Annotated in this window: 48 protein-coding genes, 1 tRNA gene and 1 other RNA gene (1 of these 50 running past the window's edge); 24 read left to right on the top strand and 26 right to left on the bottom strand. The window is 46.6% G+C overall.

The annotated features are described in order from the left end of the window. Positions 1-1,230, top strand: the 3' end of a protein-coding gene (gene mutS / locus MJ764_RS07125) for a DNA mismatch repair protein MutS (RefSeq protein WP_239325922.1). The gene continues 1,389 nt to the left of window position 1, outside the view; 1,230 of the gene's 2,619 nt are visible here — the last part of the coding sequence; its start codon lies off the left edge, out of view; it ends in the stop codon at positions 1,228-1,230. 73 nt (positions 1,231-1,303) lie between these two features. Then, positions 1,304-1,380: transfer RNA gene (locus tag MJ764_RS07120), tRNA-Met, on the top strand. Between the two features lie 398 nt (positions 1,381-1,778). Here MJ764_RS07120 and MJ764_RS07115 read toward each other — a convergent pair. After that, positions 1,779-2,123 (bottom strand): winged helix-turn-helix transcriptional regulator, encoded by a 345-nt coding sequence (locus tag MJ764_RS07115; protein WP_239325921.1) that lies wholly within the window; start codon positions 2,121-2,123, stop codon positions 1,779-1,781. Positions 2,124-2,246: 123 nt separating this feature from the next. On the opposite strand from MJ764_RS07115, the gene MJ764_RS07110 reads away from it, so the two are divergent. Next, entirely contained in the window at positions 2,247-2,807 is a 561-nt protein-coding gene (locus tag MJ764_RS07110) for an NAD(P)H-dependent oxidoreductase (RefSeq protein WP_239325920.1), read from the top strand. A 270-nt stretch (positions 2,808-3,077) separates the two neighbouring features. Here the strand turns inward: MJ764_RS07110 and MJ764_RS07105 are convergent, their stop codons facing one another. The 5 genes from MJ764_RS07105 to MJ764_RS07090 form a co-directional block, all read right to left on the bottom strand. Beyond that, positions 3,078-3,722 carry a DUF421 domain-containing protein gene (locus tag MJ764_RS07105; RefSeq protein ID WP_239325919.1) on the bottom strand — a complete coding sequence of 215 codons (645 nt, stop codon included), beginning with the start codon at positions 3,720-3,722 and terminating at the stop codon, positions 3,078-3,080. A gap of 293 nt (positions 3,723-4,015) precedes the next feature. Then, positions 4,016-4,624: a peptide chain release factor H gene (prfH, locus tag MJ764_RS07100; RefSeq protein ID WP_239325918.1), complete on the bottom strand. Its 609-nt coding sequence runs from the start codon at positions 4,622-4,624 to the stop codon at positions 4,016-4,018. Continuing rightward, the gene (locus MJ764_RS07095; protein WP_239325916.1) at positions 4,624-5,760 is read right to left on the bottom strand and encodes an RNA ligase RtcB family protein; all 1,137 of its coding nucleotides are present in this window, start codon (positions 5,758-5,760) and stop codon (positions 4,624-4,626) included. Before MJ764_RS07095 ends, prfH begins: the two co-directional genes overlap by 1 nt. 466 nt (positions 5,761-6,226) lie before the next feature. After that, positions 6,227-6,436, bottom strand: coding sequence for a GNAT family N-acetyltransferase (locus MJ764_RS11640; RefSeq protein WP_420853940.1), 210 nt, complete (start codon positions 6,434-6,436; stop codon positions 6,227-6,229). Positions 6,437-6,585: 149 nt separating this feature from the next. Beyond that, positions 6,586-7,053 carry a macro domain-containing protein gene (locus MJ764_RS07090; RefSeq protein ID WP_239325914.1) on the bottom strand — a complete coding sequence of 156 codons (468 nt, stop codon included), beginning with the start codon at positions 7,051-7,053 and terminating at the stop codon, positions 6,586-6,588. A gap of 179 nt (positions 7,054-7,232) precedes the next feature. On the opposite strand from MJ764_RS07090, the gene MJ764_RS07085 reads away from it, so the two are divergent. Both MJ764_RS07085 and MJ764_RS07080 read left to right on the top strand, forming a co-directional pair. After that, entirely contained in the window at positions 7,233-7,853 is a 621-nt protein-coding gene (locus tag MJ764_RS07085) for an L-threonylcarbamoyladenylate synthase (RefSeq protein WP_239325912.1), read from the top strand. A gap of 65 nt (positions 7,854-7,918) precedes the next feature. Further along, positions 7,919-8,569 (top strand): site-2 protease family protein, encoded by a 651-nt coding sequence (locus tag MJ764_RS07080; protein WP_239325910.1) that lies wholly within the window; start codon positions 7,919-7,921, stop codon positions 8,567-8,569. Positions 8,570-8,678: 109 nt separating this feature from the next. On the opposite strand, the gene prmC is transcribed toward MJ764_RS07080, so the two are convergent. The 4 genes from prmC to MJ764_RS07060 form a co-directional block, all read right to left on the bottom strand. After that, positions 8,679-9,518: a peptide chain release factor N(5)-glutamine methyltransferase gene (prmC, locus tag MJ764_RS07075; protein WP_239325908.1), complete on the bottom strand. Its 840-nt coding sequence runs from the start codon at positions 9,516-9,518 to the stop codon at positions 8,679-8,681. 21 nt (positions 9,519-9,539) lie between these two features. Next, positions 9,540-10,973 carry a magnesium transporter gene (gene mgtE / locus MJ764_RS07070; RefSeq protein WP_239325906.1) on the bottom strand — a complete coding sequence of 478 codons (1,434 nt, stop codon included), beginning with the start codon at positions 10,971-10,973 and terminating at the stop codon, positions 9,540-9,542. Positions 10,974-11,874: 901 nt separating this feature from the next. Then, on the bottom strand, positions 11,875-13,572 hold the full coding sequence (gene dld, locus MJ764_RS07065) for a D-lactate dehydrogenase (protein ID WP_239325904.1): 1,698 nt from the start codon (positions 13,570-13,572) through the stop codon (positions 11,875-11,877). 102 nt (positions 13,573-13,674) lie between these two features. Beyond that, on the bottom strand, positions 13,675-15,516 hold the full coding sequence (locus MJ764_RS07060) for an ABC transporter ATP-binding protein (protein ID WP_239325902.1): 1,842 nt from the start codon (positions 15,514-15,516) through the stop codon (positions 13,675-13,677). A 143-nt stretch (positions 15,517-15,659) separates the two neighbouring features. Here MJ764_RS07060 and rnpB point away from each other — a divergent pair. The 4 genes from rnpB (at position 15,660) to MJ764_RS07040 (ending at position 19,626) form a co-directional block, all read left to right on the top strand. Continuing rightward, an RNA gene (gene rnpB, locus MJ764_RS07055) (RNase P RNA component class A) lies at positions 15,660-16,021 on the top strand. 348 nt (positions 16,022-16,369) lie between these two features. Then, a complete protein-coding gene (locus MJ764_RS07050; RefSeq protein WP_239325900.1) occupies positions 16,370-17,680 on the top strand; it encodes an MFS transporter in 1,311 nt (436 codons plus the stop codon). A gap of 216 nt (positions 17,681-17,896) precedes the next feature. Then, complete coding sequence (locus tag MJ764_RS07045; protein ID WP_239325898.1) at positions 17,897-18,115, top strand: hypothetical protein; 219 nt, start codon at positions 17,897-17,899, stop codon at positions 18,113-18,115. Next, positions 18,112-19,626: an LA2681 family HEPN domain-containing protein gene (locus tag MJ764_RS07040; protein WP_239325896.1), complete on the top strand. Its 1,515-nt coding sequence runs from the start codon at positions 18,112-18,114 to the stop codon at positions 19,624-19,626. The genes MJ764_RS07045 and MJ764_RS07040 overlap by 4 nt, the downstream gene beginning before the upstream one ends. 118 nt (positions 19,627-19,744) lie before the next feature. Here MJ764_RS07040 and MJ764_RS07035 read toward each other — a convergent pair whose 3' ends face one another. From MJ764_RS07035 to MJ764_RS07025, 3 genes are all read right to left on the bottom strand, one after another. Continuing rightward, positions 19,745-20,872, bottom strand: a complete 1,128-nt coding sequence (locus MJ764_RS07035; RefSeq protein WP_239325894.1) for an acyltransferase family protein — start codon at positions 20,870-20,872, stop codon at positions 19,745-19,747. A 93-nt stretch (positions 20,873-20,965) separates the two neighbouring features. Further along, on the bottom strand, positions 20,966-22,747 hold the full coding sequence (locus MJ764_RS07030; RefSeq protein WP_239325892.1) for an assimilatory sulfite reductase (NADPH) flavoprotein subunit: 1,782 nt from the start codon (positions 22,745-22,747) through the stop codon (positions 20,966-20,968). Positions 22,748-22,937: 190 nt separating this feature from the next. After that, entirely contained in the window at positions 22,938-23,915 is a 978-nt protein-coding gene (locus MJ764_RS07025) for an L-lactate dehydrogenase (RefSeq protein WP_239325890.1), read from the bottom strand. A gap of 538 nt (positions 23,916-24,453) precedes the next feature. Here MJ764_RS07025 and MJ764_RS07020 point away from each other — a divergent pair. Next, positions 24,454-26,583: a KAP family P-loop NTPase fold protein gene (locus MJ764_RS07020; RefSeq protein ID WP_239325888.1), complete on the top strand. Its 2,130-nt coding sequence runs from the start codon at positions 24,454-24,456 to the stop codon at positions 26,581-26,583. Positions 26,584-26,646: 63 nt separating this feature from the next. On the opposite strand, the gene MJ764_RS07015 is transcribed toward MJ764_RS07020, so the two are convergent. The 6 genes from MJ764_RS07015 to MJ764_RS06990 form a co-directional block, all read right to left on the bottom strand. Next, positions 26,647-27,342: a JAB domain-containing protein gene (locus MJ764_RS07015; protein WP_239325878.1), complete on the bottom strand. Its 696-nt coding sequence runs from the start codon at positions 27,340-27,342 to the stop codon at positions 26,647-26,649. 583 nt (positions 27,343-27,925) lie between these two features. Beyond that, a complete protein-coding gene (locus MJ764_RS07010; RefSeq protein ID WP_239325876.1) occupies positions 27,926-28,588 on the bottom strand; it encodes a helix-turn-helix domain-containing protein in 663 nt (220 codons plus the stop codon). 510 nt (positions 28,589-29,098) lie between these two features. After that, positions 29,099-30,394, bottom strand: a complete 1,296-nt coding sequence (locus MJ764_RS07005) for a sulfate adenylyltransferase subunit 1 (protein ID WP_239325874.1) — start codon at positions 30,392-30,394, stop codon at positions 29,099-29,101. Positions 30,395-30,401: 7 nt separating this feature from the next. Further along, on the bottom strand, positions 30,402-31,004 hold the full coding sequence (locus tag MJ764_RS07000; RefSeq protein ID WP_239325872.1) for an RBBP9/YdeN family alpha/beta hydrolase: 603 nt from the start codon (positions 31,002-31,004) through the stop codon (positions 30,402-30,404). Beyond that, entirely contained in the window at positions 31,004-31,918 is a 915-nt protein-coding gene (cysD, locus tag MJ764_RS06995; RefSeq protein WP_239325957.1) for a sulfate adenylyltransferase subunit CysD, read from the bottom strand. The genes MJ764_RS07000 and cysD overlap by 1 nt, the downstream gene beginning before the upstream one ends. Positions 31,919-31,980: 62 nt before the next feature. After that, entirely contained in the window at positions 31,981-32,709 is a 729-nt protein-coding gene (locus MJ764_RS06990) for a phosphoadenylyl-sulfate reductase (protein ID WP_239325956.1), read from the bottom strand. A gap of 252 nt (positions 32,710-32,961) precedes the next feature. Here MJ764_RS06990 and cysG point away from each other — a divergent pair, with 252 nt between their 5' ends. After that, entirely contained in the window at positions 32,962-34,371 is a 1,410-nt protein-coding gene (gene cysG / locus MJ764_RS06985; protein WP_239325870.1) for a siroheme synthase CysG, read from the top strand. 74 nt (positions 34,372-34,445) lie between these two features. Here the strand turns inward: cysG and bfr (MJ764_RS06980) are convergent, their stop codons facing one another. From bfr (MJ764_RS06980) to MJ764_RS06950, 7 genes are all read right to left on the bottom strand, one after another. Then, positions 34,446-34,919: a bacterioferritin gene (bfr, locus tag MJ764_RS06980; protein WP_100091140.1), complete on the bottom strand. Its 474-nt coding sequence runs from the start codon at positions 34,917-34,919 to the stop codon at positions 34,446-34,448. 10 nt (positions 34,920-34,929) lie between these two features. Next, positions 34,930-35,394, bottom strand: coding sequence for a bacterioferritin (gene bfr, locus MJ764_RS06975; protein ID WP_239325868.1), 465 nt, complete (start codon positions 35,392-35,394; stop codon positions 34,930-34,932). Between the two features lie 900 nt (positions 35,395-36,294). After that, positions 36,295-37,101 (bottom strand): MBL fold metallo-hydrolase, encoded by an 807-nt coding sequence (locus MJ764_RS06970; protein ID WP_239325866.1) that lies wholly within the window; start codon positions 37,099-37,101, stop codon positions 36,295-36,297. After that, positions 37,094-38,113 carry an NAD-dependent epimerase/dehydratase family protein gene (locus MJ764_RS06965; RefSeq protein WP_239325864.1) on the bottom strand — a complete coding sequence of 340 codons (1,020 nt, stop codon included), beginning with the start codon at positions 38,111-38,113 and terminating at the stop codon, positions 37,094-37,096. Before MJ764_RS06965 ends, MJ764_RS06970 begins: the two co-directional genes overlap by 8 nt. After that, positions 38,110-39,117: a 3-oxoacyl-[acyl-carrier-protein] synthase III C-terminal domain-containing protein gene (locus tag MJ764_RS06960; protein WP_239325862.1), complete on the bottom strand. Its 1,008-nt coding sequence runs from the start codon at positions 39,115-39,117 to the stop codon at positions 38,110-38,112. Before MJ764_RS06960 ends, MJ764_RS06965 begins: the two co-directional genes overlap by 4 nt. A gap of 546 nt (positions 39,118-39,663) precedes the next feature. Beyond that, complete coding sequence (locus MJ764_RS06955; RefSeq protein WP_239325860.1) at positions 39,664-40,557, bottom strand: SDR family oxidoreductase; 894 nt, start codon at positions 40,555-40,557, stop codon at positions 39,664-39,666. A 237-nt stretch (positions 40,558-40,794) separates the two neighbouring features. After that, complete coding sequence (locus MJ764_RS06950; RefSeq protein WP_239325859.1) at positions 40,795-42,171, bottom strand: OmpP1/FadL family transporter; 1,377 nt, start codon at positions 42,169-42,171, stop codon at positions 40,795-40,797. Positions 42,172-42,837: 666 nt separating this feature from the next. Between MJ764_RS06950 and MJ764_RS06945 the strand changes: the two genes are divergently transcribed. The 13 genes from MJ764_RS06945 to MJ764_RS11475 all read left to right on the top strand — a co-directional run. Then, positions 42,838-43,515: a hypothetical protein gene (locus MJ764_RS06945; protein ID WP_239325857.1), complete on the top strand. Its 678-nt coding sequence runs from the start codon at positions 42,838-42,840 to the stop codon at positions 43,513-43,515. An 88-nt stretch (positions 43,516-43,603) separates the two neighbouring features. Continuing rightward, positions 43,604-44,683 (top strand): iron-sulfur cluster carrier protein ApbC, encoded by a 1,080-nt coding sequence (gene apbC / locus MJ764_RS06940; RefSeq protein WP_239325855.1) that lies wholly within the window; start codon positions 43,604-43,606, stop codon positions 44,681-44,683. Between the two features lie 161 nt (positions 44,684-44,844). Beyond that, the gene (locus tag MJ764_RS06935) at positions 44,845-46,572 is read left to right on the top strand and encodes a biotin--[acetyl-CoA-carboxylase] ligase (protein WP_239325853.1); all 1,728 of its coding nucleotides are present in this window, start codon (positions 44,845-44,847) and stop codon (positions 46,570-46,572) included. Continuing rightward, positions 46,569-47,396 carry an SPOR domain-containing protein gene (locus MJ764_RS06930; protein ID WP_239325851.1) on the top strand — a complete coding sequence of 276 codons (828 nt, stop codon included), beginning with the start codon at positions 46,569-46,571 and terminating at the stop codon, positions 47,394-47,396. The genes MJ764_RS06935 and MJ764_RS06930 overlap by 4 nt, the downstream gene beginning before the upstream one ends. Positions 47,397-47,428: 32 nt before the next feature. Then, positions 47,429-48,904, top strand: a complete 1,476-nt coding sequence (locus MJ764_RS06925; RefSeq protein WP_239325850.1) for a lipopolysaccharide biosynthesis protein — start codon at positions 47,429-47,431, stop codon at positions 48,902-48,904. Then, a complete protein-coding gene (locus MJ764_RS06920) occupies positions 48,901-49,653 on the top strand; it encodes a glycosyltransferase family 32 protein (RefSeq protein WP_239325848.1) in 753 nt (250 codons plus the stop codon). Before MJ764_RS06925 ends, MJ764_RS06920 begins: the two co-directional genes overlap by 4 nt. Further along, a complete protein-coding gene (locus tag MJ764_RS06915; protein WP_239325847.1) occupies positions 49,653-50,732 on the top strand; it encodes a stealth family protein in 1,080 nt (359 codons plus the stop codon). Before MJ764_RS06920 ends, MJ764_RS06915 begins: the two co-directional genes overlap by 1 nt. A 144-nt stretch (positions 50,733-50,876) precedes the next feature. Next, a complete protein-coding gene (locus MJ764_RS06910) occupies positions 50,877-51,698 on the top strand; it encodes a glycosyltransferase (protein ID WP_239325845.1) in 822 nt (273 codons plus the stop codon). Positions 51,699-51,708: 10 nt separating this feature from the next. Further along, entirely contained in the window at positions 51,709-52,947 is a 1,239-nt protein-coding gene (locus MJ764_RS06905; protein WP_239325844.1) for an exopolysaccharide biosynthesis polyprenyl glycosylphosphotransferase, read from the top strand. A 594-nt stretch (positions 52,948-53,541) separates the two neighbouring features. Continuing rightward, the gene (locus MJ764_RS06900; RefSeq protein ID WP_239325838.1) at positions 53,542-54,435 is read left to right on the top strand and encodes a hypothetical protein; all 894 of its coding nucleotides are present in this window, start codon (positions 53,542-53,544) and stop codon (positions 54,433-54,435) included. A 44-nt stretch (positions 54,436-54,479) separates the two neighbouring features. Further along, positions 54,480-54,755, top strand: a complete 276-nt coding sequence (locus MJ764_RS06895) for a hypothetical protein (RefSeq protein ID WP_239325837.1) — start codon at positions 54,480-54,482, stop codon at positions 54,753-54,755. Between the two features lie 159 nt (positions 54,756-54,914). Further along, positions 54,915-55,796, top strand: a complete 882-nt coding sequence (locus MJ764_RS06890; protein ID WP_239325835.1) for a hypothetical protein — start codon at positions 54,915-54,917, stop codon at positions 55,794-55,796. Positions 55,797-55,841: 45 nt separating this feature from the next. Then, positions 55,842-57,671 (top strand): calcium-binding protein (locus MJ764_RS11475; RefSeq protein ID WP_275415280.1); only part of this gene is annotated, 1,830 nt, incomplete at its 3' end.

Here is a 57,671-nt window from a genome sequence, read left to right as displayed (position 1 = left end):
TTTAATCGAGTGCATGGGTTTTATATTGAGTTGAGCAAGGTGCAGTCTGAACAGGCACCGGCAGACTATCAGCGACGCCAAACACTGAAAAATGCTGAACGTTATGTCACACCTGAATTAAAGGCATTTGAAGAAAAGGTACTAAGTGCTCAGCAAAATGCACTGGCTCGGGAAAAGCAGTTATATGATGCTCTGCTGTTGCAGTTACAGGCTGAGCTGCCGGTATTGCAACGATGTGCCCGCGCTGCCGCCACTCTGGATGTATTAACTACGCTGGCCAGCTATGCCAATGCTGAACATTATTGCTTCCCAAAACTGGTGAATTATCCGTGTTTACAGATTAGTAATGGCCGCCATCCTGTAGTAGCGGCACAGGTTAGTCAGTTTACTGCTAATGATACCCAGCTTGATGATAAACGCCGCCTGATGTTACTGACTGGCCCGAATATGGGTGGTAAATCGACGTATATGCGGCAGGTAGCTTTAATTGTGTTGCTAGCGCATATTGGTGCACCGGTGCCAGCAGACAGCTGTACGCTGGGAGAGTTTGACCAGATATTTACCCGCATTGGCGCTTCAGATGATCTGGCTGGCAATCGTTCTACCTTTATGGTGGAAATGTCGGAAACCGCCTATATTCTGCATCATGCTACTGACCGCTCGCTGGTATTAATGGATGAGGTTGGCCGAGGTACATCTACTTTTGACGGTTTGGCACTGGCACAGGCCATTGCTGAACATTTGCTGCAAAAAAACCGCAGTTATACTCTTTTTGCCACTCACTATTTTGAATTAACCAGATTACCGGAACAATATGCGCATGCATTCAATATGCATCTGGCTGCACTGGAGCAAGGGCAAGACATTGTTTTTCTGCATCATATTGAACCCGGCCCAGCCAGTAAAAGCTATGGGATAGCGGTGGCGAAACTGGCCGGCTTGCCTGCACGGGCACTGAATGCTGCTTACCGGTATTTGCAGGCACTGGAACAGCATGCAGCTAATGAGCAACCACAACTGGATATGTTTCAGGCACAATCAGAAGATGTGGTAGAAGCAGAGGTGGCCAATGCCGATGCAGATACTTTTTCTGTAACCATGATGCCGGCGGATTTATGTGCTCAGCTAAATGCCCTTAATCCTGATGAATTGACGCCTAAAGCGGCTTTGGCTGCGGTATATGATTTGGTACGTTGCTGGAAAAATCATCAGCCAAATCAACAGTCATAATAAAACATGTATGGTTAATCCGCTTTTTAGTTGACATTGCGCTGGTTATCCGTATAATGACTTCCTTACCAGACGCGGGGTGGAGCAGCATGGTAGCTCGTCGGGCTCATAACCCGAAGGTCGTAGGTTCGAATCCTGCCCCCGCAACCAGATTTTTAAATGCCCTGTTTTGAAACAGGGCATTTATTTTGGCTAATAGCTTAGTCCATGACATTAATTTGTATCACCGTCTGATTTCAATCCAATTATGTTATTGTTGTTACATGCATTTTATGTGATTTCAATAATTGAAAATTTTAAAAAGTTTGCACTTAAAAAGGTCAATTAAGACTTGTGTGATATCGTCAAACTTTATTCTAAACAGACTGTGCTGTTTTCTACCGATAACCATCAATATCCTTATTCTGGTTTCTCTCAATATTTACGGTTACTTTTTTACATTGTAGTTTCCTGTCTGAAAACAAGATAACCATTAATTCGTATGCTTTTATCCGGGCAATTTTCAGCACCGCAGCGTATTAAAATAAATTTATTTGTTGCTTCTAGATTTATAGCACATCATTTTTATGTTTATTTCCCCATTGGCACAACATATCTAAAACAGGAACCAGAGATTTGCCCCGTTCAAGCAATCCATACTCTACTTTTGGGGGTATTTGTGGATATTCTTTTCTGAATATCAGTTTGTCCCGTTCCATTTCTTTTAATGTATTGCTTAAGGTTTTAAATGAAATTTTATCAATACAGCGTTTTAGCTCATTGAAACGCATGGTTGGCTGATTTTCATTCAACCAGTAAAGAATGATTACTTTGTATTTTCCTTTAATTATAGAAAGGGTATAGCCAAAACCACTGTTCGCCAGTTTATCAGCACTGCAATGTTCATTTTTCATTTTATACTTTCCTTTTATACAGTATATAACTTTAATTACCGTACTTTACATTATAAACCACCTAAATTATATTGAACCACTTAATTTATATGTTTTTATAACAAAGTCTTGAAGGTTTTTATTATGAAAGAAACATTGATTGTTGTGGCTCATCCTGACTTAGCGGCTTCTACAGTGAATCAGTACTGGCTTAAAAAATTAACTCAGTACGATAATCAGTTAACCATACATGATTTATATGCATGTTACCCATCAAATAAAATAGATGTGCGTTTCGAACAGAATCTGATTGAAAACCACCATAATCTGATTTTGCAGTTTCCGGTTTACTGGTTTAATTGTCCGCCACTGTTAAAACAGTGGCTGGACGAGGTATTTACTTATGGATGGGCTTATGGCCGCTGTGGAGATAAATTAACAAACAAAAAAGTTGGTTTGGCGGTTTCTGCGGGGATTAAAAAAGGTGATTACACTAAAGATGGACGTTATCAGACCTCGCTTGAGGATATTTTAAAGCCGTTTGAATTAACCATGAATTATGTACATGCAGATTATCAGTCTGTATTTGCGGTTTATGGTGCAAATACTGAACCGGAAGCAGATTATAAGATAACATTGGATGAAGTTAATGAGAGTGCCAAGAACTATATCTGCTGGATGAAAAAATTACAGATGTTAAAGTAATTCGGTTTCAGAATTAATTTTTCTGTTTGATTAGAAGTTTTAGAATAGCTGATTGAATACTCTGGTCATAGCGATGAGAATATCAATGCAAATTAGGGGTTTAGCCAAATAGGCAGGAATAATTAAGTATCTCTTCTGTATGCTATAAATTAATCAGGTGTCTGGTTGAATTTTTATTCATTCTGTATTAATTTCATTAGCTACTGTCTGCATCTAGACGTATGAAATGATACTGCCGGCTAACTTTGAAGCAGGAATGCGGTGGTAATCTCAGCTAGCTTTTTTGACATCTGGATAAACCCAGAGCTTCTGTTCATGCACTTCGGCCAGAAAGACTTCATCCAGTTTTTGTCCCAAACGGTTTAGCTCTTTGTCCAGCCATTCTTCATCATGCCCTAACGCTTCCAGACTTGGATAATTAATTACGCCATTTTCAATCACCACCACGGCCATGGCGGGATCGCCTTTTTTGACCACTGTCATCTGGCCGTTGTATTCAAACCAGACATCACTGAGCACTTCCAGGCTGGGATAGCCGCGCTGATGCAATAACATGATGAAATCGCGGATAGACAGTTTGGCTTTGCGAAAATTCTGTGATAGTACGATGCCATTTTCCATTAAGCGTATTGAGGTGCCATCGACAAAGTCTTTGGCGATATTGCGCTTGAATGTAGCATAACGCACAAGTAATAACAGCCCAGCCCAGAAAATGGATGCACTCATCAGTAATGTTATGCTGATGGAAGGATTATATAAGGGACCACCGATAATCGCCCCCAAAACCACGTTACCTACTTGATCGATGGCAGAAATCGGTGCCAGAGACCCTTTACCGGATAAATTGATATACACCAGCAATATGCAAAACGCTACCAACATTTTAAAGATGATATTGATATAGATGGGATTCATTATGGCTTCCTTTGTCTGCGCAACAGGTGTTTTATCTGGGCATGATTTGCATGCATTGTCTTTTACAATCGTAGCGTTTTGCCAGATATTGTACTGATACTGTATCTGTTATGTCTGAAACAGACTATGGTAGCCACCTGTTTTTTATGATTTATTTACATTATTTTCCTGATGTGCTTTGTTTTTTTCATAAAGATGCTTATTGTAATTGCTTGTTTAAGAGCAACTGTTATGGCTATTTGCAGGCTGTGTCTGGCAGGCAACCATAAATATATCTGGTTGCCTGTAGACAATTACAGAGGTATGAAATCAAGCTGGGTAAATATACGCACTGGATTACCGCGCGCTATCTGATGGTGGTGCTTGTGTTGTGCGGCTTTATGTTTTGCCTGTAACTGCTGCGCCTGTTGTGCCAGTTTATGCTGAAGCAATAACACTGCGAGTTTTTTGTTGGCATGCTGGCTACGCTCAGTTTGCACTTTAACGCTGATACCGCTGGCCACATGGGTGGCTCTGACTGCTGATTCGGTTTTGTTAATGTGCTGACCACCTGCTCCAGACGCACGCATGGTTTCGAAGACAATTTCATCAGGCTGCTGCTGGACAATTGGGTTAAAACAGCTTGCTCCGATAAACCAGTTTTTGCGTTTGTGCTGCGGGCGATAAGGGCTGGGGCAAATCCATTGAATGGTGCCCTGCCACCTATCAGCCAATGCCTTGGCCTGTGCACCATCCAAGGTAACCAGTACTGAATGCAGCCCGTGTTTAGCTGGTTCCTGTTCCACAATTTCTACTTTAACCTGTATTTGTTTGGCTTCATATTGTAAGCGTGCCAACGCTTTTACCACCGCCAGACAGCATTCTGCCGGTCCGTAAGCGGCAGATAATTGCAAGAGTTGCATTATTTTTTCTCCGTTTGAACTTTATAGGTGATTACCGGTTTGAAGCGTGCTATTGGCCGGATTAAATCGGCCTGAACCATGGCGGCAATGACACTGTCAATTGATTTATATGCCTGTGGTGCTTCTTCATATAGGAGTTCACGGTCGCAGCAGATTACGCGGCTGCCATGTCCGGTACGGGTGAGCTGTTCGGCACTGTAGTGCCCTGCCAGTCTGCCTTTGCAGGCTGAGCGCTGCCATTTGCGTCCGGCACCGTGTGCCAGTGAATACAGCGCGGATGCGGTGTCCAGTGGCTGCACCAGATAGCTGAAATCACCGCGTGAACCCGGAATAATCACCAGTCCTTTCGTGGCTGCTGCGGCACCTTTACGATGCAGCCAGCCACATTCACCGTTAATGGTGACTGGCTCGATAAAGTTGTGGCTGATATCTACCAGCTTTTGTCCCTGCGCGCGCAGGTTGGCCAGTATGCGCCGGCCAATCAGCTCCCGGTTTTGTTGTGCATAATCCAGAGCCTGATTGTGCTGCATCAGGTAAGTGCTGCCAGCAACGCTATCGGCAACTAAACCCTGATGGCCATACTGGCGGATGTGTTTATCCAGAATCACACCGCCCAGACCACGTGAACCGCTATGCACCATCAGTTGCAGATGTTGCCGGTTTAGCCCGATTTGCCGGGCAGTTTCCGGCGCATAAATGGTTTCCAGCATTTGCAGTTCGGCAAAGTGATTGCCGCCGCCAATGGTACCGGAAGCATACGTGTGTTCCGCAAGTGACTGAATATCTGGCCACAGGCTGATGCATTCTGCTTCAGACAGGGGCTGGTCGATATTGCCCAGACGTTTAATCAGTTTGGCCTGATTCATGGCATGGATTTTTACTGTGGTTTGCCATAATGACATGCCGCAGCCGATATCTCCGCCAATGAGCGCCGGATAAAGATATTGTGTAGTAAAAAAAGCTGCACCTACCGGATAACCACGGCCGGGGTGTAAATCCGGCATACCGGCTACAAATTTAATATTGGGAAGTGTTGCTGTTGTTTGTAGCTGCTGGATGGCTTCGCCCTCTAACCAGAGTTCTGGTGTTGCTATCAGGGTGATGTTGTCCGCCAGCGGCTGAATAGAATTGCCCATTCTGATCCATTCCAATTATTTTTATTTGGTAATAAGCAAGCAATAGTTAGCCATGTTCATCGGGGCTGAACAGGATTAGCGTGCTGAAGAATAAATTGGCAGGCCGAAGCCAAGGATCAGGAGGTGATTAGCCCTGGAATGACCTGCAAGGGATAGGTAGTACAAGCATAATTATTCCTTTCCATTGCAATGTTGATGATTTGATAGAGTGGCGTACTGTAAATTATGTTCTACAGATAGTCAAAAATAATCAGCCGTTTTTATTCTGATAGGCTGATTATGATTAATGTTGTGTGGCTATTTCACTACTGTTTGGCTATTTGGGACACTTTTGTTATGGGTTTATTTTAAGTTTAAAGAATAATAAACAAATTGTTCATCAATTTGATATCCCGCCTGTTCATATAGAGCTCTTGCTTTGTGATTGTCATTGGCGGTGCATGATGAAATGCCACTGTAGCCTCCATCACGGGCAAATTTTTTTTACGTATTGCATGAGCTGGGTGGCGATGCCCTTTTGCCGGTGGCTTACAGGGATATACAAGTCGTTGAGGATTATAGTGGGTGATATTGATAATGAAGAAAAGGAAAAATATAACTGTACAAATCCGCAGGCTTGTTGCTGATGGTAGGCAATGAAGATGGCTGAATCCTGCTTCTCCAGTCTTTCCTGAATAAATTTTCTGCTTTCCGTTTAATTATCAGTCAGGCCGTAAAACTGGCGATAGCTGGCAAACAGTAAAGCAGCAGCATCAAGCTGCTCTGATGTTGCCCGAACGATAGAAACTTGATCAACTATTTAATAATTCCTCGTACAGTTATTGATTAAGTGGGCATATATTTAACAATAATAACCCGTGCATTGGTTTCAATCGGTAACAATGTTTCCTGAATAAGCTCAAGTGCCTGCTCCGGACTAAAGCCGCCTGAGCCGGCACCAATCAGTGGAAAAGCAACAGATGCATAGTTCTGGGTATTAACAATGTCCATAGCGGAAATAACTGATGTGCGGATTGAATAAGCGCTGGCGCGCCAGAACATATTGATGCCTGCCACATGAATGATGGCCTGATAGGGTAATTTACCGGCATTGGTAACAACTGCGGAACCTAATTTAAGCGCCCCAGCTCTGCCTAACTGGCGAAAGGGTGCATAGCCGGCTTTTCGCTTGATGGCACCGGATACACCCTGTGGCAACAGTAACCACCATGGAATGATGTTCCGGTTCCATGCGTTGACGATAACATCAACAGGTTGCTCTAATAAATTTCCATAGACGATTTCAGGCTGCATGGTGAATTTTTCCGCAAAATTTTTGTTTATACTGATGCCCGTCTGAATATTTGCTGCGTCTGTTTATTGCCTGTAATACTTCTTAATAGCTAGTCGGGCATATTATTGTCTGTCAGTGTGACATGCTTATGTTTACAATAACTGATTGCAATTATGAATACAAGATGAGGAAATCATTTATGGCACAGTTTTTTGCTATTCATCCTACTGATCCGCAGGAACGCCTGATTGCTCAGGCAGCGGATATTGTTCGTCATGGCGGTGTGATTGTTTATCCAACTGACTCCTGTTATGCACTGGGTTGCCAGCTGGGCAATAAAGAGGCAATGGAACGGATTCTGCGTTTGCGTGGTATTGACCAGAAACACCATCTTACGCTGATGTGCCATGATCTGAGCCAACTGGGTGTTTATGCTAAAGTAGATAATAGTCAGTTTCGCTTGCTCAAAGCCACCACACCCGGCAGTTATACTTTTATTTTACAGGCAACTAAAGAGGTACCTGCCCGTACGTTGCATCCAAAACGTAAAACCATTGGTTTACGTGTACCGGATAATCGGATTGCGCTGGCGTTATTACAGAATCTGGGTGAACCGATGTTATCGTGTACGCTGATGCTGCCACATGAAAGTGAACCTTTAACTGATCCGTATGAGATACGTGATCAACTGGAACATACGGTTGATTTGGTGATAGATGGTGGCTGGTGTGGTACGGAGCCGACAACGGTAATTGATATGACTGAGGGTATTTCACTGATACGTGCAGGCAAAGGTGATACGACCGTATTTGGTTTGTAAAGGACAAACTGGTACTATGTCATGCCTAATGTGGTAGTTTTTATTTATGTTTTAAGGATTTTACCTTGCAGAAATTTGATCTGGCTTTTTTATTGCTGGCTATTTTGCCGATTTTACTGGCCATTACTCTTTCGGAAGCGGCCTGTGGCTATATGGCACGTTATTGTGGCGACCGTACGGCTGAGACGATGGGCAGGCTAAGCCTGAACCCGGCCAAATACATTGATATTATGGGAACAATTATTGTCCCAGCCTTTACCCTGATTGTTTTGCAGGGTTATTTTATGGTTGGCTGGGCCAAGCCGGTACCGATTGATCCGCGTAATTTCACTAATCTGCGCAAGGGTGAGCGTCTGGTGGCCATTGCCAGCCCGCTGGCCAATCTGCTGATGTGTCTGTGCTGGACGATTGTGGTGATTATCAGTCGCTGGGTACCGGAATACTTTCAGGAACCAATGATGTTGATGGGGATAATGGGTATGCGGTTTAATGCCGTGTTCTGCTTTTTTAGTCTGCTGCCGATTCCGCCGCAGCCGGGCGCCCGCTTCGTTGACAGCTTTCTGTCGCCCCGTGCTTCGATGCAATACCGCAAGTTGGAACCCTATGGCACATGGATTATTATATTTATGATTATCAGCGGTGCACTGTCTTTTATACTAGGGCCATTTATCAATTTGATTATGTCGATGATGGCGGTCTTAATTGATCTGTTCTGAGTATTCTTAATGCCGTAAATAAGTAATGACAACTTGTATCAGGCCGCAGACTTTGTTTCTGCGGCCTGATGTTCTTATTTTGGATGAAAAAGTTAAGCTACGGGGCAAATCAGGAATGGATATTGCTTTGTCCCAGAGTCACTCTGTCCAGACCGGCCAAATCAGGTAAGGTTTGAATCTGGCTGAAACTGTGTTGCGCCAGCATATCACGCACCGCTTTTCCCTGATCGAACCCATGTTCCAGTAACAGCCAGCCAGCCGGACGCAGAAAGGCTGCGGCACCGGCAATAATCGTTGCCAATGCACTCAAACCATTGTGATTATCTGTTAGTGCATGCTGCGGCTCAAAGCGTAAATCTCCTTGCTGCAAATGCTGGTCGTGTGCAGGGATATACGGTGGATTGGATACAATCACATCTACGCTGTGCAGCGCTGGCTGTGGCTGCGCCTGATACCATGAACCCTGCCCGAAATGTACATTTGCCTGCAAGGCTGTGGCATTGCTGCTTGCGACTGCCAGTGCCTCTGTACTGATGTCTGCTGCCCATACCTGCGCATCAGGACGTTCACAGGCAACGGTAACAGCGATAACGCCACTGCCTGTACCCAAATCCCACAGAGTGCCCTGTTCAGGCAAATGTGCCAGTGCAGCTTCCACCAGATGTTCGGTTTCCGGGCGGGGAATCAATACCGCTGAAGAAACCTGAAAACGCCGGCTGTAAAATTCGCGCCAGCCAAGCAGATAGGCTAATGGTTCACCTGCCAGCCGTCGCTGTGCCAACTGATTCAGGCTGGCCTGTTCACCAGTACTCAGTAGCTGCTGGCCATAGGCAATGATGTAGGTATGGTTGATATCCAGCACTTGCTGGAGCAACATACGCGCTTCCAGTCGTGGTAAGCCGCAGTTGTGTAACCAGCCGTCAATGGTAATGGGCAAATCAGTATTCATTATTTACTTAGCAAAGCCGGTTTATAACAGAAACAGGGTAGCCAGACCGAGAAAGATAAAAAAGCCACCAGAATCAGTGACAGCGGTAATCAGCACACTGCTGCCCAGTGCCGGATCGCGGCCGGCTTTCTGCATGCACACGGGAATGAGCACGCCAACGGTAGCTGCGAGTAATAAATTCAGTGTCATGGCGGCCACCATCACCAGACCAATGCCAACGCTGTGATAGAGGAAATAGGAAACTATGGCCATCACTGAGCCCCAGATAAGGCCATTGACGAGAGCAACGCCCTCTTCTTTACGCAGTAAACGCCATGCCTGACTATTGCTAATCTGACCATAAGTCATGGCACGTACAATCATGGTAATGGTCTGATTACCGGAGTTACCCCCAATACCGGCCACAATCGGCATCAGGGTAGCCAGTGCAACAATTTTTTCAATTGAGTTTTCAAACATGCCAATCACGCGGCTGGCCACAAAAGCGGTACACAGATTGACAGCTAGCCAGATCCAGCGGTTTTTTACCGAATCGACTACCGGTGCAAACAAGTCTTCCTCTTCGCGCAAACCAGCCATGTTCAGCATATCGGTTTCGGATTCTTCACGAATCACATCTACCATTTCATCTACGGTGATGCGTCCGATTAATTTGCGGTTACTGTCTACTACCGGCGCCGTTACCAAGTCATAGCGTTCAAATGCTGCGGCCGCTTCTTCGGCATCGTCTTCCGGACGGAAAGTAACCACATCATCGGCCATGACGGTAGAAACCAGCAAATCCGGGTCAGCTACCAGCAGGCTGCGGATGGGCAACACGCCTTGCAGCACATCATAATTGTCGACAACAAAGATTTTATCAGTATGGTCAGGCAGGCGCTCAAACCGGCGCAGATAACGCAATACCACTTCGCAGCTTACGTCAGCACGGATACTGACCAGCTCAAAATCCATCAGCGCGCCAACCTGATTATCTTCAAACGACATGGCGGCGGTAATTTGCGCCCGTTCTTCTTCATCGCGGCTACTTATTGCTTCATAGACAACTTCTTTGGGCAAATCTGGTGCCAGCTCAGCCAGCTCATCGGCATCCAGATTATCCACAGCAGCCAGCAGCTCCTGCTGTGCCATATTCTCAATCAGGGTTTCACGTACCGGATCAGAAACTTCCAGTAACACCTCACCATCTTCTGCGGGTGTGACCAGCTTCCACACCAGCATACGTTCCTGCAATGGCAATGATTCCAACAGGGTAGCCATATCGGCGGGATGCAGTTCGTGCAGGGCGGCAATCAATTCAGCCAGTGCCTGCTGCTGCTCTGGTGTCTGTAAATAAGACTGGGTGTGCGAATGGATATGTTCGGCCACCGGTAAAAGGGTAGCAACCAGCTCACAGATGTGGTCGGTGTCCAGATGCAGACGTTCCATCTCGCTGGGATTGCTATGGCTATCCATTGTATCGTTGTCCTAATTGTTGCACTGTGTAACTCAGGATGTTACTGCCATGCGTACAGGCCATATATCCTGACGCAGCAGTACCTGCCTGATAGATAAATTAAAGCCTGCTGCGGCAGGCTATGGGTATATTATTGTACACGGATTTTAGCCAGATACTGTTACTTTATGCTGTATAACCACCAGCAATGGAAAGTATTAATATACCTATAGTGAAGTGGTGTCAGGATTTGAAGCTAAATATTAATGACAAACATGTAATACAGATTTAAACAGGTATTGCATTACCTGTTTGGATATACATTAGCGGCAGTAATAACTCAGCCACCTGCCTGCGCTACAACAGTATTAATGCTATACAGGCACACAGTAAACGGGATGATTGCTGTGCTCCAAAAAATTTCAATTTGAAATCTGCTGTTTATTTTCATTGCTGCTAATACCGGATTGGGTTGGCCATCACCGCCTGCTGATGATAAGGCTTTAAGACTTGCCCCACTACGCAACCATTCTGATAAGGAGTATAAACTTCATCAGTATTAAACAGGGTTATGCTCTAACCCACCGCAGCGACACGAATCACTTCGATGGCCTGCGTGGCATCCTGAGCAGAACCATGTCCATAAACTTAATCCTATGCAGCCTAAACCCAAAGCAGATACTCCCTGCCTTTGCCCAGATAACACTATTGCATGTTGCTCTCTCCTTCTGTCTGTTACGCCACAGGTGTAATCAAACACAGCATATTCCATGTATCCATATGGATTAAATAGCCATATTTTCAATTATCTATAATAGAAACTCACCAATCTGCTGCATGACAGCAAGCGTTGCCTCTGGATAAAATAACACCACCAGACATTGCTGAACGCTGGTGGTTTCGGTAGCAAAAGTTGTTAGATTAAGCCCAGTATTTCTTTTTCGAGGTTTTACCAATACCGGGATTAAAGCTATTGGTTGGGTCAAGCTGGCGATAGAATTTTTTCAGGGCTGGCTTGGCATGATATAAATGGCCAACATTATGTTCTGCCGGATACTGTGCGCCACGCTGATCCAGCAATACCAGCATTTCATCTTCAACCTTATTGCAGTCGGTACCTTTTTTGGCAATATAATCCTGATGGAAAACATGGCAGAAAAAGTGGCCATAATACATTTTATGAATAAAGTGCTGATTAATGCTTTGTGGCAATGTTTCGAACCAGTCGCTGTCATTGCGCCGCAAGGCCACATCCAGCGCAACAATGTTTTCTACCGTATCGCTATGCACATTGCGGTAGGTAGTAGCCGCGCCGGCTGCGGCAAAGCGATGCAGCATGGCGGCTTCGGCTTCTTTTTCATTACAGCGGAAATAACTGCCGGTTTTTTGCTCGAAAAAGGTTTGCAGAAATTCTTCTGCTTCGGCAATACCATCGTCAGCCATTTTCAAGATAAGGTGATGCTCGTAACGGTCGCGGTAGTCACGGATTGACTGAGGTAAGTGCTGAGGCAGGAATTTGCACATGAATACCGCAAAACGGTCTGAAAAATTCTTCGGGAAAAACGGAATTTTTGCCAACGTACGGTCGACAAAGTTCTTGAAAGCAAACAGGCGCGGCATGGCATCGGTACCGAACTTCTGAATGGCAACAAAAATATCCTTGCCATATACCGCAGCAATATCAAAAGCCTCGCGGTGCATATATTCGCCCGATACCGGCAGATTTTTGAATGTACTGAGAATATGACGGCGAATATCATCCAGCTCATGCGTATCATTGCTGCCGATATAGAAAACCGCAGAATTTTTTTCTAATGGGAAAGTATCCAGACGCACGGCAAATACCATCAGACGTCCGGCACTGCCGGAAGCTTCATAGTGGCGTGCCGGATCGGCATTAAAGCGCGCCGGCGTATCTGCATCAATCTCGCGCACATGGTCGCGGTATTCGTGGTCATGTCCCATGCCGGCATCGCGCTTGATGTCTTTATCACTGTAATGACCATTTTGCAGATTCTGCAAAATGGTTTCCGGGTCATCTCCCAGCTCAATGCCAAGATGATTAACCAGATGCAGCTGGCTGTTTTCATCAAGCTGAGCAAAAACAGCCATCTGGGTATAGGCAGGGCCGCGCTGGATAAGCGCACCGCCTGAATTGTTGCACACACCGCCCATAACCGATGCGCCGATACAGGATGAACCAATCACGGAATGCGGGCCACGCTGGTATTTTTTCAGCTCTTTTTCCAGACGATACAGGGTACTGCCCGGCAAACAGATTACCTGTTCGCCATTTTCAATCACCTGAATGCCATCCAGCCGGCGCGTGCTGACAATCACAATCGGCCGGTCATAATCGTTACCATCCGGAGTAGAACCACCGGTGAGGCCGGTATTGGCAGACTGGGTGATGACAATCACGTCGGCTTCCACACAGGCTTTTAATACACGCCACTGCTCAACCAGTGTACCCGGGAGCACCACAGCCATAGCATCGCCCACACCGAAACGGATGCCCTGCCGGTAAGGCAGGGTATGTGCCGGATCAGTAAGAGTATGTTCCTGTCCGACAATTGCCTGTAATGTATGAACGAGGCCTGTATGTATATTGACATCCATATTACTTCTCCTTTTTTATACAATTACTTATTTCTAATCAGCACAGGCTATTTTAGAACAGTTATATGTTAACGGGAAGAACTTTAACATGTGCAGTAACCATCAAGCCTCAGGCAGAAAACCACCACTTTGCCGTTGCCACAGCATGGCATAAACGCCATTTTTGGCCAGCAGCTCGCTATGTGTCCCCTGCTCGACAATCTGCCCCTTATCCATCACAATCAGCCGATCCATAGCTGCAATCGTAGACAAACGATGCGCAATGGCCACCACGGTTTTACCCTGCATCAGCCGGGTAAGATTTTCCTGAATGGCCGCTTCCACTTCTGAATCCAGCGCACTGGTGGCCTCATCCAAAAGCAGAATGGGAGCATCTTTCAGAATCACCCGCGCAATGGCAATGCGCTGACGCTGCCCGCCAGACAGCTTTACCCCGCGTTCGCCGACATGGGCATCATAGCCATGCCGTGCCTTGGCATCGCTCAATGCCGGAATAAAGCCATCAGCAGCAGCCTGTTGTGCTGCCTGTACCATCGCTTCTTCTGAGGCATCCGGGCGCCCATAGACAATATTGTCGCGCACAGAACGGTGCAGCAGAGATGTATCCTGCGTTACCAGCCCCAATGCCGCGCGCAGACTATCCTGCGTAACATCACGGATATCCTGACCATCAATCAGAATGCGCCCACCTTTTACATCATAAAAACGCAGCAGCAGATTGGTCAGCGTGGTTTTACCGGCACCACTGCGCCCTACCAGACCCACTTTTTCACCGGCACGGATATGCAGATTAAAGTCGCGCAACAGCGGTTTATCGTCGCTATAGGCAAAATTCACATGCTCAAAATCAATTGCGCCCTGATTAACCTTTAACGGCAGAGCTTTTGGCTTATCCACAATTGTATGGGGGCGGGACAGGATTTTCATGCCATCTTCCACCGTGCCGATATTCTCAAACAGGCGTGCACTTTCCCACATTACCCAGTGTGACAAGCCATTAATCCGCGACGCCATTGCCGTAGCGGTGGCAATCGCACCCACACCAACCTGCCCATTTATCCATAACCAGATACCCAGACCGGCGGAGCTGACCACCAGCAAAATATTAATCGCAGTACTCAGACTGTCGAGCAAAGTCGCCAGCCGCATCTGCGCGTTGACCGTCACCAGAAATTCCTGCATAGATGCCTTGGCGTAGGCAGCTTCACGTGCACTATGAGAAAACAGCTTTACCGTAGCAATATTGGTATAGGCATCAGTAATGCGGCCGGTCATCAGGCTGCGTGCATCCGCCTGCTGCTGAGCGGTTTTAGACAGTTTCGGAATCAAAAAGCGCAGTACCAGCACAAACAGCACAATCCACAGAACAAATGGCAATAATAACCAGCTATCCATACCAGCCAGAATAATGCCGCTGGTAACAAAATATACCAGTACATACACCAGCATATTGGCCACCGACATCACTGTATCGCGTACCGCCAGCGCCGTTTGCATTACTTTGGCAGAAACCCGTCCGGCAAATTCGTCCTGATAAAAACCCATACTCTGCCCGAGCATCAGGCGGTGAAAATTCCAGCGCAAGCGCATCGGAAAAGCACCTTGCAGAGTTTGAAACTGCACATTGGAAGACAGAAACGACCAGAAAATACTGAATATCATTACTGCCGCCATCAGAATCAGCTCATGCCCTTTTTCCGGCCACAATCTGTCTGGTGCATAGCCACCAAGCCAGTCGACCACCGTACCGAGAAACCGGAATACCAAAGCCTCCAGAATCCCCGTACCAATAGTCATAATTACCATCACCAGCAGCCAGAGGCGTGCGCCCTCCAGACAGCTCCAGATAAACGGCAGCACCCCCTTTCGCGACGGCTGCGGCAATGTTTCAGGATAAGCATCAATGCGGTTTTCAAACCAGCTTAAGAATCGGTTCAATAACATACTGCGTGGACTTTCTGCATAATTGAGCCATAACGGCCGCACAAACGATTATTGTAGCCAGAAAAATGATAAACGAAATCATTATACATAATCTGAAATATAAATCAGCTCTCTTTGGTTTGTGTTAAAATCCTGCCGGCACATCAGCATACCAGACAGTCGCTGTGCACAATATACGTGCATGGAGGAAAGTCCGGGCTCCACAGAGCAGAATGCCGGCTAACAGCCGGGCGTCGTGAGGCGACGGAAAGTGGAACAGAAAGCATAACCGCCGATGGCTGTGGTTTACCCATAGCACAGGTAAGGGTGAAATGGTGCGGTAAGAGCGCACCGTGCCGTTGGTAACAACGTGTAGCAGGCCAAACCCCATTCGGAGCAAGACCAAACAGAATGCGCTGACGCTGCTCGCCGAGCATTCGGGTAGGTTGCTTGAGCGGCACAGTAATGTGTCGCCCAGATGAATGACTGTCCCAGACAGAACCCGGCTTATCGGTTGTCTGATGTGCCCCCTAGCATTGCTGTTTATCCGTCTGGCGGTTTAAACTTGTGCCAGACTGGCACAGCCAGTTTGCTGTACAATCAGGCACAATAGATTACTTGGTAAGCGCTACCCGGTATCAGCCTTAAAATTCCTGTATACTAATTGTATAGCATACCAATCTGTTCACAACGATACCATGGACTGCTGCAAAAAATATGTTGGGGTTTACTAGCAGCATTAACCGGACAGTGTCATTAAGCTACACAAAATAAACTGTTTTTTACTTATAAATTGGCATCTTACAGTCTCTCTTCCTGTACATTGATAGCTGTTTGATGTCAGGCTTCGCTATTCTTATTCTTCGGTATCCGCATGCATACGCGCCAGTTTTTGTCTTTATATGGTTCCATTTTTTTCCTGTTTTCCGGTTATGGGCTGATTCTGAATTCCGCTGGGGTAAAGCCGTCCCAAATGGGGGTAAGCAATATCACCATTGGTATTCTGAATGCAGCCTTTTTTGTTGGTGGCACCATTTCTGCCATCGTGTCACACCGCATTATTTCGCGCGTAGGGCATATCCGCAGCTTCAGTGTGTTTGGTGCCCTGTTTGCCATAGCCGCCCTTGCCCATCTGATGGTGGAACAATTATGGATGTGGGGCATATTGCGTGCGGTACTGGGCTTTTCTCATTACAGCTTATTAATGGTGGTGGAAAGCTGGTTTACCGCACGCAGTGTCCCACAGACCCGCGCCAAAATTCTGGCGCTGTATGAAGTGGTGTATTACGTATCATCAGCGACCAGTGTATTGTTGCTGAGCCTGAATATGTCCAGTAACAATATCTTCACGCTGGCTGCCATTCTGGTAATCGCCGCCACATTGCCAGTAGGGCTGACACGCATGCAGCAACCGGAAATTCCCAAGCGCGAACGCATCAGCCTGCCGCATGTCCTTTCCATTGTCCCACTGGCATGGTTAGCCTGTTTTATGGCCGGGATTTTTATTAATGGCTTTTTCACCATGGGTTCCGTATTCATACTGAAACTGGGTTACAGCCTGCCTAAAGTATCCCTGTTTCTCGGCTCAGCGATGATTGGTGGTTTCACCATTCAATTGTTTATCGCCTGGCTGTCGAATAAATTCGGCCGTCCGCGCATTATTTTCGGCTGTGCCTGTGTAGCTGCGGTAGCCGCATTCTGTGGTATGCTGCTGCTATTAGTTATGCCGGGCAATATCTGGGCACAATGCGTGATTGCACTGGCTATCGGCTGTAGCGGTTTCCCATTGTATGCACTGGGGCTGGCGCGTGCCAACGATGTTTTACCCGCCAATATGAATACAGTAGAAGTGAATCGCTGTCTGCTGTTTGTGTATGGCTTGGGTTCACTGGTAGCACCGTTGCTTCTCGGTGCAGTGATGCAGCTGTTTAATCACTATGGCTTTTACAGCGTGTATGCCATTATTGCGACTGTTCTGGCGGTATATACCTTTATGCAGCCGGCCGTACCGATTTCGGAGCGCAGTGTTTATGTACCCGTATCCGGCAATGTTGGCCCGATAACTCCTGAACTTGACCCACGTAACAATGATGCTACTGATACCCCGTATGATGCCGACAGTGCTGAACAGCATGTTCAAGCCACCTTGCAGAATACCGAAAAGCAACAGCAAGCAGACAATTAGTTATTCCTGAAATAACACCCTGATACTGTATAAAAAAACTGCCCGGGATAGTGTAACTATTCCGGGCAGATAACGTTGAAGTACTTGAAACTATTCTTTAAGCCACGCAGAATGTGTTCATATGTACAATAATTGTATATGCAGCATGATTCACTTATTTCTATCAGACCTTTTCATAAATTGAAATATTAATATTGTTAAGGAACCATTTTATTAATGACAAAAACTGAGCTTAACGAATTCAATATTCTTGCTGATCAATACATTCTCTCTGGTGATCACGTTTCGTTAGATGCATTAGTTAAGCGTTTTACAGAACGGGATTTTAACTTTTCTCATCTCATTCATGAGGCCTATTATCTTTATATCCTTGGAAATTGTTATTCTGAGCTTTATAAAACTCGTAAAACTGAATGGTACTCAGAAGATTTGTGAAATCCGTGATTTTCTACAGAAAGGCTTTACATGCGCTTTCTAAAGCAGATTGGAGGGAACTCAAAGATAATATTTATGCATATAATAATCTTAGGTCTATGATAGAGACGAATTTAGCTAACCGCCTTTCATCACAAGGCAGAGCACTATGCTGCATTCCACACTATGATAAGGCTATTTCAATAGATGGCAACCCTGTAGCCATTATGGCCAAAGCTGATAACGAATTATTCTTGGCTAATTCATTATATGATAACGGACATTCAGAATATCATTATTTTATTGCCTATGAACTTACAAACAAAGGAATTGAAAATATTGAGCAACTATGTCCTGAACAAAGAATACCACTTCAAGAAAGAGGACGGTTATTTGAGTTTAAAAAATGGTTTGAAAAATTTTTTAAAACATCAGATTTTGATTATTTCAAAGAATATACCATCAAGCATACATCCAAAAAACAAAAGTTGTATTTTGAATGGTGTGCTAAAAACAGGCTCTTTCTTAATGATTTAAATGATGTATGTGATTATCCGATTGTATATGAGGATATTTTCGCATTTTCACCATTTATCCATTCAATTAATACTTCTCTTACCTTACATGAAGAATTAGTTTATCACGGTAATTATGATGAGCTAAAAAATGATTACTGTTATGCGCGGTATTTAATATATTCCTCAAAAGATATACCGAACAATGCTTCTCATATATACAATTCAACATATCAAAAAGTTGAAGATATGTCTCACTCAATTGATAATTTAAAAATTGCTCAGTATAAATCGGCATTCAGAACAATATATTCACTTTTCGATAAAATAGCATATCTAATTAGTCGGTTTTTCGATTTGAATGATTTAAAGCACGACAAAAAAATCAGTATTGATAATCTATTTCGTGATTTCACCAGTAAACATAATGAATGGAGACCACATAAAAAACTAAAAGATAGTGATAATCATTTTATTCATGCTTTATTTTACATATTGAAAGATATCCGTAAAGTTGGTAACTCCGACTCTGTAACAAAATGGTTAGACCCAAATGCAGTAGCATTTGCAGAAATTAGAAATGCTATGGAACATCGTTCATTAAAGATAGTTGATGATTTTGGCTATGAACTTGTAACATCGGGGAATACATACAGGAATACAGAATTTATTAAAACAAAAGAAAAAAAGAATATATTATCAAATGAAATTAGAGAACTTGAATTAAAGCTTAAACAAGCTATAAATAAGAACAATCCTTTAGTGACTAAACAACTTCAAAAGCAAATTGATAACCTAAATTCAACATTAACGTACCTGAAATCAATTATCTATGAAAAAGAAAAACTATCTTCTCATTCACTGTTAATACCAATCAGTCAATTTGAATCTAGGCTCATGCAACTAATTAAATTAGCTAGAAATTCAATAATTTATTTATCACTAGCTATATATCTTGAAGAGCGTAGACGACCAAAGGAAGAGCTATGCATAACAAGAGAAGTTCCACTAAAATGAATATATATTTGTTTGCAGATTATTATGTTTAAATTTCTCTGTTTTTGACAGTTAAAACATTCTAAAAACAATACCTTTTTACCCACATGAAGCTACTACAGAAATAATTTTCTTCTATTCAAATATGCCGTTTACTTCTACCCAACTGCATAAAAGGTTGCTCAATAAACCGATAGGTTAAGGTGCATATCAGCATTAAACCAATCAATACCACAGTAGCAAGCAGGGTATATTCGGCCTTATTCAGATTGATTGCAGTTAGCTGAATCACTTGATTCAAACAGAACCACCCAATGCCGTGTAACAAATAAATGCTGTAACTGGCATCCCCAAGCCGGACAAAGGCTTTCAGCCGGAGCAGTCCAAATATATCGCCGCCCAGCGCTATCAGGATAAACAGCAAGGCAAATAGGGGCAGGAAGTTGATGTGGTAGCGGCCAGTGGTGATGCTGAAAATCAGCACCAATAACAGCACAATTGCGCTATCACACAGCTTTTTCGGTATTTGTACCGATGCTGGCACTATTCTGGCCAGTGCGCCCACGGCAAAGCAGGCGATGAAATAGGCTTTTTGCTGATTAAACGGGGCGACACAATAGACGGCGATAAATAACACGCTGATTGCCAGCGGTAGCTGGCCGGTTTTCTGGCGTACAAAGCACAACAGCGGCAGGGAAAAGTAAAAAGCCCATTCCCAGTATAATGTCCACGCTACACCAGCATTAATCAGCCGTGCATCCCGCATGCCAAACAATGGCGGTTTGACACCGGTAATGCCGGCATCAAACCAGTAATACAGGTTTAGCAGCATATCGCGGCTTACCAGTGTATGCTGTTGCAGATACAGTGCCAGCAGCACACAACAGCATGAAGACAAATAAAATATCGGGGCAATGCGCAAGAAGCGTTTCAGATAAAAATGTAGCCACGATGCCGGGCTGGATTGGGCAAACAGATAGCCTGAGAGCATGAAAAACAGGGTAACGCCGAATACGCCCATGCGCAGGTTGAGCGGGTTATGCGCAAATACAGCCGGTGTCCATGACTGGCCATGCAGATAATAATAGCTGTAAACATAATGATGCATGGCTACGCTGAATGCCAGCAGAAAGCGCAGGCCATCCAGCCGCTCTATCCGCCGGCTGCCGGGATTATCCATAAATACAAACAGCCGCGAACTGAATACCGCCCAGCACAGCAGTAATAATCCCAGTATCCAGCCAAACATCTGATATGATTCAAGCATAATCCCTGCAAACGGGCAAAGGTTGGACACAAGCCGATATTAATCGGTCTGGTCAGGGTTTGTGAATCTCGTTTCCATCATAATGCATGGCGGTTAATACACATCCCGCTGATAACGCTGCTGCTGCCGCAGCTCACTCAGGTAGTCATCGGCATCTTCAAGGCTAAGCTGGCCGTGAGTGGCCACGATATCCAGCAATGCCTGCTCAACATCATGTGCCATTTTGCTGGCATCGCCGCAAACATAAATATGTGCTCCGCGCTGTAGCCATGCCCAGATATCCGCGGCCTGTTCACGCAATTTATGCTGCACATAAACTTTTTCGTTGCCCTGCCGGCTCCAGGCAAAGTCGTAACGAGTCAATAACCCGCTTCTGCGGTATTGCAACCATTCAGCCTGATAGAGAAAATCATCGGTAAATTTCTGATTACCGAAAACCAGCCAGTTTTCGCCTGCGTCGCCATTGGCATCACGCTGCTGCATAAATGCGCGAAACGGGGCAATGCCGGTGCCAGCACCAATCATAATGATAGGCGTATTACCATCTTCGGGTAAGCGGAATCGGTGATTTTCTTCCACAAATACCCGTACCGCCTCACTTTCCTGCAAATATTCACCAAGAAAACCGGAAGCACCGCCGGTATATTGCCGGCCACGCTGGCTAAAGCGCACAACGCCCACCGTTAAATGAACTTCTTCCCCAACCTCGTCCTGACTGGAGGCAATGGAATACAGGCGTGGTGTCAGCGGGCGGAAGAGGTCATGCAGTGTCTGCGCACTGAGTAGCTGCGGATAGGTGGCCAATACGCTTACCGGCGGTGTAGTGGCGATAAACTGTTGCAAGGCAGCAGCATCGGCAATGATGCCATCCAGTTCGGCAATATGTGCCTGCTGCGCATAAGTCTTTATCAAAGCTGGTGTGGTCTGCGTAATATCCAGCTCGTTTTGTAATGCCTGTTCAATAGTCACCTCGCGGCCATCGGCCAGATGCACCGGTGCATCCTTATCCACCTGCGTATGTTGCAGAATTTCGCTGACCAGCGCTGGGGCATTCTGATAAAACACACCCAATGCATCACCGGGCTGATAGCGGATACCGGAACCGGCCAAATCAATTTCAATGTGTTCAACGTCTTTGCCGGCATTGAGCGTTGTAATTCTCTGCCGTACACTCAGGCTGGCCGTGAAAGGGGCTTCTTTAGTAAATACCGCCGTCTGGGCGGCAACCACACTTTGCTGTACCTCATTACTCACACCGGCATGACTGCTATTTAATGCGCTAATCAGGGCAACAATTTTATCCTGCCACGCTGCTGCGCTGCTTTGATAGTCAACATCGCAATCTACCCGCTCGGCAAGACGCTGTGCGCCCAGTTGTGCCAGTTGGTGGTCAAAATCTTTACCACACTGACAAAATTGCGGATAGCTGCTATCGCCCAGCCCCAGTACGGCAAAATGAAGCTGATTAAGTGCGGGGGCTTTTTTACCGAACAGATATTTATACAGCGGTAAGACTTCTTCCGGCGGTTCACCCTCCCCCTGAGTGGAAGTAACCAGCAGCAGAATATCTTCACTGGCAAGCTGCTTGCTTTTGTAGTCGCCACCGGCACAGAGGGTAGCATTAATGCCCGCAGCTTCAAGTTTCAGTTGCAGGCTTTCTGCCACACGGCGGGCATTGCCGGTTTGTGAGGCGGATAAAACCAGTACTTTACGTGCCACAACTGCTGCGGCAGCACTGGCTACAGGGACGGCTACCGGAGCAGCAGCATTTCCCTGCTGGCTGGTTGCCCATGCATAGCCAGATAGCCATGCTAGCTGCGTGGGCGATAGCTGCGCGAGTGATTGCAGCAATTCGGGGGATAGAGGTATGGTCATGGCTTGTGCTCGATAAAATTATGATTAATTTCATTTACAGGCTGCTAAAAACAATTCAGCCATACTAGCAAGCACAAAGATTTTTGAGAAAGAAATGGCGCTTATTTAGTTAGAAGCGACAAGCATATGTAAAAAGGCAGCCGGCGTGCTGCCCAGAAACGCATAGTCTGACTTCTCCAGACTGTCGTGCTTAACGTTGTATACCGATTTCGGCAAAGGTATTGCGCATCACTTCATCCAGTTGGCTGGCTGAGGCACGCATTAAGCCCTGCTCTTTTTCATTCAGCGGTATTTCAATTACCTGCCGCACACCATGCCGGTTGAGCACGGCCGGCGTACCAATATACATATCCTGAACACCATACTGGCCGTTCAGATAGGCGGAAACAGGCAAAATGGTGTTTTCATCGTCCAGCAGCGCACGACAGATACGCGCCAGCGCCGCGCCGACACCATAATAAGTTGCCCCCTTGAGGCGGATAATATCGTAAGCAGCATTAACTACACGGTTGGCAATATTATCCAAATCGGCTTCGGTAAAGCGCGGGTCATTTTTAATCCATTCTTCCATAGTCAAACCGCCTACACTCAGGTGTGACCAAGCCGGAAATTCGGTATCGCCATGTTCACCAAGAATATAACCACTCACAGTACGCGGGTCGACATCAAACAGATAGCCTACATATTTACATAAACGGGCAGAATCCAGCGAGGTGCCGGAACCGATTACCCGTTCTGCCGGAAAACCGGATAGTTTCCATGTGGCATAGGTAAGAATATCCACCGGATTGGACGCCACCAGAAAAATACCATTAAAGCCGGATTCCACGATACGAGTTACGATACTTTTAATGATATGCAAGTTGCGGTTAACCAAATCCAGACGCGATTCACCCGGCTTCTGTGCTGCACCAGCGGTAATCACCACGATATCAGCATCGGCAGCATCGCTGTAATCGCCAGCGTAAATGTTTTTCGGGTAGGTAAACAGTAAGGCATCGGCGATATCTTTGGCATCACCATGTGCCTTGTCCCGGGCAACGTCGACAATCACCAGCTCCTGACCGATACCTTGAAGAGTAGCTGCATAAGCAAAAGTAGAACCAACAGCACCGGCACCAACCAGCACAATTTTCTGATGGTTTTTAGCATTAGTGGGCTGCAACATAATTCAACCTCATTTCTATGGATAAATGCAAATCTACGCGAATTTATGCATAAATTGTAACAGGTTCACACATGCCAATTTTTTAATTTATTAATATTCATCTTTGATTACATATTTTGGTAAATAATGTATATAAATATCCTTTTGTATGGAATTTTTTTATTTTATTTATTTTTATGTTTAATTTTGAATGATTTTTTACCATACCAAAAACAGAGCCACCAACAGGCTGATTATTCTGCGAGGCATGTGCTTAAATGGCAAACAATATTCACATCAGCCAAGCTGACAACTGCACTATATTGATACGGGCTAGCGAGGGTTTTAAATAAAATCCCCTGACCTGCCGTTCCACTGTGCAAGGTGCGTAAGGGTGGTATTTGACTGGTTTGTGATGGCTTTGTCAGAGAAAAAATTTTTATATATCTGGTATTTCAATTAAATTAAAGCAACATATATAATTTAAAAATGACTAAAATAAGTTAAGTTAAGAATAATTATAGTTAACCCATCAAACAATTATGGAGGTGATACCAATATGACCAATAGACAATTTTCTGCTGATGCTCCGCTTAAGTCAAAAGAAGAAGATAAATTTTCTCGATGGAAATTTGCAGAAAGAGTTGCACAGGTGATAGCGAAAAGAGAGGATCAAAGTGGTCTTGTGATTGGGCTATATGGGGTATGGGGGGATGGAAAAACTTCTGTTCTTAACTTTATAGAGGAATCTCTTAAATTTGAAAAGAAAGTTATTTGCATCAAGTTTAATCCATGGCGTTACGGTACTGAAGATGATTTATTAAAAGGTTTCTTTTTTACCATTGCGGAGGCATTAGATACTAAATTAATTACAGGTAAAGACAAGCTCAAGGATATTGTAAAAAGAGCAGCACCGCCTGCTGCGTCAATTGTAAACATGGGGGGAGCAGGTAATATTATCAGTTCTTTTATAACAACTATTGATACAGATGAATTGAAAAAGAGAATTGAAGCTGCATTAGAAAAAGCCCAAAAGCGAGTTCTTATTTTAATTGATGATGTGGATAGATTGGATAAGGCAGAAATCCAATTATTATTTAAAATTGTTAAATTAATCGCTGATTTTAAATATACAGCCTATATTTTAGCCTTTGATAAAGATATTGTGGCTTCAGCATTACAAGAGAAATATACGGGTGCTAATCATCATGCAGGTGAAGCATTTCTAGAGAAAATCATCCAAATACCATTACATCTACCTGTAATAGATAAGGAAGTTTTGCAACAATTTTGTTTTAATGATATCAATCGTGCTTTATTTGTGGCTAATATTAAGTTTACTGATCAACAATTTCAAGAGTTTCAGCGATGTTTTATTGGCTTTAATGAACAATTATGTACGCCTCGCAGAGCTAAACTCTATGGTAATGCGTTGTTATTTTCTCTTCCTCTATTAAAAGGAGAAGTTAATCCTGTTGATTTAATGCTTATTGAGGGAATTAGAATTTTTTATCCATCTTTATATGAAGCCATTAGAAACCATAAGGAATTTTTTACTGGAATACTTCAGCAAGGAAATACTGAATCAGTAAGAAAGAAAATAAAAGATATTGTTAACACTGCACTTGATTTACAACAGAATATTAATAAAGAAAATATTATCGAATTATTACTAAAATTATTTCCTAAATTAAATCAAGCATATAGCTATGCGGTTTATGATTCAGATTATCCAAAAATCTGGGATAAGGCTCAACGTATTTGTTCAGAAAAGTATTTTTCAAGATATTTTTTGTATTCAATTCCAAATGATGAAGTTGCTAATTTGTCAATATCTTCTTTATTATCAAATTTAGCGTCTTGGCAATACCCTTTTAATGAAGATAAAAACCCATTAAATGATTTAATAAATACTGATAATGCAGGCAATATTATTCAAAAATTGAGGAATAAAGCCAAAAGTATTTCAAGTAACTTTGCTTATCCATTAACAATTGCAATAGCCCAAAAAAGTGAATTAATGCCTAATCCTGAAAGAATAGACTTTTGGCTAACAACGTTAGAACAATCCGCTATGTTATCAAGTGATTTAATTCAAAATGTTGAACAAAATAAAAGAGCAGAATTAGTTTTTAAATGTTTTGATATTGCTTCTTCTCTTGCGTTCAAAGTAACACTTTTCTACCGGTTGAGAAGAGAGGATAAAGAAAGACCAGAAAATGAATATTTTTCAGAAGAATGTATCAATCAATTTGGCAGATATTTAGGTAGAAATATTTTAGAAAAACATATAGCTCAAGGTGAAGATATCACTATAAATTATTCTAGGGTTTTATTTGATATCTTTAATATATTACATAAATATGTAAACAATCAATGTGTTAATGATTATGTTAAGCAATTAATTGCTCAAGACCCTACAGCCATTATACGTTTGCTTACCGCATATACGCCAACAGCATGGGGCACGACAGGTAAATATAAGGCTGATTTTACAAGGGAACATTATGATAGTTTAGCTGAAAAAATAGATGTGTTTGCTTTTATTAAAAGCATTGAAGATAATTTTTCTCATTTGCTTGATATACCAGATGATTATCCAAGTAGATACGAGCAAGAAAATCTAAATGAGGGGGAGCTGTTTATACAACAGTTTTTGTGGCTACATAATCATCCTGAAAAGGGTTAATCACTGGAATAAATAATAAAGCCGCAAGCTGGCTTGCGGTTTACCATTTTATTTGTGGTTACATCATTCCGTTTTATTAATCAATCTCTCCATCGCTTTAGGCGTGATTTCTAAAATCTTGGCAATATCTTCAGTTGGTACGCCTTTATCTAATAAAGCAGTTACCGTTGCCCGCATAAGTTTTTCTCGTTTTTCTCTTTCAGCTTTAGTCTTGCTCTTTTCAACCGCCAGTTGTTCTTTGGCGATTTTCTTCTCTTCTTTGCGTATCCGTTCAACCACTTGGTAAGGCGGTACATATTTCAGGCTTTGTTCGAGCTCTTCCATCAGTCTGATGGTGCGAAAGCTGATGTAGCTTCTGGGGGTGATAATCAGGTGGTCGGTAAGCTCGATATTTAAAATGCGGGCAACCTGAATTAAGCGGTCGGTGGTGTCTTTATCGTCCTCAGAAGGGGTTAGCGAGCCGGATGGATGGTTATGTACGATAATCACGCGTGAAGCGTTTTTCATCACGGCTACGCGAAACACGTTCATGGGCTCGATGTTGACTGCTTTATAGGTGCCGAGCGCAATCAGTTCGATATACAGGATATAACCGCACTGATTCATGCCGATGATCCAAAAATGTTCTTTTTCTTGGTCAATTTTGTTTTCACGCAATAATACGCGCTGCATGATGCTGTATACGTCGTCTGTGCTTTGGATATAGCGTTTGTCATTCTTGGCCAGTTTAATATCCATCTTTTCCCTTTGTGAAATCAATTAAATCTGATGTAGTTAATCCATACCGGTAATTGGCGTTGATAATGAATGTTTGTTTTGAAGTGGTAACATTTTTTAAACCATAAATTTAAGGGGTGGCTGGTTGCTTAATCCAACGGAAGGCAGATAGCCTGACGATGCATGCAATTGTTTATGATTATACCAATAAATACAAGCTGCGCAGGTGTGTTGTGATGCACGTGGGGTGATGAATTTTCTTGTTTATCTACGTTGTTTTAATGGTTTTAAATGTTGCTTCTGCCTCTGTAGTGTCATACGGATATCCTTTGCCGTATATATGGCATGGGTAATTCTATTGTTTATAAATGGCGGGAAAATACGGCGCGCTGGATATATCCGCTATCAGATGTTTACTGGAGCTGTGGGGAGGATTGCTGACTTTGAGTTTCTGCTATTTTATGGGGTAATTTCCATCAGGAAACTGGTTTAGGTTATACGCGGTTTCGGTATGATGAGTCTGGCTGTAGCCAGTTTAGCCAGCCATACCCGATAGAATTAGCTGAGTGCATTAATTTCTATCAGAGTCTGGCTGGCTGCAATGGCATGTGGTACTAAAGCTGTTTTACAGTCCTACGGCATAATAGAATACGCGGCCAACTATAGCTATATGTTTAACCGATACGTATTCATCCTGATACTCTGCTTTGTTATAGGCATGCAGGCGTACTTCATCGTAAGGCATGGAATACAGCTTTCTGATGCGATACTGGTGATTCTGTTTAATCAGATACAGATTGCCGTCAATTATATTGGTACGGTTTAAATCTACGGCAAAAATTGTTCCGTGCGGAATGATGGGATCCATGCTGTTATCTCTCACTGGAAAACACACCACCATCTCGGGTCTGATTTTTTTGCGCTCCAGAAGCTCGGTACTCAGGCTGATTTTTTTGCAATGCTGCCCGTGTGGCTGTTTTGAGTGTACGTAGCCGGCCATTTCAATCGATGAATACAGGCATACTTGTGTCTCATCCTGATTGTACGGTGCGGTGTTTATTACAGCAGGTACGTTGGTAATCTGTATCGGAAATGGATTGCCACGACCTTCACGTAACCACGTTAAATTGACACTCAATATGTTGGCAAGTATATCCAGACTTTTGGGTTCGTAATGGCCACATTCCCATTTGAATACGGCAGTTTTGGAAACGCCCATTTTATCGGCAACCTGTTGTTGTGACAGGCCAATACGCTGCCGAGCCTGTTTAATGCGATCACTTAACATCTGTTATTTCCCGATTAAAAGACAATAGAATATTAACTTAATTTCTGTTATGTTTTGTTTATAAATATAGTTACTGTCAATATATAATTTGACAATTTTTCTGCTTATTCTTTGTAATATTTACATTATTTACGTTATAAACAATAATCTTAGCTTGATAAGCTATGATGGAATTTATACAACACATAGAGGTTATAGCAATATAACCTCTATTAAATTAATGTTCACACATTATTCTTATTTGTTGTTTACATACAATTTATACCTATGCATTTATGCTCACTTCTAAGGCTTGTTCTGTGAATAATCTTTAAACAAATGTTTACGTTATATGTATGCTTCGGTATATGTTTTAATCAGTAGTTAGCTGAAAGCATCTGTACATGCTGCTGGGGATAATAATGAATAACTGTACACTGCCAGTGTGAAATCAGGCTGGCAGTGTATATGAGAGGGATAATTATCTGCGCCGGAGTTGTCAGGCTACAGAGATGGTACTTGAATGCGGTTTTAGGCCAGTGAGGCAATCATGCCGGCGGCAACGGTGTGATTGGTGGCTTCGTCAATCAGGATAAAGGCACCGGTGGCCGGATTGGCTTGGTAGGTAGTGGCTACTATTGGTTTCTGCACGCTGAGCTGTATGCGGCCGATATCATTCAGTTGCAGGCTGTCGCTGTCTTGGCGGTGATTCAGGCTTTGTACATCCAGTAGGTAATCAATCTGCCTGATTTTGGTATAAACGGTCTGTGTGCTATGTTTGAGCCAGTAGCGTCGGGCAGAATTCAATGGCTTGCTGTCAAACCAGCATATTGAGGCGCTGAGATTTTTGACTGGTTGCAATGTGCTGTCTGCGGCAACGATGCTGTCGCCACGTGATACATCTATATCATCAGCCAGTACTATGGTCAGCACGGTACCTGCCTGTGCCTGCTCCACCTGACCGGCCGGGGTATAAATGGCGGCAATGGTGCTGGTCTGGCCGGCCGGTTCGATGCGCACACTGTCGCCCACGCGCAGGCAGCCTTGTTCCAGCCGCCCCTGATACCCACGAAAATCATCGGCACTGCTGCCATCCAGCCGCGCGACGCGCTGTACTGGAAATAGTGCCGGTGCAGCTAAGAGCTGGCTGTTGCGGCTGGCCACGGGCAGGCTTTCCAGCAGTCGCAACAATGGCTGCCCCTGATACCACGGCATATGTGCGCTGGCGGTTACGATGTTGTCGCCATTGAGGGCGGAGATGGGTACGTAGTTAATATGGTGCAAATCCAGTGCGGTAGCCAGTTTGTTATAGGCACGTTTGATGGCGTTGAATTTTTCTTCGCTGTAGTCGAGTAAATCCAGTTTGTTCACGGCCACGATGATGTGTGCTGTTCCGAGCAGTTTGAGGATGGCACTGTGGCGCCGGGTTTGCGGTAATAAGGCCGGTGTGTGTGCGCTGTAATCCAGCCGGGTGGCGTCTATCAGGATAATGGCGGCATCGGCGGTTGAGGCGCCGGTCACCATATTGCGGGTGTATTGTTCATGCCCGGGGGTGTCGGCAATGATGAATTTGCGTGCCGGGGTGGCAAAATAACGGTAGGCTACGTCGATGGTTATGCCCTGCTCGCGCTCGGCCGCCAGCCCGTCGGTGAGCTGGGCAAAATCGGGAACGCCATCGGCGGTACGTTTGTGTTTGCCGTGATACAGCGCGGCCACTTGATCGGCCAGTAATGACTGGCTGTCAAACAGCAGGCGTCCTATCAGGGTAGATTTGCCATCATCCACGCTGCCGGCAGTTATAAAACGCAATACGGAATCGGTGCTCATCGGTGTCTCACTTTTGTGGGGTTGCTGCCTGCGCCAGCATCTGTTGCAGGCTCTGCCAGACGGGTGCTAATTCGCTGAATCCGTCTTCGGCCATTAGGTGGCCGCCAGACGGTACATAATCGATGCTGCTATGCAATGCATGGGCGATGGTGCTGCTGGCGGCTTCGGGAACATAGGGGTCATTGGTGGAAATAATGCTGTGTACCGGCATGCTGATGTGCTGCAAAACGGTGAAATCGGGCTGGCTGGCATGGATATAGTCATCCAGTATTGTTAATTTGGGCAGATGGGTGGCAAAGCCGGCCGCCAGTATGAGCCCGCCCAGCCGTGCCGGCCGGTGCCGGCTGAGAAAGTGCAGCAAGGTGATGACACCAAGGCTGTGGCCAATCAGAAAGGTGTTTGCTTGGGGCTGGCCGATAATTTTATCCAGTGTCTGCTGCCACTCTGCGGCCTGTGGATAGTCTGGTGCGGGCATGGCCGGCTGGGTTACGGTGACACCGGCAGCGCGTGCCTGTGTGGCCAGCCAGTCAAACCAGTTATCATGCGGGCTACTTTGAAAGCCGTGCACGATAAATATATGTGGTGTTGCTGTGGTTGGTGTTTTGGCCATCAGAAATAACCTGCTTTCTTGCGCTCTTCCATTGCTGCTTCTGATACTTGATCATCCATGCGGGTGGCGTTGCGCTCGGAAATGGTGGTTTGTGCGGTTTCGGCTATGATTTCTGCTGCGGTGGCCGCTACGCTGGCTACGGGGCAGGTGCAGGAAATATCGCCTACGGTACGGAAGCGTACGCTGCGGATTACGCTCACTTCGTTTTCTTTTTTCGGTGTCAGCTCGGTTACTGGTACCAGCATATTGCCGCGTTCTACGACTTCTCGCTGGTGCGCATAGTAAATCGGTGGCAAGGCAAGCTGTTCGCGCGCGATGTATTGCCAGATATCGAGTTCTGTCCAGTTGGAAATCGGGAATACGCGCATGTTCTCACCCGGGTGCAGGCGGGTATTGTATAAATCCCATAATTCCGGCCGCTGGTTTTTGGGATCCCACTGCCCAAATTCATCGCGAAAGGAGAAAATCCGCTCTTTGGCACGGGCTTTTTCCTCATCCCGCCGCGCGCCGCCCATTAATGCATCAAAGCCATTGGCTTCGATGGTTTCCAGCAGGGTGATGGCCTGTGCGGCATTGCGTGAATCGGTAGCACGGCGCAGGGTTACACTGCCACGGCGGATAGAATCTTCTACGCTGCCAACAATCAGCCGTGCGCCCAACTGTTGTACGGTGGTATCGCGAAAAGCGATGACTTCGGGATAGTTGTGTCCGGTATCTATATGTACCAGTGTCAGCGGTAATTGTAGGCTGTGTCCGGGAATCTGAAACGCTTTGACGGCCAGTGCCAGCAGTACTACTGAATCTTTGCCGCCGGAAAACAGTAACGCCGGATTGCGCGCTTCGGCCACTACTTCGCGGATGATGTAAATTGATTCGGCTTCCAGCCAGTCCAGATGTTTGTCTTGAATACTCATGATGTTTCCGTTATGGCTGCCAAGCATGTCGGCCATGCCTGCAACACTGGGTTGATTTCTGCCTATTTGTGCAAACCACATTCTTTACTATCCTGACTTTCCCACCACCAGCGTCCGGCACGAATGTCTTCTCCGGCTTTTACGGGACGGGTGCAGGGCTCACAGCCAATACTTGGATAGCCTTGCTGGTACAGCTCGTTTACTGGTAACTGCTGCATCTGGGCATACGCCCATACTTCGGTTTCCAGCCAGTCGGCCAGTGGATTGTATTTGGCGATGCCATGCGCTTTATCCTGCTCTGCCAGTGCTAACGCTGTGCGTGTAGTTGATTGCTCCCGCCGCTGTCCGGTTATCCAGGCATCGGCCTTGCTCAGGGCGCGGCCAAGCGGTTCGATTTTGCGGATATGGCAGCATTCACGCCGCAGGGCAACGCTGTCATAAAAAGCCTGTTTGCCATGGGCGGCTACATAGGCATCAACGGCTTCTTCATCCGGCCGGTATTCGGCAATGCGGATACCCCAATGTTCATAGGCGGCACGCAGCAGGTTCTGTGTTTCGTTATTGAGTGCGCCGGTATTGAGGGTAAATACTTCGATTGGTAGCTGCTCGCGCACAATGACATCGGTAATGACCATGTCCTCAACCGCCAGACTGGAGGCAAATTTAATATGCTGATGCTGCTGTACAATCTGCTGTAAACGTGTCTGCAACTGGGCGGTTAAGGCCGGCAGGCGTTTGGTGGCGGCCGCATCATGCGGTGGTGTCCACAGGCGGGGGCGCAACATGGTTATGACTATCCTGAATGTACAATTTGTTAATGACTGCAACTGTTTAAGCAGATTACTGTCTGAATCACATGGATAGTAGCAAGCGCAGGCAACGGCAAGGAAAGAATAAAAATTTCTTTCTTTATAACTAAATCCCCAGTCTGTGCATGGCCATGGCAGATATAACTGCCAACGCTTTGGTTAGAAAAATTGCTTCTTTTTCAGGCGGGCACTGGTGCTTATAAGATGGCATACTAAATACAAAGATAAGCCAGTATGAATCACTACCCGATATTTACTCATTTACACCAGCGCAAGGTATTACTGGTAGGCGGCGGTCTGGTGGCCGAACGCAAGGCCAGTGCGCTGTTACAGGCCGGCGCGCAGTTACAGGTGGTTGCGCAGCAAACCACTGCTCAGTTTGCAGAGTGGTTTGCGGCACAACAGGCCGAATATATTGGCACGGATTTCAGCCCCGATTTGTTAAATGGTGTGTTTCTGGTGGTTGCAGCCACCAATGACCATGCGCTGAATCTGCGTATTTTTCAGGCAGCCGAAGCAGCGGCGACATTTTGCAACTGTGTCGACCAGCCGGCTTGCTGTTCCTTTATTGTGCCGGCACTGATTGACCGCAGCCCGATACAGGTAGCGGTGAGCAGTGGCGGCCACGCGCCGGTGCTGGCGCGGCTGATTCGCCAGCAGATTGAAGTGTTGCTGCCATTCTCTCTGGGGCAGGTGGCTGCGGTAGCCGGACGCTGGCGTAAACAGGTGAAAACTGCCTTACGCAGCCTCAGTGAGCGGCGGCGTTTCTGGGAGCAGTTGTTTCAGCATAGCCGCTTTGGCCAGTATATTGCCAGTGGCGATGAAACTGCGGCAGAAACGCTGTTGCAGCAACAGTTAACTCAGCACCAGCCACTGCCGCAGGGTGAAGTGGCGCTGGTGGGTGCCGGCCCGGGCGATGCCGGGTTGCTAACTTTACATGCTTTGCAGGCCATGCAGGCAGCGGATGTGGTGTTATACGATGCACTGGTATCGGCAGAAGTGCTGGCACTGGTGCGTCGCGATGCTTTAAAAATCAGTGTGGGCAAACGCTGCGGACGCCATCAGGTGCAACAGCAGCAAACCAATGAGCTGCTGGTAGAGTGGGCACAGCAGGGTAAGCGTGTGGTACGCCTCAAAGGCGGTGATCCGTTTGTCTTTGGCCGTGGCGGTGAAGAATGTGCAGTATTGCAGATGGCTGGCATTCCTTTTCGTATTATTCCCGGCATCAGTGCTGGTTTGGGAGCCACTGCCTATGCCGGTATTCCACTCACGCATCGCGATTATGCCCAGAGTGTTTTGTTCATCACTGGCCACCAGCAGTTGGGCAGTCAGACATACGGCTGGCAGACGCTGGCCTGTGCACGGCAAACTCTGGTGATTTATATGGGAACGCTGCAAGCAGCGGAAATCAGCCGGCAATTAATCGCCCACGGGCGGGTGCGCAGTACGCCGGTAGCGATTATTTCGCATGGCACGCAGGCCAATCAGTGTGTCTTAACCGGTGAACTACATCAACTGGCGGTACTGGCACAACAGGCGGCCACACCGGCACTGATGGTTATTGGGGAGGTGGTACGGTTGCGCCAGCAACTGGCGTGGTTTCAGCCACACGGCCATTCTGTTGCCGACGAGGCAGCAGCTTAGCCATGATGTGCTTGCTGCCATAAAAAAACAGCACGTACGCAGACGTGCTGTTGTTGTTTTCTGCATAATCTGTATTAGTCTGCCCGTGCCGCTGTTTGGGCATAATTGGCCAAGCCAATTTCTTCAATCAGGTCTAGCTGTGTACCCAACCAGTCGAGATATTCTTCATTTACTGCTTTTTGCTGTTCAAGCAAATCGCGTGATACAAAATCAAGCTGGTTTTCACACACGGCAATCGCATCGGCCAGCGCAATATGCTTGGCCTGTTCTGCCTGCTGGTCACACTGTAAAATCTCGGTGATGTTTTCACCAACCAGAATTTTGCCATATTCCTGCAAGTTGGGCAGTCCTTCCAGCAGCAGTATGCGTTCAATCAATGCATCGGCACTTTTCATGTCGCGAATCGAATGTTTGTACAAGACTTCACCCAGCTCGGCAAAACCCCAGTTGCGTAAAATCCGTGCATGTAAAAAATACTGATTGATAGATACCAGTAGTAAACCCAGATTTTTATTCAGTGCCTGTAAGGCCAAACGGTCACCCTGCATATTTTTCTCCTTACAACTGGCTTTGCAGATAGTTTGGCAAACCCATTATTTCAATCTGGCGTAATTGCTGTTCCAGCCAGTGGGCATGGTCTTCTTCGGTATCTTTCAACTGCGCTACCAGAAACTGTCGGGTAACATAGTCTTGTTCCTGTTCACACAGCTTAATTGCATCTTTCAGATTCTGGCGTACACTCAGCTCGGTAGCCAGATCATTTTGCAGCATGCTCACGACATCGGTACCAACATTGACTGCATCCGGTACCATATTTGGCTTGCCATTGAGCATCAGAATACGGTGAATAAACTGGTGGGCATGGTCGGTTTCTTCCTGCATTTCATGGTCTATGCGCTGAAAAAGCTGCATATAGCCCATATCTTCATACATGCGTGAGTGCGCAAAATATTGGTCACGTGCGGCCAGCTCTCCTGCCAGTAAGCGGTTTAAACAATCCAGTACAACTTTTTTGCCTTCCATATTTGCTTCCTTTTTGCTCAAAGCTGTTCTGTTGGCATAGCCAGACAGCTTTGATTAATCATTAAACAGCCGTCATTAATCTGGCCTGACCCTGAAACCGTCATCACCAGATTAACCATTTAAATAACATAAATTTATGCTGTTGTTTTCGTACCCGTGCTGTATACACTATACCTATCAGCAGATTAGGCATGCATTTGCATCACAGTACTATATTCAATGGGGATAAATAATCTGCCTCAGTATTTTGTGCAGTCATGGATTGCAGGCTAAAATTAACCTGCAATCCTACTCCCCTCTAAATAGTTGTATTAATTACGCAATACTTTCACTTCGATAATCAATACAACTGTTTGAACTTATCATAACATTAAATTTCAACACTATTTTTAATCTAAATAAGACTAATTTTCATAATTATTCATCTAAAAATTCAAAAATTAATTTAAATATTCAACAAAAACATAGCATTAGAATAATAATGGTTCTCATCATTTATTAAAACTTATCAGCAGGCCTGCCTCAAGCTGTCAAATTAGAAAATATTTATATAAATTAACTATATTTAACTCTTATACAGACACTTACACAACTAAATTATTTCATAATCATAATGAAGTTATGCCAGAGAAAATATAACCATTCGCATTTATTGCTTGTTCATGCCATATCCGCCAATCCACATATTTTTTGTCGTATTGATTGTTGGTATAAATGTAATAGACACCAGTGGTACAGATAGTCGCAACTGGTGCCTGAAAATAGGACAATAAAATATATTCTGCAACAATATGCTTCAGCTTATCCAGCTTAGGAGAGCAGATTTACTCGCGTATTCGTATGCTGCTGGCTGGCAAAATACGCGGGGGCGCCAGTAATACCACAAAGTCATTAATGCACTCATACTTCCGCTTCATGACTCAAGTGAATGGTGGCCGCACCACCTTGATGTAGTTGTTGTAACGCTTGCAGGGTAGTCACATAGGCACGCGGATTATCCATAATCAGATTAGCCAGTTTCAGCGGTAGCCGCATCTGCTGATAATTCAGGTGCGACCAAGCTGCATCACTGGCCAGCAGCACCCAGCCATTATCTGTGGCCACAAAAGCACCAAGCTGGCCGGCGGCATGACCGGGCAGCGGCACAATCACAATTTCCCCCTCACTCTCCGGCAAGGCATAGCCATACTGAAATGGCGCCAGTTGGGCGGGTAGTGCCTGCACCGGAAATGTTTCCACAAACTGAACTAGGCTTTCAAAACCATCTGGTATCAGCCCGGGCACAAAAGCCTGCCTTAACGCCGCCATTCCGCGCAACTGGCGCAACTGCTGCCAGCCTTCACCCGAACAAATCATGCAACAATTGCTGAAATCGCGTAAACCGGCAATATGGTCGGCATGAAAATGTGATATCAGTACCGCCGTTATATCTGCCGCCTCCAAACCCCGCTGCTGCAACTGCGCCAGTATCGCCTGCTGCGGGCTGAAATAAGTGGGCGTTACGCAGCGGTAGAGGTAATATATGCCCTGTCTGGTATAGTCATCAAAATAGCTGGCATAGCCAGTATCCCACAACCAATGACGCCCGTGTGCGCTCAACAGATAGGCGCGGGACGGGAATTTACATTTGCGTACAGGCGCGCCACGCAGAACAACGCAACCCAAATGGGTACAGTACCCGCTATCAAGACTCAGAATTTCAGCCATATTTGGCCGCCATGCCCTGCTGGCGCAGCCACTGCGCCGTTATCTCAATTGCCTGCGTTAGGTTGTACTGTGGTCGATAACCCAGCTCACTGATGGCACGGCTGTTATCCAGCGTCATATCGTAATACAGCGCACCAATTCCATAACGCGTCCATAAGGGTTCTTGGCCTGTCAGTTTCGCCACCTTTTCCAATAGCGTGGCCACACCAGAAGCAAGCGGATAGGGCACAGAACGTATCTGATAATGCCAGCCCAACTGCTCCGTCAGCAACTGGTGTAATATATCTACCAGCTGCCGTGGCTGCTGATTAGTGATATTGTAAACTCGCCCCGAAGCCAGCCCGTCCGTAGTGGTAGCCAGCATCATCGCTTGCACCACATTCAGCGCAAAGGTCAGGTCTAACAGCACTTTGCCCCCCCCGGGCAGACGTAATTGCTGCCGTCCGGCCTGCAACTGGGTCAGAAACCACGGCATAATCACCCGGTCATGCGGGCCAAACAGGGCACGCGGACGCAGAATGATATAGCTTGTCGCCGGAAAACGGGGTAACAATCCTAATATTTCCTGCTCGGCAGCATATTTAGTGGCGGCATAGAAATTCGCAAAGCGCTTGGCACGCTGTTCTTCGGTAAGCTGATAAAGCGGTCGGTAATCAAAATACACCGATGGAGTGGAAATATGCACAAAGCGCGCCACTGCTGCTGTTCCGGCAGCCTGTGCCAACTTGCGTGTGGCCAGTACGTTGGCCTGATAGAATTCTGCCCAGCTCCCCCAGGCAGAGGACTTGGCAGCACAATGCCAGACGGCGTCACAGCCGTGCATTAACTGTACGCACTGTTCGACACTGGCCTGCTCCAGATCAAGCGCAGTAAATGACGCCTGATACTGGTGCAGCCATTGCGCAGCCGCCTGATTGCGACCGGTGGCATGCACTTGATGTCCCTGCTGCAATAGATATTCCGCTGCGTTGCGCCCTAGCCCACTGGTGGCACCAGTGACCAGTATTTTCATGGCAACAGCACCATGCCCCCAAGCGTCAGGCCGGCAGCAGTACCAAACAACATCAACGGTTTGCCTTCATGCACCCTTCCTGTCGTCCATGCTTCATGCATTACCGAAGGAATAGAGGCCGCCACCTGATTACCGCGATAACGGTAAATATCCACATACTGATCCGGTTTGATACGTAGCTGTTTGCAAATGTGTTTAATCGCCAGATGGCTGGCCTGATGCATCAGCACACAATCTACTTGTGGCATAGTCAAACCGGCTTGCTGCAACAGACGCTCGGCAAAGCTCTCAATCAGCGTGGTGGCTAGCCTGAATAATTGCTTGCCTTTCATATCAAACAGAAAATCACTATCGTCCATCCCTACTCGCAGATTGCGGCGTGTGCCACCACAACGCACCTCACACAACTCCAGCCCCTCAGGATAGGTTTCCAGCAAAAACGACAGAATACCACTGCTGCCATCGCCTTTTTCTACAATTGCACAAGCTGCACCATCACCAAAAATCAGTGCAGACTCCTCATCATCCCAGTTAAGACCGCGCGAAGGCAGATCGGCAGAAACAATAGCAATGCGCCTGTATACACCCTGATTAAGCAGACAGGCCGCCGTTTCCAGCGCAGTCATAAAACTAACACAAGTATTATTGATATCGAAACTGGCAATATTCTGCGGTAAATTGCTGACTTTCAGAATATGCGCGGCTGTATACGGTAATACCTGAATACCAATTGCGGAAGCAGAAATCAGCAAATCAATAGATTCCGGCGCAATCTGCTGGCGTTGCAGCGCATCATTCAATGCCTCGGCAGCTAACTGTGCCTGACCGACATCATCAGTAATATGAAAGCGGTGCTCGATACCGGAACGTCGCTGTACATAACCATCAGGCTTGTTAAAACGCTTGTCCATCTCAGCAGACGTTACACATCGTACCGGTACAGCAGCACCTGTAGAAAGAATCTTTAATGGTGTCATTGCTCGTACTGAATTTTGTACCGCCATCCGTCTCTCCTATTCATGTAACAGTCATCTTGAAAATTAACAATAAAAATTAATATTATCTAGCGTATACATCATTTCTTGTACAAACTTTGATATAGCACAAGTATCAAATTCAAATAGGAAGCTGATTATTCGAATCAATCCATCATAGCAATTTTAATCCCATACAGATAAATAAACCCATTGGCATTTTTAATTTTAAGCTAAACTTCATACTCTCCGGCATCATTAATCAGCCCGTACTTTATGACAAGTCTGTATAAAATACATTACAAATAAATAAACTTGCTGAGAAAATTATTTTTAATCACAATAACATATGTAGTAAATTAACAACATTAAACACAAACAAGCCAATAAATCACGTAAATTAGATATACGCTTACATATTAAATTAATTCATATATAAAAATAACCACTTACACTAGTCATATTAGAAATCAATAAAAAAATCCGTACTGGAACTCATTTCTCCGGCTGGCGCACAGCCAGTACGGAAAGAAAGTTCCAGTGCGGATTGATCTGGATTACAGATGGATTATTGCCTTACAGCACGATACCGCCTGTAACTCCGTATATCTGAGCAGTCACATAGCTGGCTTCATCAGACATCAAGAAAACATAAGTAGGTGCAAGTTCAGCAGGCTGACCGGCACGGCCAAGTACAGATTCACTCTGACCAAATTTCGGAATAGCTTCAGTAGGCTGGCCACCGGTAATTTCCAGCGCTGTCCAGACTGGACCCGGGGCCACAGAATTTACTCGGATACCTTTTGCAGCCACCTGTTTGGCCAATGCCTGAGTAAAGGCCACAATCGCAGCTTTAGTTGCTGCATAATCCACCAGATTAGGACTGGGCTCAAAGGCTTGTACAGAACTGGTGGTAACAATGGTCGCCCCAGCAGGTAAATGAGGCATAGCAGCCTGAATTACCCAGAACAAGGAAAATACATTAATCTCAAATGTTTTTTTCAACTGTTCCGTACTGATATCACAGAAGCGCTCTACTGCGGTCTGTTTGCCGGCAACCAAAGTCAAACCATCCAGCCCGCCCAGCTCCATATGCGCTTTTTCCACTAGCTGTTTGCAGAAATGCTCATCACTCAAATCACCGGGAATACACACCACTTTACGGCCAGCTTCCTGCACCAGTGCTGCGACTTGTTTAGCGTCTTCCTCTTCAGCCGGCAAATAATTAATCGCCAAATCCGCGCCTTCACGGGCGTAGGCAATTGCTGCGGCGCGGCCAATACCCGAATCGGCACCGGTGACCAGAATCTTACGTCCGCACAAACGGCCATGACCTTCATAGCTTTTTTCGCCACAATCCGGTACCGGATCCATCCTGCTTTGCAGACCCGGTGCAGGCTGATACTGTTTAGAAAAATCCTGATGATAGTACTTGGTTCTTGGATCTTGTAAACCTTCTTGATGATTCATAATACATCTCCATGTTTAACAATGCTTTATCCAAATGGAACAGCAAAACCATCATACGACAGATTATGATACGCGCAAAGAAAATCCCCTGTAATTTATGTCAATATTGTAGTTAAAATTTATTAATCTCAATGGCTTAGATATTTAAAAACAAATTATGACAAAAAATAACCAGAACAGGCTGAATACTAAACATAATTATCCATATTCAGCATAAACAGCCCGTCCGGATAAAGCTTAGAAACGGTGCGTATACGAAACACCAGCAATATGTCCATGTGAACGGTAATCCGCCTCACCTCGTACATTGCTGGAAACATGCACTCCCTGATCCTGCTGGTTCATATGCGTCTGCTGAATATGCAGATATGCATATGACACAGCCACTGTATCGTTTTTATTCACATCATATTTGGCACCGGCACCAAACAGCCAGCGATTCCCATCCGGAATGGTAGACAGCCGCGTAGCCGAGCTGCGCACCGGCGATTGGTCATAATTTACCCCAAAGCGCCACTGTAGACGCGGATTCTGCTGATAAGAAGCCCCTACTCCCACCGAATAGGTATCACGCCAATTAGTGGCAATATGCGTGGTATTCGAAGTAGCTCCATGCACTGGATCAACCGCCTTATCATGCTCAAAATTAATATCTAGCTGATGCAGACGCGAAGAACGTGTCCAGCTCACATTACCAAACACATTCCACTGCGGATTCACTTTCCACATACCATGTAGCGACACCACCTCCGGCGTAGTAATCTGTACCTGCGCACTTTCCAGAGCCTTAAAGCCAAACTGCTCAAACAGCGGTGCATAGTTTTTCGCATAGCTGCCCATTGGCTTCCAGCGTGCGGTACCGTGCAGATGCTGCTTAATCTTGGAACGATAGCTAACACCTACTCGCACATCATCATTAATATCCCACAGCCAGCCAGCATTAAAGCCATAGCCCCAGTCATTGCCTTTCACCGTGGCACGCGCATCAAATGCGCCCGGTGCTTTCTGATGTAATACAGCCTGCGCAATGCCAGACTGTGCACTGCCCACCGGCGTAAAATCAGCATATTTCTGTACTTCCGCATGCAGGTACTGCGCAATCAGCCCGACACCAATCGAGTGTCGGTCATTGATTTTATAAGCGATAGCCGGATTAATATCCAGCGCTTTCACATTAGTTTTATTCACGTTATAGCGCAGCACCGAATCAGAACTGTCATTAGTTCTGGCTGCATACGGAATATATACCCCTAGCCCCATACCCCATTTATCATTCAGGCGATGGGAAAAATACAGTTGCGGTACCAATTGTGCCGTATTAGCAATATTGTCCTGCTCAGGCCCCTGCACAGCAGAGCCATCCGCAAACGTCCCGCGGGCATGACGATATTTAATATCGGGCTTAATTACAAATAAATTAGTATCGATCTGTGTACCATCCAGATTCACCAGTCCGGCCGGGTTATTCACAATAGTTGCTGCATCCGCAGCCTCAGCAGCCGCAGCATTACCGGTTGCTACCGCGGTTACAGACTGTAAACCCAAATGATATCCAGAAGCATATACAGGAGAAATAATCATTGCAGCACTGATAAATACAGTGCTTATTTTCATCACAGCTGGCAAACGTCTTGTCATTGTGTTTTTTCTCAAAAGCAGAAAACAAAAAAGACCTTAATTAAAGGTCTGAAAACAAATAAAAATATTCAAAAAAACTAAAAATCAGCTAAATTTGAGTGTTTATTCTAACCCAAAAATACAAAAATTGCCGTTTAGCATCCTTACAATTTTTCAACTAAATTAAATTCGCCGTATCTAAATACAATTATTTTTCACCCCCAAAGCATACACATTCAACTTAACAAGCGCTTCAGCATAAATAAAAAAAACACCAATTTTCAACAATATAAAATATACACCAGCATCAATTTATATCCAAAGATTAAAAATCATCAGACCGCCCCACACCCCAAAAGCATATAAAATCAAATAACAACAAACTGGTTTTCCAGCCCGAACATAAAACAAATATATTCAACACAAATAGCAGTCCAAATATTCTGCCAGCAGCAACCGCCAAATAACTGACAAACCATCAATACCCAAAACATAAATACAGCCAGAAAATAATGGCACAAAAGCTCAGTACAGCCAGCCATCAAAACCTCATCAGCGCACCAACCCTGTATTTGCCCGACTTTGCAATCATTAATTATTTTTTATACAGCAACTTTGGCAGTTTATAATAACAAATACAATAAATTATTCCAGCATGCATACATGCATATGTCCCAGTTGCAGACCGCAAGCACAACAGCGCAGCCACAATATCGGCCGTTTTTTACCATAATCATCCACCTGACAGCCATTTACAGCAGCCAGCACCAATGGTTACACTGTCGTATTATTATCGGTTCACATGGTTACACAACAATGTTTCAACGATTGAAACGTACCTGGCCGCTATTACTATTATGGCTGGATCTGATTTACAGTTTCATCCTGAATATTGTTGCCAGCATCTCACTAGAACAAACGCCAGCGTCGCAAAACGGTTTACCAGTATCACCAGACATTGCCTTCAGCTGGTTACAGGTAATCGCTAATGGTGGCATGGTGCTTACCCTTAGCTTTGCTTTCTCCATCCTGCTACAACTGAATCGTGCCATGCAGCAGCATCAGGCCTGGCCGATGACACCAGTGAGAATCTCCGCCCTGCTGATTGTGCTGGCTTTCAGCCTGCCCGCCTGGTGGCAATGGTTATGGGCATTATGGGCACTGGCTCATGGCCAGATGGTAGTCGAATGGCACAATCTGCGTTATCTCATCGTTTCGATACTATTACTGTATCCGGCCTGCCTGTGCCTGCATTTACTCTGGATTCGGCACCGGCAGCACAAAAACATAGATGATTCTGACAATTTCATCCAGCCTGCCGGTAACCAGCCACCATACTGATTATCCGGCATTGCCTCAAGCAAACGCTGGCCACAAGCCAATATAGGCTAAAATATGTGCCAGAAATACAGCTGCGGATTAAACTTATATGAACACACAATCCATTACCACCATACTCAACAGCATCACCATTCCAGCCAGTAGCCGTACTCTGGGTAGTGAAAAAGCCGTGAGTAACGTTACCGTCGCCAGCGATGGCATTCATCTTGACCTCACCTTTCCCTATCCCGTTGCACACCTCATTAATGAACTGCAACAGCGTATCGATCAGGCCATCACTGCCGAATTTGGCGATACCCCCTTATTTGTACAGGTGCAGCTAGCCATAGGCAAACACAAAGTACAGCCCGGCGTACAAACCATTGCCGGCGTTAAAAACATCATCGCCGTAGCCTCAGGCAAAGGCGGCGTAGGCAAATCCACCACCAGCGCCAATCTGGCCGTCGCTTTAAGCCGTATGGGTGCACGCGTAGGCGTACTTGATGCCGATATTTACGGCCCCAGCCAGCCCACCATGCTTGGCGTAGCCGGACAGGAACCACGCCAGCATGAGGGCAAAATGATTCCAGTGATGGCTGCCGGTGAAATTCAAGTGATGTCGGTAGGCTTTCTGGTTGATACCGATCAGGCAGTTATCTGGCGCGGACCGATGGTAAGTCAGGCTTTACAGCAACTGCTGTTTCAAAGCCAGTGGGACGATGTGGATTACCTGATTATCGACTTACCCCCCGGTACCGGCGATATCCAGCTCACACTGGCACAGAAAATTCCGGTTACTGGTGCAGTAGTCGTCACCACACCGCAAGATGTGGCTCTGATTGATGCCCGCAAAGCCGTGAATATGTTCCAGAAAGTCAATATTCCCATTTTCGGCGTGCTCGAAAACATGTCCATGCATATTTGTTCTCAATGCGGCCATGCCGAATCCATTTTCGGGCAAAATGGCGGTAAAGAACTGGCGGCCAGACTCGACGTGCCCCTGCTAGGACAGCTACCGTTAACATTGGCCGTACGTGAAGCCATGGATAACGGTAGCGCCTGCATACTGGCACAACAGCAGCCCCAAATCGCCAGCCTGTATGAACAGGCAGCATGGAAGCTGGTGCAGGCACTGGCAGATCAGGGCAAAGACTATAGCCAGCGTTTCCCAAAAATTGTGGTTGAGTAAGCCCGAACAAACAGAGACAATTCCCCAACCATGCGATAACATTCACAACGGTTGTGATCGCACAACCGTTGACACAGCCTACCCGTATCCGGTCATATAGCAGAAGCAGTAATACTGAACTAACCCATTGTTATCGATAATAACTATGGTGATGCCATTTTATGAACACACCGTTTTGGCCTTTACTGGCTCTACTTGCCGATGGTCTGGCACATAATGTCCAGACACTGGCAAATACCCTAAATAGAAAAATTCCCCAGCTCAATGCAGCCTGGCAGGATATGCCTGCCCACATCCAGCATCTATTGCGCCAGCACAATGACGTCTGGCAGCTCACCAAAACCTTAGCACTGATACCAGAACACATCTTCAACAACTGTGCCCGCCAGTATGGCTTTACCCCCCGCCTCCTAGTACAAACCACCTCCACCAACACCATCCTGCTGGAACAAGTGCGCCACGCACCTACTGACACCCCGCCACAAATCTGTCTGGCCTATGAACAGACTGCCGGCCGTGGCCGTCAAGGCAAATCGTGGCAAAATCGCATTGGCGAATGCCTGATGTTTAGCCTAAGCTGGTCATTCCAGCGCTCACAGGCTCAACTGGGTGGTTTGGCACTGGTCGTGGCACTGGCCGTAGCCCAAACCCTGCGCGAACTCGGCCTAACAGCACAAATCAAATGGCCGAATGACCTGATGCTGGATAACAGCAAACTCGGCGGCATTCTGATTGAAACCGTACCACAACAGAAACAAACCACCGCCATCATCGGTATCGGCTTAAATTTCAGCATTCCCGATCAAGTGGGCACAGCCACCGCTATCCTGTCACTGCTGCCACAGGCACAGGTAACACAGATTTTTCAGGGCATTCTGTCCCGGCTGACACAATACCTGCCCCGTTTCAATCAGGATGGACTCAGCCCCTTTCTGGCCGATTACAACCAGCTGCACCGTGATCAGGGACAACTGGTACACCTGTTAGCCAATGGCAGCAGCATTGCCGAAGGCACAGTCAGCGGTATTGCCGCATCCGGTGCCCTGCTGCTGCAAACCGCCAGCGGTGAGCGCAGCTTTGTCACCGGCGAAATCAGCCTGCGCCCCGGTGCGGCACAAGGCCAGTCTGAAGAAGCCAGCAGAAAACGTTACCTGCTGCTGGACGCCGGCAACAGCAAACTCAAATGGGCCTGGGTAGAAAACGGCTGTATTCTCAGCTATGGCAAAGCAGCTTATTACGACCTACAACCATTAGTTCAGGACTGGGCAAAACATGGTACCGGCGTACAGCGCATTATCGGCTGCGCAGTTTGTGGCCAAACACGCCAGCAGCAAATCACCAGCATTCTGCCTAGCCCGGTAATGTGGCTGCCTTCCATGCCAGAAGCGCTTGGCATCTACAATCATTACCGCAAGCCTGCCGAACATGGTGCCGACCGCTGGTTTAACGTCATTGGCAGCCGACGCTACAGCCGTCAGGCTTGCGTCGTAGTTAGCTGTGGTACAGCCGTCACAGTAGATGCACTTACCGATAACAATCATTATCTGGGTGGCAGCATCCTGCCAGGATTCCATTTAATGAAAGAAGCACTATCCAAACGCACAGCCAACCTCAACCGCCCGCTGGGCAAACCCTATGCCTTTGCCACCACCACCCCGAATGCCATGGCCAGCGGCATCATGGATGCAGTCTGTGGTGCCATCATCCTGATGCATGCACGCTTACAACAAAAAATCGGCGCCGGCAAGCCTGTCGACATCATTATTACCGGCGGTGGTGCCAATAAAGTAGCTCAGGCACTACCCAATACATTTGTCTTAGACAACCGCATTGAAATTGTGGATAATTTAGTGATTTACGGTTTACTCAATTGGGTTGAATACGCATGAAATGGCTGTTTGCAATCTTGGTAGCATTAAATATTATTGTTTTCGGCAGCATGATAGCTGGTAAACTAGTGCATGGCGTGTCTGCCTCACCCGCTGCGGCCAGCGCCGCCAGCCCTGCTGCTGAAGTGGTTGAAGTTGCCGCACCCGCCACCCCGGACATTAGCGTGCGCCATACTGCTGAAGTAGCTGAAACAGCCACTAGTAGCAGCGTGCCCGCCGCCAAACCCACCAGCAAAACCGATATCGCCGCTGTCAACAAACCAAAAACTGACAATCCTGCCAACGCCGACAAATCGGCTACACCAACACCTCCATCCACAACCAATACCTGTACCGCCACAGTTACCCTGCCAGAAGATGATTTTCACCGCATCAAAGGTTTGCTTAACCACTGGCCATTTACCACCAGTCGCTTCATTGAACAGGCCAGCAACCCAGCCAAACCACATCGTGCGTCCACACCCACCCGTTACATGGTAGCACTCTCCTCAAGTGGCGATAGCGACACCCGTGCCCGTCTGCAAGAGCAAGGCTTTGACTACGGCATCAATCAAGGTAAAGTCAGCCTCGGTGTATTCAACCGGCGTGAAGATGCAGAAAGCCTAATGGCACGCGCTAAAATGCAGGGATTCAGCGATGCCTTCATCACTACTTTAGGTGGCAGCAGTAACGATAGTGAAAGTGACAGCCAGCCTGACCACACCGCCATCAGCATTGCCAAAATGCGCGTTGTATTTAGCGGTGTAGATAACTCTGCCATGCATGATATCAACGCCATTACCGGCCGTTATGGCCGCATGCAGCGCAGCGGTAACTGTCATTAAGCCTGCCAGTCAGCAAACCCTCTTGAGGCTTCATGAGCACCCGTGCAGTTATCCTGAAAAACATATCCGCCAATCTGTTGCTGCAACTGATAACTGCACTGGGCGGGTTTATCCTACCGCCACTGATCGTCGTAACCTATGGTTCGGCTACCAACGGCATGCTCGCCTCCATCAAACAGTTCATTGCCTACCTCACCCTGCTTGAAGCCGGTATTGGCGCCGCTGCCATCGTTGCACTCTATCAAGCACTAACTGCCCACGACAACCAGCTACGCAACCGCATTCTCGCAGCCACTCATCATTTTTATCGCATTTCCGGCAGCCTGTTTGCCATCGCACTACTGGTACTGGCCATCCTGTTTGCCTGGCTTACCCACAACGAAATCAGCGCCAGCCTCACCTTCTACATCGTACTGGTAATGGGGGCGGTCAACATCCTCGACTTCTTTTTTTTCGGCAGCTACCGCGCCCTGCTCACTGCCGACCAGAAAACCTACATCATATCCACCATACAGGCCGGCAGCATCCTCGCCAACATTACCGCCTGCTATTGGCTGATCAGTGCCGGCTACAACATCCTCACCGTACAGATAGCCTCCACCCTGATACAGGCGAGCAAATTCCTGCTGTACCGCCACTATATCAAACACCACTACCGTAACCTGAATCAGCACTACAACAAACACAACGCCTACCAACTACAACAAACCTGGGATGCACTCACCCACCAGCTCACCGGCCTGCTGATATTCAGCTCCCCACTGGTACTGATTACCCTTTTCCTATCACTGAAAGACGCCAGCATTTACGCCGTCTATGCCCTGATTTTTGGCGCCATCAAAATGGCCTTACAGTCCCTGTCGCAGGGTATGCAGGCCATATTCGGCCACAGCCTCACCACCAACCCAGAGCGTACCCGGCACAACTTCTGCCGCTATAACCGCCTCTTCATGTGCTTTCTCGGCTGGGTTTACACCTGCACCGGCCTACTGCTGGCACCCTTTATGCAGCTCTACACCCATAACATGACCGATGCCAACTACCACCAGCCAGTACTGGCCATCCTGTTTTTACTGGTAGGCATCATCGAAAACAGCCGCATCCCCAGCATGACCATCATCATGGCTGCCGGCCGCTACAAGGCCACCAAACCACAGGCACTGCTTGAAGCAGGCCTCAACATCGCCTGCTCCCTGTGCTTTATCCAGCTATGGGGCAGCGCCGGCATCCTGCTGGCCGCACTAGTATCCTTCCTTTACCGCAGCAGCGAAATGGTACATTACACCTGCAAGCACATCCTGTCCCTGTCCAGCACACGCCCCTATCAGTTATGGCTGGTGGTATTTGCCACCATCGCCATCAGCATCAGCATCGGCTGGCAGCCCGTCAGCAGCATCAGCGTACACAACTATCTGGACTGGATTAAACTGAGCTGCATTACCGGCCTGAGCGCCGCCATACCTTTCGGCTTCCTGCTATTTCTCATCTATCGCCGGCCTGCCCAATGATACCCAAACTGATTCACTACTGCTGGTTTGGCCCCCAGCCACTGCCTGCCACCACCCAGCGCTATCTGAATAGCTGGCGCCAGTTTCTGCCCGACTACCAAATCCAACTGTGGAATGAACACAACTTCGACTATCTGTCCAACCGCTACGCCCGCGCCGCCTACACCGCCGGCAAATATGCCTTTGTTGCCGACGTCTGCCGCATTCAGGCACTGTATCAGCACGGTGGCATCTATCTGGACACCGACGTGCAGATGGTGGCCTCATTCGACCCTTTCCTGCACCACCACTGCTTTACCGGTTTCGAACAGGGCATGAATCCCTACACTCGCCAGCTCACCTGTAACCCACAGGCCGGCGTCATGGGCTGCGAAGCCGGCAGCACCCTGATGCATGATATCTGGCAGCAATACCAGAATCTCGAATTCAACCCACAGCAACTCATCACCATCAACCAGCTATTTAAGCAGCTCTACCAGCAACACGGCATTATCCTCAACAACCAGCAGCAGGAAATCCCCGGCTACGTCTGCGTCTATCCCAGCGACTACTTCATGGCCAAAAATGCCTATACCCACGAACTGAACCGCACCGCCAACACCATCTGCATTCATCACTACGATGGCACCTGGCTCAACGACAGCAAACACATCGACCAGCTCAAACGCCGGCTGCTAAACCTCCTGCGTACCACCCTCGGTGCCCGCAACAGCCAGAAACTCATCGCCCTGCTCAAACGGAAACATTAATGAACACCAACACCGACAACATCCCGATTGACTTCGTCCTGCCATGGGTAGACGGCAGCGACCCAGCATGGCAGGCCGAAAAAAACCACTACCTGCCCCAGCATCATGGGCGCAGCGATGCCACCAGCAGCAACCGCTATCAAGATTTCGGCACCCTGCGCTACGTACTGCGCTCCATCGAACAAAACTGCCCGTGGTATCACAAAATCTACCTGATTACCGCCAACCAACGCCCGCACTGGCTACAAACCAACCATCCAAAAATCAAAATCATCAACCACACACAACTGTTTATCCAGCCGCAGAACCTGCCCGTATTCAACTCATCCGCCATCGAAATGAATCTGGTCAACCTCCAAGGCCTGAGCGAACACTTCGTTTACCTCAACGACGACACCGTTATCCTGCGCCCCACCCCGCGCGAACGCCTGTTCCAGCATGGCCTGCCCGTCGACTTCCTCTGTCACGGCTGGCTAAAGCGCAACGCCCTGTTTCGCCGCCTGCGCGGCCAGAATAGCTGGGTAGACGCCCTCAACAACAACATCGCCCTGATTAACCGCGTATATAAGCCCGCTACCCTGAGCACACAACACCTTTTCGCCCCCAGCTACAGCCTGCGCGAAAAACTCAGCAACGCCCTGCTTAAATACCTCCACCGCCACTACTTCTGGTTTGCCCACTGGCACCAGCCCCAGCCCTATACCCGCAGCACCCTGCAACAGGTCTACCAGCATTTCCAGCCCGAAATGCTCGCCTGCACCACCAACCGCTTCCGTGCCCGCAACGACCTCACCATCTACCTCAACCGCTACTGGCATCTGGCCAGCGGCGCCTTCATCCCGCACAAACACAACGACGGCTTCGTACGCAACATCAGCAGCCTAACCGAACTCAACCGCGCCATCGACCACCTGCATCAACACCCCGAAATCCGCTTCGTCTGCCTCAACGATACCTGCAACAACAGCAACGAACTGGCACAGCTCAACGCCGCACAAAGCGCATTCTACGAACACTACCTGCCCACCCCAGCCTCATTCGAACAAAACAGCAGCCAGCCACCACAACAACGCGCATAAATGTAAAAAAATCAGCAACTAGCCTTAATTTAACCACACAAACCCACCGCGCCAGCCAGCCAAGCGGCACCAGCCAACATTGTTGCGATATAATAAACAAATCTTCACAAACCCCGGGCATACACATCTACTGCTGCCAACACCATGAAAACCCGTCCTTTTTCCATTTTGCTTTCCCTGTATGCACAAGAACAGCCTAGCTGGCTCAGCGCCTGTCTGGACAGCCTGTGTGCTCAGAGCATACAGCCCGAAGAAATCATCATGGTACTGGATGGCACCATCGGCACCGAACTACAGCACGTACTCAGCCACTACCAAACTCGCCTGCCGCTGAAAATCATCCCCCTGCCACAGCACGTCGGCCTTGGCAATGCCCTTAATGCCGGCTTGCAGCATTGCCGGCATGAATGGATCATGCGCATGGATACCGACGACATCTGCGCACCAGAGCGCTTTGCGCGCCAATGGGCATACATCCAGCAACATCCCCATATTGCCCTGTTCAGTGGCCAGATAGCCGAATTCAGCACCACCCCGGAACACACCAGCGCCGTCAGACAAGTACCCCTTACCGACAGCGCCATCCGCCACTATGCCCAGTGGCGCAATCCCATCAACCACATGGCTGTGGCTTACCGCAAAAGCGCCGTACAGGCAGTAGGCGGCTATCAGCACCATCAGTGGATGGAAGACTACAACCTGTGGCTGCGTCTGCTGGCTGCCGGCTATCCCGCTGCCAACCTACCCGAAACCCTCGTCTACGCCCGTGCCGGCCACAACATGCATGCACGCCGGCGCGGACTGCGCTACCTCAGCAGCGAATGGCAGCTACTGCGGCTCAAACGTCGCCTCCGCAGCCAGCCCCTGCTAGCTGCCCTAAGCTGCTTTGCCTTGCGCGGCAGCAGCCGCCTATTGCCCACCAGCCTGCTGGGGCACCTCTACCAACATTTGCGCCTGAACAAATAAACCACACATCATGCGAAAATTACTGTCCTACAAAAGCCGCCTCCTCTTCGGAACCCTGCTGGTTATGCTATTGCCACTGGCCATCATGGAGCCCATCAAAGGCTTCTCGCAGGGGCGTGCCGCCTTCATCACCAGCACCATCCTTGCCGGCATTGCCCACCTGCTCAACACCAAATCCCTGTCCGTCTTCAGCAACTTTCCCGGTAGAAAATCCGCCGTCATCGCCCTGCCACATACCTTCTTCTGGTTTTTCGGCATGTGGATGGCCGCCAAATTCTTCAACCTGCCCTATACCGTATGGTTCCTGTTTATGGCCGGCTGCCTGTCCCTCTTTTTGTGTGTAGCCTATATCTACTACCGCAACAGATTCATCACCACCTATGCCTACCTGCCCTATGGCCGCGCCCTAAATGCCGACCAATTGCCCAACGTCAACTGGATAAAACTCACCAGCCCCAGCCTACCCGCAGCCACCACCATCAACGGCATCGTAGCCGATCTGCACGAACCCGAGCTCGACCACCACTGGCAGAAATTCCTTGCCCGCCAAACCCTCGACGGCATGCCCGTCTACAACATCCGTCAGGTAGAAGAGTTCCTGACCGGCCGCGTAAAAATCCATCACCTGTACGAAAACGACCTCGGCTCCCTCCTGCCATCGCCCACCTACGTCCTCATCAAACGCCTTATCGACATCCTGCTTATCCTGCTGTCTGCCCCCATTACCCTACCGGTAATGCTCATCACCGCCATCGCCATCAAACTCGAAAGCCCCGGCGACATCCTGTTCCGCCAAAACCGCGTCGGCCGTGGCGGCCGCGAATTCTGTATCTACAAATTCCGCAGCATGTGCAGCGACTCCGAAAAAAACGGCGCCCAGATGGCACAACTGGGCGACGCCCGCGTTACCCGCATCGGCCACATCATCCGCAAAACTCGCATCGACGAACTGCCCCAGTTCTGGAACATCCTTACAGGCGACATGAGCCTTATCGGCCCCCGCCCTGAACAAAAAATCTTTGTCGACCAGTTTATTCAGGAAATCCCCTTCTACGACTATCGCCACATCGTCAAACCCGGCATCTCCGGCTGGGCGCAGGTTACCCAAGGCTACGCCGCCGACACCGAACAAACCCAAATAAAAATCGAACACGATTTTTACTACATCAAACACTTCTCCTTCTCACTCGACATACTCATATTCTTCAAAACCCTCAAAACCATGCTCACCGGCTTCGGCGCACGCTAAGCCAGCCATCCCCCCTAAAAAACGCTACCAGTAAAACCTTACCGGTAGCGTAACAACATACATCATAAAAACAAAATGACACGATTGCCGCCAAACAAAACTCATAAACCCGGTAAAAAGCAATAAAAGCAAACCACGAATATCAAAACAGCCAAGCAGTAATACCCATAACATCACTTAATCTTCTGCTTACCAGCATTTCCTATAATCTATTCAATTCCTTTAATTACATACCAACCAAAACCAGCCTACATTTCACACCCATATAAACGTATTTAAAACCAAGCTACTCATCTTAACTACCAAACACTGCAAACTCATAGCAATAAATGCACAACATGCCTAAACCAAATTTATGCCTAATAAATTATCAAAATACCATCAAACCTAAACTAAATCCCAAATTATCCATCCAAAAATATTTATCCCCCATATATAACATATCCTAACAACATAACTAACTCACAAACCTTATTTATCTATTAATACTTATTTAATAGTAGAAAAGTTAACCATAAAATAACATTTAGCCATTTCACAAATGTAAAATTTATGTTAATTTTTACTCTATAACATAGAGCAACAGGGCTGCTTATGAAGTCTGAATATAAAAAAATTGTGCTTATCGTGGTGCTGCTATGGCAGGTGTTGCTGCTTGCCGGCTGTGACTATTATTTGAGCGAACAGCCGGAAAAACAACCAGCGCAGCAGGTACCGGAACCATTCCGCAATCAGGATAGTCGTGAGCGTTATGACACCATTGGCAAACTAGGTACTCAATCCATCAGCATCCCTGCTGGCGTAATTGATGGCTGGGCGCGTTATATGGGCGATCCGGGCGATTTTGCCGATCCGAAAATCAAAGCCAAATACCAGCGTCCGCCAGAATCTTACGATTTGCCGATTGAATCATTTGGCTTTCTGTATCGCATTACCGATGGCGATGTCTATACCTCTTTCCGGCAGACAGAAGAGGATTATCGCCACGATAATGAAACCTTAATCCCATATGGCAAACCTTTTCCGTGGGCGAGCATAAGTGTCTATGGTCAATATGATGCTACTGCGCCATTGAATTTTAATTTCACGGTTCAGGATGACTTCAGAGTATCAAAAGAAGTTACAAATATTGATTATATCCAGCAGCCACAACCGCTGTATGGCCTAACCGTATATCGGGCCAATAATGGTATTGATCCGGAAACCGGCGAACCATGGAAATCAGATACCCTTGCCAGAGATAAAATGATTAACAAAGATCAGGCGGGCAATATTAAAACCTATATCCAGTGTGAATTTACCCAGTATAAAAATTTTTGTAGTCATATGTTTTATAACGATGACTGGCATATCCAAGTATGGATTAGTTATAACCGTAGTTATCTGCCGCAGTGGCAGGAGATGGAGGGCAATATTATCAATATACTGAATAGCTGGCGCGTAAGCCCAGAAGGCAAGCTGCTGGGCAAACAGATTGGTAAGGCCTAGTTTTAGCAGTGGTACAACCTATTGATTATCTCAAGGAAAACACTATGTTAGAAGCAGAAAAAGTAAGCAAAAGCGAAATTCAGGCCTGGCGTAAACAGATTGAAAATGGGGATTTATCCGATGTTGGCGCGGTGTATCAGCAACTGGCCAAACGTGGCTATCATTATGCCAAATGGGCTTATGGGGTAGCATCCGCGGATACCATTACTGGTCATGGCGCGCTGGAATTTATGCAGGCGGTGGCGAATGAACATAATCATATTTTAACCGCCGATGAAACCAATAAAATTCGCCACAACATGGCCTTGGCAGCAATATAAATATTTCCTTAGCTGACATCAGTCGCATCAATACTACAATATTGACCAGTATTTAATATATATATAACAAGAAAAATATAAAAATCAGTACCTTTTTATTTTATTTTTGTAAAAATTATGTTAATTTTTACTCTATAACATAGAGCAACAGGGCTGCTTATGAAGTCTGGATATAAAAAGATTGTGCTTATCGTGGTGCTGCTATGGCAGGTATTGCTGCTTGCCAGCTGTGACTATTATTTGAGCGAACAGCCAGCCCAGCAAGCACCCGTACCATTCTATAATCGCGATAGCCGTGGCCGCGCCGATACCATTGGTAAGCTGGGTACTCAATCCATCAGCATCCCTGCTGGCGTAATTGATGGCTGGGCACGTTATATAGGCGATCCGGGCGATTTTGCCGATCCCAAAATCAAAGCCAAATACCAGCGTCCGCCAGAATCTTACGATTTGCCAATTGAATCATTTGGTTTTCAGTATCGGATTACTGATGGCGATGTCTATACTTCATTCCGGCAAACACAACAGGATTATCGCCACGATAATGAAACCTTAATCCCATATGGCAAACCTTTTCCGTGGGCTGGGGTGATTATTTATGGTGAATATGATGCTGCTGCGCCGTTGAATTTTAATTTCACGGTTCAGGATGACTTCAGAGTATCAAAAGAAGTAACCAATATTGAGTATATCCAGCAAGAACAACCGCTGTATGGCCTAACCGTATATCGGGCAAATAATGGTATTGATCCGGAAACCGGCGAACCGTGGAAATCAGATACTCTTGCTAGAGATAAAATGATTAAAAAAGATCAGGCGGGCAATATTAAAACCTATATCAAGTGTGAATTTACCCACCATATAGATTCCTGTAGCCATATGTTTTATAACGATAGATGGCACATAAGAGTACGACTGGGCTATAGCCGTACTTATCTGCCACAGTGGCAGGAGATGGAAGGCAATATTATCAAAATACTGGATAGCTGGCGCGTAAGCCCAGAAGGCAAGCTGCTGGGGAAACAGATTGGTAAAGCTTAGTTTTTGGTAGCAGTAGAACTGTTGATTATTTCCAAGGAGAGCACTATGTTAGAAGCACAAAAAGTAAGCAAAAGCGAAATTCAGGCATGGCGTAAACAGATTGAAAATGGGGATTTGTACGATGTTGGCGCGGTGTATCAGCAACTGGCCAAACGTGGCTATCATTATGCCAAATGGGCCTATGGGGTAGCATCCGCAGATACCATTACTGGTAATGGTGCGCTGGAATTTATGCAGGCGGTGGCGAATGAACATAACCATATTTTAACCGCCGATGAAACCAATAAGATTCGCCACAACATGGCCTTGGGTTATCTGGATATGTTAGAGGAGAAAGCCGGTTCGGGTAGTGTTAGTCAGGATATTAGCTATAAGGAAATGCGGGAATTTCATATTAAGGTATTTAAAGATAATAATGTTGATATTAATTACTGGACGCTGTATGAGCCGATGCGCCTTATCGAACAGTATGCGTCGGGGAAACTCATTGGTGGGCGCGAAATCAAAGGCGAACAGGTTGTCGAATTATTGTGGGAGCAGATGTGGGAAACCGAAGGTATTTGTGTAAAAAGCTGGTTTGAAAGCCTTGGATTATCTGAAATCATGAGAGATGCTCATAATGGGTATATTTATATTGATAAACTAACTGGTACACCTAAATCCTCTGCTGCGATAGAGCTAATGGCAGCGAGTTTGGGTCTGGTTGGGGGAATGCTGCTTCGGAGTTGCTATAAAAAAGTGCCAATTTCCAGCGCTGATCAGGCACTGGCGAAAAAGTGGATGGATAATACTAGCAGATTTGCCCCGCTAAAGGATTATTGGCAAGAATTTGGTAAAGAAGGTATGGAAAACTTATGGTACAAGGACTATGCTTCTCCATTTGACCAGGCGACTGGGCAATATTTTATTAATCACAAAGATACCGATGCTGCACGAGAGCAATTCAGATTTAACTGGGAATTAGCTGGCGGCAAGGGGGTAACACGGTGGATTATGGCTGCAGTATTAAATACCAACAGCATTAATCCATCCAATCCGCGGATTAATAGCATTAATCACGATAATTTTACCGATAAAGGATGGGGATTTGTCTTTGATCCGGTAAATGGTCATCGTCAGGAGCTTGCCGGCCAGCCGGGCAAGTTTGAATTTAAACACCAGCTGGCGTTTATCGATGAGCTGCCGGAAAAATTATTATTGCAGTTGCAGACATGGGAAAAAAAAGGCAATCAACAACTGGTATCGCTGTATCTGAATGCACTGATGCAGCTTAATCCGGTGGTGATACTCAATCCGGACAAAACGCCGGCGGTACGCAAAATTGATGATGTAGGTGAAGAATGGATTAAGGTGCGCACCTGGATGATTCAGGAAATGCGCCTTGCTCAGGCAAAAGAATATAATCAGGTGTTAAAAGATCAAGTTGAACAAATTGATGGCCATACCAGCATTGATTTTTCCATGCGCCATATCTATCGGCAACAAGAATCATTAGTTGAATCGATTCGTAAACAGTACGGCTTCGGCGTCAAAGATGCGATTGTATTTCGCGATGAGCAAACCGGGCAAAGCTGGAGTACGGTTGCCAAGGCTGGCGATAACGCCCATCAGGTGGTGATGCTGGGCAATGGCAATACCAAGATAGAGGGCGGCAAGCTGGCGGATGTGATTGTTGGCGGCAAGGGCAGTGATGATATCTCTGGCGGAGAGGGTGATGATTATCTGTTTGGCGGTGCCGGCAATGATACGCTCAGGGGCGGTAAGGGCAATGATATTCTGGTGGGCGGTGATGGCGCAGACAAGTATTATTTCAATAGCGGCGATGGCAAGGATAAGATTTATGACTCCGACGGCAAGGGTAGTATTTTTATTGAT

It is taken from the genome of Snodgrassella gandavensis, assembly GCF_914768025.1.
In the GTDB taxonomy this organism is placed as follows: Bacteria; Pseudomonadota; Gammaproteobacteria; order Burkholderiales; family Neisseriaceae; genus Snodgrassella; species Snodgrassella gandavensis.
The sequence above is the reverse complement of the archived record's forward strand: the minus strand, read 5'-3'. Positions and strand labels throughout refer to the sequence as shown.

Coding starts and splice junctions, on each gene's coding strand:
- MJ764_RS07115 (WP_239325921.1), bottom strand. CDS start 2,123: ATGAAAAATGAACATTGCAGTGCTGATAAACTGGCGAACAGTGGTTTT.
- MJ764_RS07110 (WP_239325920.1), top strand. CDS start 2,247: ATGAAAGAAACATTGATTGTTGTGGCTCATCCTGACTTAGCGGCTTCT.
- MJ764_RS07105 (WP_239325919.1), bottom strand. CDS start 3,722: ATGAATCCCATCTATATCAATATCATCTTTAAAATGTTGGTAGCGTTT.
- prfH (WP_239325918.1), bottom strand. CDS start 4,624: ATGCAACTCTTGCAATTATCTGCCGCTTACGGACCGGCAGAATGCTGT.
- MJ764_RS07095 (WP_239325916.1), bottom strand. CDS start 5,760: ATGGGCAATTCTATTCAGCCGCTGGCGGACAACATCACCCTGATAGCA.
- MJ764_RS07090 (WP_239325914.1), bottom strand. CDS start 7,053: ATGCAGCCTGAAATCGTCTATGGAAATTTATTAGAGCAACCTGTTGAT.
- MJ764_RS07085 (WP_239325912.1), top strand. CDS start 7,233: ATGGCACAGTTTTTTGCTATTCATCCTACTGATCCGCAGGAACGCCTG.
- prmC (WP_239325908.1), bottom strand. CDS start 9,518: ATGAATACTGATTTGCCCATTACCATTGACGGCTGGTTACACAACTGC.
- mgtE (WP_239325906.1), bottom strand. CDS start 10,973: ATGGATAGCCATAGCAATCCCAGCGAGATGGAACGTCTGCATCTGGAC.
- dld (WP_239325904.1), bottom strand. CDS start 13,572: ATGGATGTCAATATACATACAGGCCTCGTTCATACATTACAGGCAATT.
- MJ764_RS07060 (WP_239325902.1), bottom strand. CDS start 15,516: ATGTTATTGAACCGATTCTTAAGCTGGTTTGAAAACCGCATTGATGCT.
- MJ764_RS07050 (WP_239325900.1), top strand. CDS start 16,370: ATGCATACGCGCCAGTTTTTGTCTTTATATGGTTCCATTTTTTTCCTG.
- MJ764_RS07045 (WP_239325898.1), top strand. CDS start 17,897: ATGACAAAAACTGAGCTTAACGAATTCAATATTCTTGCTGATCAATAC.
- MJ764_RS07035 (WP_239325894.1), bottom strand. CDS start 20,872: ATGCTTGAATCATATCAGATGTTTGGCTGGATACTGGGATTATTACTG.
- MJ764_RS07030 (WP_239325892.1), bottom strand. CDS start 22,747: ATGACCATACCTCTATCCCCCGAATTGCTGCAATCACTCGCGCAGCTA.
- MJ764_RS07025 (WP_239325890.1), bottom strand. CDS start 23,915: ATGTTGCAGCCCACTAATGCTAAAAACCATCAGAAAATTGTGCTGGTT.
- MJ764_RS07020 (WP_239325888.1), top strand. CDS start 24,454: ATGACCAATAGACAATTTTCTGCTGATGCTCCGCTTAAGTCAAAAGAA.
- MJ764_RS07010 (WP_239325876.1), bottom strand. CDS start 28,588: ATGTTAAGTGATCGCATTAAACAGGCTCGGCAGCGTATTGGCCTGTCA.
- MJ764_RS07005 (WP_239325874.1), bottom strand. CDS start 30,394: ATGAGCACCGATTCCGTATTGCGTTTTATAACTGCCGGCAGCGTGGAT.
- MJ764_RS07000 (WP_239325872.1), bottom strand. CDS start 31,004: ATGGCCAAAACACCAACCACAGCAACACCACATATATTTATCGTGCAC.
- cysD (WP_239325957.1), bottom strand. CDS start 31,918: ATGAGTATTCAAGACAAACATCTGGACTGGCTGGAAGCCGAATCAATT.
- cysG (WP_239325870.1), top strand. CDS start 32,962: ATGAATCACTACCCGATATTTACTCATTTACACCAGCGCAAGGTATTA.
- bfr (WP_100091140.1), bottom strand. CDS start 34,919: ATGCAGGGTGACCGTTTGGCCTTACAGGCACTGAATAAAAATCTGGGT.
- bfr (WP_239325868.1), bottom strand. CDS start 35,394: ATGGAAGGCAAAAAAGTTGTACTGGATTGTTTAAACCGCTTACTGGCA.
- MJ764_RS06970 (WP_239325866.1), bottom strand. CDS start 37,101: ATGGCTGAAATTCTGAGTCTTGATAGCGGGTACTGTACCCATTTGGGT.
- MJ764_RS06965 (WP_239325864.1), bottom strand. CDS start 38,113: ATGAAAATACTGGTCACTGGTGCCACCAGTGGGCTAGGGCGCAACGCA.
- MJ764_RS06960 (WP_239325862.1), bottom strand. CDS start 39,117: ATGGCGGTACAAAATTCAGTACGAGCAATGACACCATTAAAGATTCTT.
- MJ764_RS06955 (WP_239325860.1), bottom strand. CDS start 40,557: ATGAATCATCAAGAAGGTTTACAAGATCCAAGAACCAAGTACTATCAT.
- MJ764_RS06950 (WP_239325859.1), bottom strand. CDS start 42,171: ATGAAAATAAGCACTGTATTTATCAGTGCTGCAATGATTATTTCTCCT.
- MJ764_RS06945 (WP_239325857.1), top strand. CDS start 42,838: ATGCATATGTCCCAGTTGCAGACCGCAAGCACAACAGCGCAGCCACAA.
- apbC (WP_239325855.1), top strand. CDS start 43,604: ATGAACACACAATCCATTACCACCATACTCAACAGCATCACCATTCCA.
- MJ764_RS06935 (WP_239325853.1), top strand. CDS start 44,845: ATGAACACACCGTTTTGGCCTTTACTGGCTCTACTTGCCGATGGTCTG.
- MJ764_RS06930 (WP_239325851.1), top strand. CDS start 46,569: ATGAAATGGCTGTTTGCAATCTTGGTAGCATTAAATATTATTGTTTTC.
- MJ764_RS06925 (WP_239325850.1), top strand. CDS start 47,429: ATGAGCACCCGTGCAGTTATCCTGAAAAACATATCCGCCAATCTGTTG.
- MJ764_RS06920 (WP_239325848.1), top strand. CDS start 48,901: ATGATACCCAAACTGATTCACTACTGCTGGTTTGGCCCCCAGCCACTG.
- MJ764_RS06915 (WP_239325847.1), top strand. CDS start 49,653: ATGAACACCAACACCGACAACATCCCGATTGACTTCGTCCTGCCATGG.
- MJ764_RS06910 (WP_239325845.1), top strand. CDS start 50,877: ATGAAAACCCGTCCTTTTTCCATTTTGCTTTCCCTGTATGCACAAGAA.
- MJ764_RS06905 (WP_239325844.1), top strand. CDS start 51,709: ATGCGAAAATTACTGTCCTACAAAAGCCGCCTCCTCTTCGGAACCCTG.
- MJ764_RS06900 (WP_239325838.1), top strand. CDS start 53,542: ATGAAGTCTGAATATAAAAAAATTGTGCTTATCGTGGTGCTGCTATGG.
- MJ764_RS06895 (WP_239325837.1), top strand. CDS start 54,480: ATGTTAGAAGCAGAAAAAGTAAGCAAAAGCGAAATTCAGGCCTGGCGT.
- MJ764_RS06890 (WP_239325835.1), top strand. CDS start 54,915: ATGAAGTCTGGATATAAAAAGATTGTGCTTATCGTGGTGCTGCTATGG.